The sequence below is a fragment of the Streptomyces sp. NPDC037273 genome (assembly GCF_055603625.1).
Window position 1 is genome coordinate 226,659 of the sequence record NZ_JBVJVO010000001.1, and the last position, 43,740, is coordinate 270,398.

Genomic DNA, 43,740 nt, shown 5'->3' on the forward strand with positions numbered 1-43,740 from the left:
CCCGCCCACACCCCCACCCCGGACCCCCCCCCCACGTCCCCCCCCCCCCTCCTCCCCCCCCCCCCCCCCCCCCCCCCCCCCCCCCCCCCCCCCCCCCCCCGGCCGTTTCGGACAACCATTGACTCAGGTCAGGGCTGCCTACTAACTTCGCTATACGGATTGTTGATTCCGTGAAGCGGAAAACAGGAGGATGTGGGATGGGTCAGCAGGAGAAGGTGTCGACGAGCCTCGCGGGCGCGGTCAGCGAGGGCATCAGCGCCTCCCTCGCCGCGGTGGACGCCGAGCTGGACCGCCGCTACCCGGGAGACCCGGGCACCCGCCAGCCCGTCCACACCGTCTACGTCCCCGGCAACGTCTTCGACGCCGGAACCATCCGGTCCTGGGGCGACCAGGCCCTCGCCGCCCTCGACGAGCACGCCCCCGACGCCGACTCCTTCGCCGCCGTCCTCGGCCTCTCCGACGAGCTCGCCCACGACGTCTACGGCCGCGTGCGGGCCAAGCTGGAGCGCGAGCCCATCGAGGACCTCCGGGTCGACTTCGAGGACGGCTACGCCGGCCAGGACGAGGACCAGGACGCCGCCAAGGCCGCGCGCCTGATCTCGGAGGCGTACGCGAACGGCACCGCCGCCCCGTACATGGGCATCCGGATGAAGTGCATGGAGGCCGCCGTACGCGACCGGGGCATCCGCACCACCGACGTCTTCCTCACCGGGCTCCTGGAGAACGGCGGCCTCCCCGACGGCCTCGTCCTCACCCTCCCCAAGGTGACCTACCCCGAGCAGGTCTCCGCCTTCGTCCGCCTCCTGGAGGCCTTCGAGAAGGCCCACGGCCTCGACGAGGGCCGCCTCGGCTTCGAGATCCAGATCGAGACCAGCCAGTCCATCCTGGCCACCGACGGCACCGCAGCCGTCGCCCGCATGATCGGCGCCGCCGAGGGCCGCGCCACCGGACTGCACTACGGCACCTTCGACTACAGCGCCTGCCTCGGCGTCTCCGCCGCCTACCAGGCCAGCGACCACCCGGCCGCCGACCACGCCAAGGCGATCATGCAGGTCGCCGCCGCCGGCACCGGCGTCCGCGTCTCCGACGGCTCCACCAACGTCCTCCCGGTCGGTTCCACCGAGCACGTCCACGAGGCCTGGCGCCTGCACTACGGCCTCACCCGCCGCGCCCTGGCCCGCGCCTACTACCAGGGCTGGGACATGCATCCCGGCCACATCCCCACCCGCTACGCCGCCGTCTTCGCCTTCTACCGCGAGGGCTTCGAGGCCGCCGCCAAGCGTCTCTCCGCCTACGCCAACCACGCCGGCGGCGACGTCATGGACGAGCCCGCCACCGCCAAGGCCCTCAGCTCCTACCTGCTGCGCGGCATCGACTGCGGGGCCCTCGACACCGCCGAGGTCGACGCCCTCACCGGCATGGACCGCGCCGCCCTCGACCGCTTCGCCGCCCCGCGCCGCGGTGACCTCACCGCCTCCGCCGAGTAGGAACGAAGATCAGGTAAGGGACGCGATCCAGCCAACTGCCCCGTACTCTGTACGAGTTCACGCGCATCCGCGCACATGCTCGACAGGGGAACGGGGCAGCGGTGTCTTCGGGGGAGAACGGGCGGCTTGCCGGCCGCTACAGAATCGTGCGCCAACTCGGGCGCGGAGGCATGGGAGTCGTCTGGCGGGCCGTCGACGAGGTCCTCGGCCGCGAGGTGGCCGTCAAGGAACTCCGTACGTACACGGACGCCGCCGCACCCGAACTGGCGGACCTCCAGCTGCGGATGACCCGCGAGGCCCGCGCGGCCGCCCGGGTCCGCCACCCCGGAGTGGTCGCCGTCCACGACGTCACCGAGCACCAGGGCCGCCCGGTCATCGTCATGGAACTCGTCGACGGGCCCTCCCTCGACGACGTACTCGCCGAGCGCGGCACCCTCGACCCGGTCGAGGCCGCCCGCATCGGCGCCAGCGTCCTCGAAGCACTGGCCGCCGCCCACGACGTGGGCGTGCTCCACCGGGACGTGAAGCCCGGCAACATCCTGCTCGACCGGTCCGGCCGGATCGTCCTCACCGACTTCGGCATCGCCACCATGGAGGACCCCGGCGACGGCTCCGCCACCCACCTCACCCGCAGCGGCGAGATCGTCGGCTCCCTCGACTTCCTCGCCCCCGAACGGGCCCGCGGCCAGGACCCCGGCCCCGCCTCCGACGTCTGGGCGGTCGGCGCCACCCTCTACGCGGCCGTCGAAGGCGCCTCCCCCTTCCGCCGTACGTCGACCTGGTCGACCCTCGCGGCCATCGTCACCGAACCCCTCCCCGAACCCGCCCGCTCCGGACCCCTCGCCCCGGTCCTGCTCCGCCTCCTCGACAAGGACCCCGCCTCCCGGCCGACGGCACGCGAGGCGGCCCGGCTCCTGAGCGCGGTGGCCGGGGCGGAGGGCGCGGCAGTGCCCGCGCCCGCGCCTGTGCCCATGGCCGTGGCACCGGAGGAACCCGCCGTCGCGGCCGAGCCGGTCCCCGGTTTCGGCGATCCGTTCACGGGGCCGGTGGAGCCGTACGCGGGCCTGGGACCCGTGGCGCAGCCGTACGGGGCCGTGGCGCCCGCACCCGTGCCTCCGGCCGAGCCGGCGCCCGGGCGGGCCGCGCGGCGCGCGGGGGCGAAGTCGCGCCGGGGGAGCGTTCTGGTGGCCGCCGCGGTGGCCGCCGTGCTGCTCGCCGGTGGCGGGATCACGTACGCGCTCATGGACCACGGCAGCGGCGACCGGGCCACCGGTGACACCTCGCGGGACGGGGGCCAGGGCACGGCGGGCGGCGACCCCGGCCGGGTCCTTGACCCCGGGACGAGCAGCGCGCCGCCCTCGGGGCAGCCGAGCGGCACCGCGACGCCGACCACGGGGACGAGTCCCGGCGGACCGTCCGCGTCCGGCCCGCTGCCCGGCGGCGACGCGGCCGCCGGGGGCGGCGACGGCGCGGGCGGCTCCGACCCGGGCGCCTCCTCCGGCGGCGCGGCGGGCGGTTCCGGTACGCGTCCCCCGTCCGGCGGCAGTACGACGGCACCCGGCAAGCCCGGCGGCCCCGCCCCCACGAGCGGCACGACCACGACCGGCGGTTCCGGCGGCGGCACCACGACCTCGCCCACCACCGAGGCCCCGCCGCCCGCCGCCACGGGCTGTGTCTCCTCCGGCTCCTCCGCGAGCTGCCAGGTCGTACGGAGCGCCACGACCACCCGCTACGACGGCGGCGAGATGGGTACGGTCGGCGCCGGCCCGCACACCTTCTTCTGCCAGGTCGACCTCGACCGCACCGAGTCCTACGGCGGCCGCACCAGTCGCTGGTTCGCCCGTACCGACGACGACAGCGGCAACACGAACGTCTACCTCAGCGTCCTGCACCTCGCGGGGGGTTCGGGCGGCGGAGCGGTGGCGGGGCTGCGGATCTGCTGAGGCCCCTTGGGGCCCCGTCGGCGTCAGGCGGTCGGCGGCGGGATCTCGCCCGAGCCCCGGGCGAGGAGGGTCGTGCCGAGGACGACGCGTTCGGGCGCGTCGTCGGCGCCGTCGAGGCGGCGGAACAGGCGCTCCGCCGCGGTGCGGCCGAGGGCGGCGGCGTCCTGGGCGATGACCGTGACACCGAGCAGGTCGGCCAGTTCGATGTCGTCGAAGCCGACGAGGGCGACCGGGCCGGGGTGGCCGGCCAGGGCGCGGACCACCGTGACGGTCACCCGGTTGTTGCCGGCGAACACCGCCGTCACCGGCTCGGGCGCCGACAGCAGTTCCCGTACCGCCGCGCGCACCCGCTCGGGGCCGGTGGAACCGAGGGAGACCCACTCCTCGCGGACCGGGAGGCCCGCGTCCTCCATCGCGGCGCGGTAACCGCGCAGCCGCTCGGCCGAGGTGTGGATGCGCGGGCGGTCGCCGATGAAGCCGATGCGGCGGTGGCCGTGGGCGATGAGGTGGGCCACGCCGGCGTGCGCGCCGCCGAAGCTGTCGGAGAGGACCGCGTCGGCGTCGATGAGCCCGGCGGGGCGGTCGACGAAGACGGTGGCGACGCCCGCCCTGATCTCCGGCTCCAGGTACCGGTGGTCGTCGCCCGCGGGGATGACGATGAGCCCGTCGACCCTGCGCGCGCACAGGGCGAGGGCCAACTCCTGCTCGCGCTCCGGGTCCTCGGCGCTCGACCCGTTGATGAGGAGGGCCCCGTGCGCCCGCGCGACCTCCTCGACCGCGCGGCTGAGGGGGCCGTAGAAGGGGTCGGCGAGGTCTTCGAGGACCAGGCCGACGGTGGCGGTGCGGCCCTTGCGGAGGACGCGGGCGCTGTCGTTGCGGCGGAAGCCGAGTATCTCGATGGCCTCCCGTACCCGTCGTTCGGTGTCGGGAGTGACACCCGGCTCGCCGTTGACGACCCGGGACACCGTCTTCAGGCCGACGCCCGCGCGGGCGGCGACGTCCTTCATCGTGGGGCGAGTGCCGTAGCGGGGCTCGGGGCGGCGGGCGATCTCGGCCACGGTGCGGGGTTCCTCCGTCATGTCGGGTTCCTGGCGGGACGGCGTGAGGTCCCGGCGTACGGCGCTGCTGGTCGTCTCCGCCGAGCATAGGGCCTGGACAACGTTGTCAGGCCAGGGGAGACTGGCGGAACGACCCCGTCACCTTGCCGCCGACTGGAGAATCCGCGTCCATGCACACCGACTTCGCCCCGGGCCTCGCCGTCGCGCTCGACATCGGCGGCACCAAGATCGCCGGGGCCCTGGTCGACGGCGAAGGCCGCCTCCTGCACCGCGCCCAGCGGCCCACGCCCGCGCGTGAGGACGGCGAGACCGTGATGCGCGCGGTCGAGGCGGTGCTCGCCGACCTCGCCGCCTCCCCGCTGTGGGAGGCCGCCGGGGCCGTCGGTGTCGGGAGCGCGGGACCGGTCGACGCCGCGCGGGGGACCGTGAGCCCGGTGAACGTGCCCGGCTGGCGCGACTACCCGCTCGTCGCGCGCGTGCGCGAGGCCGCGGGCGGACGGCCCGTCACCCTCGTCGGCGACGGCGTCGCCATGACGGCGGCCGAACACTGGGTCGGAGCGGCCAGGGGTCACGACAACGCGCTGTGCCTGGTGGTCTCGACCGGCGTCGGCGGCGGCCTCGTCCTCGGCGGCCGGGTCCACCCGGGCCCCACCGGAAACGCCGGCCACATCGGCCACATCGTGGTGGACCTGGACGGCGACCCCTGCGCCTGCGGCTCGCGGGGCTGCGTCGAGCGCATCGCCAGCGGCCCCCAACTGGCCCGCCGCGCCCTGGAGAACGGCTGGCTGCCCGGGCCCGACGGCGACGCGACCGCCGCCGGGGTGGCCGCCGCGGCACGTGCCGGGGACCCGGTCGCCGTCGCCTCCTTCGAGCGCGCGGCCCAGGCGCTCGCGGCGGGCATCGCGGCCACCGCCGCCCTCGTCGAGATCGACATCGCGGTCGTCGGCGGCGGGGTCGCGGGCGCGGGCGAGGTCCTCTTCGCCCCGCTCCGGCGCAGTCTCCGCTCGTACGCCACCCTCTCCTTCGTCCGCGACCTCACCGTCGTCCCGGCCCTCACCGGCACCGACGCGGGCCTCCTCGGCGCGGCGGCCGCCGCCACGCGCCCGCGTGGCGGGGCGCCGTGGGCGGCTGCCTCCTGAACGAGTCCTCCCGGCCCCGGCAGGCCCGGCGTCACCACCTCCTGGCTCGGACATGTGTTCGTGGTTTCCGTGGCAGGGTGTTGAGGGCAAGCCACAGTGGGCTACCGATGAGGGGGAATCGTGATCGTCTGGATCAACGGGACGTTCGGCGCGGGGAAGACCAGCACCGCGCGCGAGCTGGTCGATCTGATCCCGCACAGCCGTGTCTTCGACCCCGAGCTCGTCGGCGGGGCGATGAGCTCGCTCCTGCCGGCCAAACGGCTCGCCGAGGTCGAGGACTTCCAGGACCTGCCGATCTGGCGGCGCCTCGTGGTCGACACCGCCGCGGCCCTGCTCGCCGAGGTCGGCGGCGTCCTGATCGTCCCCATGACCCTGCTCAGGCAGGAGTACCGGGACGAGATCTTCGGTGCGCTCGCCGCCCGCCGCATCGAGGTCCGGCACGTTCTGCTCGCTCCGGAGGAAACGATCCTGCGTCAGCGGATCGACGGCCGGACCGAACACGAGGACCCCGAGGCCGACGCCCGCGTACGCGCGTGGTGCCACGCGCACCTCCCGTCGTACCGCACCGCCCTCGACTGGCTCGCCGCCGACGCGTTCACCGTCGACACCTCGGCGCTCACCGCGGCCGAGGCCGCCCGGACCGTCGCCGACGCGGTCCTGGCCGGCCGGGCCGCCCCCTGCGGGATCGTCCAGACCCCGGAGCCGACCGGCGAGACCCTCGCGGCCGGCGTCCTGCTCTTCGACGAACAGGACCGGTTCCTCCTCGTCGACCCCACCTACAAGCCGGGCTGGGAGTTCCCCGGCGGCGTCGTCGAACCCGGCGAACCGCCCGCCCGCGCCGGGATGCGCGAGGTCGCCGAGGAGATCGGCCTCGAACTCGACGCCGTACCCCGCCTCCTGCTCGTCGACTGGGAACGCCCCAAGCCCCCCGGCTACGGCGGCCTCCGCCTCCTCTTCGACGGCGGCACCCTCCGCGGCGACGACACCGCACGCCTCCGCCTCCCAGGCGCCGAACTCCGCGACTGGCGCTTCGTCACCGAGGAGGAGGCCGCCGACCTCCTGCCCCCCGTCCGCTACCACCGCCTCCGCTGGGCCCTCCGCGCCCGCGAACGCGGCACCGTCCTCAACCTGGAGGCCGGGGTCCCGGTGGGCTGACCGTGCCGCGCCCGCCGGCGCGCCCTACGGGCGGCTCTCCCCGCCGCCCGTAGCGCCCCCGACGTTGGCGATCATCCGGCGCAGCACCTTGAGAGCGGCGACGTACTCGTCGTCCTCGATGCCCGCGTGGACCTCCGCGCGCAGGGAGGTGACCAGCTCACGGATGCGGACGCGCGAGGCTTCACCCGCGTCGGTGAGGATCAGGCGCTGCCCGGCGTCGAGGGCGAGCCAGCCCCGGTACAGGAGCTGGTCCACCACCCGGCCGATCTCGTGCGGGCCGTCCGCGAGCGGCGTGAGCTGGTCGACGACCTCCTTGCGGGACGGCGCCGAGGCGCCGCCGTGCACCCGGTTGAGCACCCAGTACTGGGGCTGGGTGACGTCGATGGCGGCCATGGCGTCCCGCAGCCGCCGGGTCACGGTGGCGTGGACGAGGCCGGCCCAGTAGCCCACCGGCTGGGTCGCGAGCTCGTCGTCGCCGGCGGCCGGATCGGCCGGGGCCTGGTCGGTGGGCGTGCCGACCGGCCCGTCCACGGGGGCCGCCTGCTCGACCGCGGCGGACAGCAGGTCCGCCGTGTCCGCGATCACGGGCGCGCCGTGGCCGCAACACAGCACCGAGGGACGGAGCTTCGCCAGCGCCCGCAGGGAGTCCAGCGCGAGCGCGCGGTCGACGTGGAAGACGCCGAAGGTCACGCCCCGCACCGACGCCACCGTGTCGCCGGTGAACAGCACGCCGTGGCGCGGCAGGTGGACGGCGATCGAGCCGGGCGTGTGGCCCGGCGTGTGCACGACCACCGCGCCGTCGCCGAAGCCGAGCTCGTCGCCGTCCTCGACCTCCCGGTCGACCCGGGTCGGCGGGGCCTCCGGCACGGTCAGACCGTGCTCGAACAGCGGCACCTCCCAGTCCACCAGGTCCGGGTCGGGGACCGGCGCCTCGCCCCGCACGACCGGCGCGTCGAGGCGGTGCGCGACGATCTCGGCGCCGTACAGGTCCGCGAGCTCCTGGGCCGCACCCACGTGGTCCCGGTGGCAGTGCGTCAGCACGATGCGGCGCAGCCGTTCCGGGACGAGACCGGCCGCCCGTATCGCCTCCGCGATCGCGGGCGCCGAGCCGGTCCAGCCGGCGTCGATCAGGGTCAGCTCCTCCTCGTCCTGCCAGAGGTAGGCCTGGCCGATGGAGAAGTCGAGGAGGTGCAGACGCGGGGAGATCCGGGCGAGTTCGATGGGTGCCATACGGCGAACCTACGCATCCACGCAGGTCCGCCGCATGGTTCTACGCTCTCGGCGAGCTTCGCCGAGCGCTGAACCCGACGGGGTGTCAGGCCCGCTTCGAGCGGGCGTAGTTGACCAGGAAGTGCGCCTCGGCCACCGAGAGGCGCTCCAGCTCCTCCGGCGACACGGACTCGTTGGGCGCGTGGATCTGCGCCTCCGGCTCGCTCAGACCGATCAGCAGGATCTCCGACTCCGGGTACAGCGAGGCCAGCGTGTTGCACAGCGGGATCGAGCCGCCCATGCCCGCCGTCTGCATCTCCTGACCCGGGTACGCGACCCGCATCGCCTCGGCCATCGACGCGTACGCCGGGCTCGACGTGTCCGCCTGGAACGCCTGGCCCTGGCCGACCTGCTCGAACGACACCCGCGCGTTCCACGGGGTGTGCTTCTCGAGGTGCGCGTACAGCAGCTTCGTCGCCTCGACCGAGTCCTGGCCCGGCGGCACCCGCAGGCTCAGCTGCGCGCGGGCCGACTTCGGGATCGACGGGGTCGCCCCGGCCACCGGGTGGCAGTCGATGCCGACCACGGTGACGGCCGGACGCGCCCAGATGCGGTCGGCGATCGTGCCGGCGCCCGGCAGGTCCACGCCCGAGAGGACCTTGGCGTCCTGCCGGAAGTCCTCCTCCGGGTACTGCAGGCCCTCCCACACCTGGTCGCCCACCAGACCGTCGACGACGGTCGAACCGTCCTCGGCCCGCAGCGAGTCCAGGACGCGGATCATCGCGGCCAGCGCGTCCGGGGCGGCACCGCCGAACTGACCGGAGTGCAGGTTGCCCTCAAGGGTGTCGATCTGCACCCGGATCATCGTCATGCCGCGCAGGGTCGCCGTCACCGTCGGCAGGCCCACCCGGAAGTTGCCCGCGTCGCCGATCACGATGGCGTCCGCCGCGAGCACCTCGGGGTGCTGCTCCGCGTACCGCTCGAGACCGCCGGTGCCCTGCTCCTCCGAACCCTCGACGATCACCTTGACCGTCACCGGGACGCCGCCGTTCGCCTTCAGGGCGCGCAGCGCGAGCAGGTGCAGGATGAAGCCGCCCTTGCAGTCGGCGGCGCCGCGCCCGTACCAGCGGCCGTCGCGCTCGGTCAGCTCGAACGGCGGGCTCAGCCAGGCGGACTCGTCCAGCTTCGGCTGTACGTCGTAGTGGGCGTAGAGCAGCACGGTCGGCGCGCCGGCCGGGCCGGGCAGGATGCCGTACACGGACTGCGACCCGTCCGGGGTGTCGAGCAGCGCGACGTCCTGGAAGTCCTCCGCGCGCAGGGCGTCCGCGACCCAGTTCGCCGCCCCCTCGCACTCGCTGCGCGGAGCCACCGCCTCGTCCGCCACGGACTCGAAGGCGACCAGCTCGGCCAGCTCGGCCTTGGCCGTGGGCATCAGGGACCGCACGGTCTCGGCGATCGGATTCGAGGACATGGGCACGCTCCTGGTGGGTGCGACGTTACGACGTTGAGGACGGTGTTCGACGTAGGTCGTGGTACGCCGAACGCACCGTCGATCCTACGGCTCTGTGGCCCGGCTACCGCGCCGTAGGATGCGTCAGGCAGACCACCGGTCGGATCAGGAGCAGAAACACATCGTGAGCAGCGAGCACGGAGAGAACGCCGGTCCGAAGCACCCCGAGCCCGTGGACGCGGCTCCCGAGGGCACGGATGACAGCGCGTCGGACGACACAGCGCCGGCGCCGGCGGACGGGACCCCGGACGGCACGCTGGACGCCCCGGCCGACGGGACGCGGGGCGCCACGGTGGACGAGACCCCCGAGGAGACGGCCGACGAGACCCCCGACGAGACCCCCGACGATGCGGCCGACGTCTGGGACGTGGTCGTCGTCGGCGCGGGCCCGGCCGGCGCGTCCGCGGCGTACGCGGCGGCGGTCGCGGGGCGCCGGGTGCTGCTCCTGGAGAAGTCCGAGCTGCCCCGCTACAAGACCTGCGGCGGCGGCATCATCGGCCCTTCGCGCGACTCGCTCCCGCCGGGCTTCGAACTGCCGCTCCAGGACCGGGTGCACGCCGTCACCTTCTCCCTTGACGGCCGCTTCGCCCGCACGCGCCGCTCGCGCCGGATGCTCTTCGGGCTCATCAACCGTCCCGAGTTCGACGCGCAGCTCGTCGAGCACGCCCAGAAGGCCGGCGCCGAACTGCGGACCGGCGCCACGGTCGTCCGGGTCGAGCAGCACGGGGCCTCCGTGCCGGACCGGCGGACCGTCGCCGTCGTGCTCGGCGGCGGCGAGACCGTCCTGGCGCGCGCCGTCGTCGGCGCCGACGGCAGCGCGAGCCGGATAGGCGCTCATGTCGGTGTGCGGCTGGGCCAGGTCGACCTCGGCCTGGAGGCGGAGATCCCGGTGCCGCCCTCCGTGGCCGAGGACTGGAAGGGCCGCGTCCTGATCGACTGGGGCCCGATGCCCGGCAGTTACGGCTGGGTCTTCCCCAAGGGCGACACGCTGACCGTCGGTGTCATCTCGGCACGCGGCGAGGGCGCCGCCACCAAGCGGTACATGGAGGACTTCGTCGCCCGGCTCGGCCTCTCCGGCTTCGAGCCCACCATCTCCTCCGGCCATCTGACCCGCTGCCGCACCGACGACTCGCCGCTCTCCCGCGGCCGCGTCCTGGTCTGCGGCGACGCCGCCGGACTCCTGGAGCCCTGGACCCGTGAGGGCATCTCGTACGCGCTCCGCTCGGGCCGCCTCGCGGGCGAGTGGGCGGTACGGGTCGCCGAGGCGAACGACGCGGTCGACGCCCGGCGTCAGGCCCTGAACTACGCCTTCGCCATCAAGGCCGGGCTCGGCGTCGAGATGGCGGTCGGCCGCCGGATGCTCGCCGTCTTCGAGCGGCGCCCGGGGCTGCTCCACGCGGCGATCACGGGCCTGCGCCCGGCCTGGAACGCCTTCGCCGACATCACCCGCGGCTCCGCCACCCTCGGCGGCATGGTCCGCTCGAACGGCCTGGCCCGGCGCGCGCTCGAGATGCTCGACCGGCGGATGGACACCTCGTCCGGTGTCGGCCCGGCGGGCCGTGGCGTCTCGCAGCGGGAGCGGACGGCGTCCGGCTCCGAGGACGAGGGAGCTCCCGCGGAGCTCTGACGCTCTGAGGTTCTGATCCGAGGGACGGGCTCCGCCGTCCCGGTCCGTTCACGCGGCCGGGGTGACGGGGCCCGTCGTCGTGATGCGGAAGACGGGGTGCTTGGGCGCGGCGGCGCGCAGTTCCTCGGCGGAGGAGTCGGGGCCGACGCCGCCGAAGAAGACGCCGACCTCGGCCTTCCAGCGCTTGAGGTAGGCGCGGAGCAGCGCGGGCTTGTCGTCGTCGGCCACCTCGACGGCGGTGAACTCCTGCACGTGCTTGCCGAGGTGCAGCTGCCCGCCGCCCGCGGCCCGCATGTTGTGGGTCCACTGGACGTGGCCGCGCGGGGCGACCAGGTAGCGCTCGCCGTCCACCGTCAGGAGGTTGACGGGGGTGCGGCGCCATTCGCCGCTCTTGCGGCCCCGGACGGCGAGGACGCGCGAGCCCCAGACGCTGATGCCCCGGCGGGTCATCCAGGCGACCGCGCGGTTGAGGACGTTGACGGTGAACCAGCCGGGCTTCATCACGTGCGTGGCGGGGGCGGGGGTGGAGGGGGTGGCCGGGTCGGTGGGCTGAGCGGACATGAGGTCCTCCTCGGGAGTCAAAGTGTGAGCACTGCTCTCGCTTGAGATCAGTGTGCACGGATCGGTGCTCTCAAGCAAGAGCAGTGCTCTCATTTCGTTGCGATGCTCTGAAAGTGGCACACTGCTCTCCATGACGACCGTTCGAGGAGCCCGAGCCCGCGCCCGTATCGAGATCACCGCCGCGATCAAGGACGAAGCCCGCACCCAGCTCGCCGCCGAAGGCGCCGCCAAGCTGTCCCTGCGGGCCGTCGCCCGCGAGCTCGGCATGGTCTCCTCCGCGCTGTACAGGTACTTCCCCAGCCGCGACGACCTGTTGACCGCCCTCATCGTCGACGCCTACGACGCCGTCGGCGAGGCCGCCGAGAAGGCGGCCGCCGACTCCGCCGGGCAGCGCCCGCTCGCCCGCTGGACCGACGTCTGCCGCGCCATCCGCGCCTGGGCCGTCGCCCACCCGCACGAGTACGCCCTGATCTACGGCTCCCCGGTCCCCGGCTACACCGCCCCCCAGGACACCGTCGCCCCCGCCGCCCGCGCCGGCCTCGTCCTCATCGACATCACCCGCCGGGCCCACGAGAGCGAGGGCATCGCCCTCCCGCCGCTCCCCGACGAGCTGCGCCCCGAGGCCGAGCGCCTCGCCGCCGACATCGCCCCCGACCTCCCGCCCGCGCTCGCCATCGCCCTGGTCGCCGCCTGGGCGCAGCTCTTCGGCCTGATCTCCTTCGAGGTCTTCGGCCAGTTCAACCGGGTCGTCGAGGACCGCGACACCTTCTTCGCCGCCGCCGCCCGCCGCCTCGGCCAGGACGTCGGCCTCCTGCCGCGCGGCTGACCCGCCCGGCGGCCGACCGGGCAGGGCCGGGGAGGTGTGCTCCGGGCCCACGTGCTTGGCGGCGGACGAAGGGCGGGGGTGTACGCCAGGCTCTCTTGTCTGGTGGCGGACCCGGGCCAGGGGTGTACGCCGGGCCCACGTGCCCGGCGGCGGACCAGGGCCGGGGGCGTAACCCTCGGCCCCGTCTACTCCGGCGGGAGTACGTGTGACCACCCCGCTCGGCTGACGTCCCCGCGCGCGGCACGCGGTTAGCGTGGCCGGTATGGACGAGGCGTGGGCGCGCGGGCGCGGCGGCGGAGGACCCTTCGGGCGGTGGGGCCGGGCGGGCGGCGGGCCTGGTGCGCCCGGGGCGGAGCCCGGCCGTGGTCTGCCTTGGCGTTCGACGCTGCTGATCGCCGTCCTGGTCATGGTGGGGAGTGGGCTCGCCGCGCGGAACCAGCCGGACCGCGAGGCGCTCGACGCGTTCGGGCGGGCGCTCCTGGTGCTCGGCGCGGCGCCGCTGCTGTTGCGTCACCGGTACCCGGTGCCCGTGGTCTTCGGCGTCGCGGCCGTCACCCTCGGCTACCTCGCGGCCGGTTACCCGTACGGCCCGGTCTTCGCCCTGGTGGCCATCGCTTGTTTCGCCGCCGTCGTGCACGGCGACCGCGTCGCGGCCTGGTGGGCGCTCGGCCTGCTGTGGGCGGGCCATCTGGTGCTCTCCCACTGGCTGTACGGGCGTCTCCCGCCGGCCGGTGACGGCCCCGCCTCCTGGGGCCAGGATCTCTCGGGGGCCGCCTTCGCCGTCGCCGTACTCGCCGCGTCCGAGCTGGTGCGCGTCCGGCGCGAGCAGTGGGCGCAGCATCGGGCCGAGCGGGCGGCGGCCGAGCGGCGGCGGGCGGACGAGGAGCGGCTCAGGATCGCCCGGGAGCTCCACGACGTGCTCGCGCACTCGATCTCCGTGATCAACGTGCAGGCGGGCGTCGGCCTCGCCCTCCTCGACTCCGACCCCGAGCAGGCGCGCACGGCCCTCACCACCATCAAGGCGGCCAGCAAGGAGGCGCTCGGCGAGGTACGGCAGGTCCTCGACACCCTCCGTACCCCCGGCGACGCACCCCGCGCGCCCGCCCCGGGCCTCGGCCGGCTCCCCGAACTCGTCGAACAGGCCGGCGCCGCGGGCCTGGCCGTCACCGTGACGACCAGCGGGCCGCGTACGGCGCTGCCGCCCGGCGCCGACCTCGCGGCCTTCCGCATCGTCCAGGAGGCGCTCACCAACGTGGTCCGCCACTCCGGCTCCCGTACCGCCCGGGTCGAGATCGCCCGGGGTCCGCGCCGCCTCGATCTGCGCGTCGACGACGATGGCCCCGCCACCGGCACCGAGGCCGGCGGCAGCGGCAACGGGCTCGCCGGCATGCGGGAGCGGGCCGCCGCCCTCGGTGGCACCATCGAGGCGGGCGCCCGCCCGGACGGCGGCTTCCGCGTCCACGCCGTACTCCCACTCCCCGCGGAGGAGACGCCGTGACCGATGGAGATCCCGAGCCCGAGGGGCGGCCCGTGAGCGATCCCGTGCCCGAGGGGCGGCCCGTGAGCGACCCCGTGACGGAGGAGCCTCCCGTGACCGGCACCGGCACCGGCACCGGCATCCGCGTCCTGCTCGCCGACGACCAGGCGCTGGTCAGGGCGGGGTTCCGGGCCCTGCTCGACGCGCAGCGGGACATCGCCGTGGCGGGGGAGGCCGCGGACGGGGAGGAGGCGGTGGAGCGGGTGCGCGCGCTGCGGCCGGACGTCGTCCTGATGGACATCAGGATGCCGCGGCTCGACGGCCTGGAGGCCACTCGGCGCATCACGGAGGACCCCGGCCTCGACGGGGTGCGGGTGGTGATGCTGACGACCTTCGAGCTCGACGAGTACGTCTTCGAGGCGATCAGGGCCGGCGCCTCCGGCTTCCTCGTGAAGGACACCGAGCCCGAGGAGCTGCTGAGGGCGGTGCGTGCCGTGGTCCACGGGGACGCGCTGCTCTCCCCGGGCGTGACGCGCCGCCTGATCGAGGAGTTCGCCGCCCGCTCCAAGGCCCCGGCCGCGACCGGGGCGCTCGGCGCGCTGACCGAGCGTGAGCGGGAGGTCATGGCCCTGGTGGGGATCGGCCTCTCGAACGAGGAGATCGCCCGCAGGCTGGTCGTCAGCCCGCTCACCGCGAAGACCCACGTCAGCCGGGCGATGGTGAAGCTCGGCGCCCGGGACCGGGCCCAACTCGTCGTCCTGGCGTACGAGTCGGGCCTGGTGCGGCCCGGCTGGCTGGGCTGACGGGCCGAGCCCGGCGGCGGACCAGGCGGTACGGGCCGGCCGGGCGCTCACGGCGTTCAGATGACCGCCGAGTTCTCCCGCCACAGCCGGGCGAGTTCGGCGTCGCCGGTCACGGTCACGGCGCCGGCGGGGAGCCGGTTCCAGAGGGTGAGGTACAACAGGTCGGCGGGGCCGCTGAGTTCGGTGTCGGCCGGGGTCGCGGGTTCGGCCCGGCGGGTGCCCCGCTCGGTGCGGGGCGGTGCCGTCGCGGAGAGGTGGACGGTCCAGAGGTCGCCGGTGTCCGTGGTGCGGACGCGCAGGGTGCGGGGTTCGGGGGTGTGCACGCGGCTGCGGTCGCGGGCGTGGAAGCCGCGCAGGAGCTCGTCGATGCCGTCGGCGGCGAGGGCGGCTTCCACCGGGCGGGGGCCGGTGGCGAGCGCGGACTCGGCGTCCGCGCGGTGGACGATCGTCTCGTGGGCCTGGCGGCGGGCCCAGAACGCCAGGGGTGAGGGGGCGGGCAGGAAGGCCCAGCACTCCAGTGTCTCGGGGGCGGCCCGGAGGGCGGCGACGAGCGTGGCGTGTCCGTCGCGGTAGTGGGCGATCAACTCCGCGCCGTCCAGGTCGGGTTCGGCGCCCTCGGGGTGGTACCCGGTGTGGCCCTCCGTGATGAAGGCGGTGGCCCAGCGGTGAACGGTCGTCGTGTGGCGGAGGAGGTCCCTGATCCGCCAGCCGGGACAGGTCGGGACCTCGGCGTCCGTTCCGGCCTCGGCCGCCGCGTCCGCGAGGGCCCGGCCGGCCGTCTCCAGGGCGTCGATGTGCTCGGTGATCTTCAAGGTGTGCTCGGTGCTCGCGTCCATGGGGTGGATTCTGGCAGGTCCATGCCCCTCGGCGGGCGGATCAACTGGCCTGGGCCGCTCCCGCGTTGCGGGCCCAGTAGCCCATGGCCGCGGCTCCGGCAGCGAGTACGGCGACCGTGGTGAGGGCCACCGGCAGGGAGAACCAGTCGGCGAGGAAGCCGATGGAGGGCGGGCCGAGGAGCATGCCGCCGTAGCCGAGGGTGGAGGCCGTCGCCACGCCGCCGGGGCCGGCGAGGGCGCCCGCGCGGGCCACGGCGACGGGGAAGATGTTGGCGAGGCCCAGGCCGGTGATCGCGAAGCCGAGGAGGGTGGCCCAGACGGTCGGCGCGAGGGCGCCGAGGAGCATCCCGGCGGCGGCGGTCACGCCACCGGTGACCAGGGTGCGGGTCTGGCCGAGCCGTTCGAGCAGCGCGGTGCCGGAGAGCCGGCCCGCGGTCATGGTCAGCGCGAAGACGGAGTATCCGGCCGCCGCGACCCCGGGGTGCGCGTGGAGGTCCTGTTCGAGGTGGAGGGCGCCCCAGTCGGCGAGCGCCCCTTCGCCGTACGCCGTGCAGAGCGCGATCACCCCGAAGACGACGACCGTGCGGCGGGACGCACGCGCGCGGGTGCCGCCGCCCGATCGCCGACCGGTGGGAGCCGCGAGGGATTCGGGCGGTGCGGGCGAGGGGTGGCGCAGGAGTACGGGCCCGGCGGCGGCCGTCAGGGCCAGGCCGACGACCGTGAGGCCGAGGAGATGCGTGGTGGGGGAGAGGCTGCCGGCGAGCAGCCCGCCGATGCCGGCGCCGAGCATGCCGCCGAGGCTGAACGCGGCGTGGAAGCTCGGCATCACCGGGCGGCGCAGCGCGGTCACCAGGTCCACGGCCGCGCTGTTCATGGCGACGTTGATCCCGCCGTACGCGGCGCCGAAGACCAGCAGGACGAGGCCGAGCGCGAGCGGCGAGCGGGTGAGCGCGGGCAGCGCGACCGAGAGCGAGAGCAGGACGGCGGTGGCGACGGTCACCGGGTGGGAGCCGTAGCGGCGGCAGAGCCTGCCGGTCAGCGTCATGGTGATCACGGCGCCCGCGGACACCCCGAGCAGGGCGAGGCCGAGATCGCCGGCCGATGCGCCGGTCTGCTGCTTCACGGCGGGGATGCGGACCACCCAGCCGGCGAACAGGAAGCCGTCGAGCGCGAAGAAGAGGGTCAGGGCGGAGCGGAGGCGGGACAGGGAGTCGGTGGCGGTGTCTCCGCCAGGGCCCCCCGATACGGCCGTCCGTACTTTGTTTAGTAGCGGCACAAACTCAGGATAGGGGGCACCGCACCGTGGAATCAACCGCGCCGGACCGCGTACGGCCCGCCTCCCTCGGGGTCCGGGGCCGATCGGCGCTCCGATCATGGGAGACTCGCCCCCATGAACGGCAAGGCGACGACGACGCGGACACGGCTGGACAGGGGGCGCAACGCGCTCGGCCCCGCGCTGGAGCTGGTGCATACCGGCAGGGCTCCGACGCGGGCCGTCCTCACCGCCGAACTCGGCGTCACCCGGGCCACCGCGGGCGCCGTCGCCGCGGAGCTTGAGGCCCTCGGCCTCATCCGCGTCGACTCCAACCCCGGGGCCGCGGCGGGCTCCCAGGGCCGTCCTTCGCACCGGCTCGCCGTCGACGAGAAGGGGCCCGTCGCCCTCGCCGCCCAGGTCCACGCGGACGGCTTCCGGGCCGCGCTCGTCGGCCTCGGCGGCACGATCGTCGCGACCGCGCCCGGCTGCGTCACGGTCTCCGCCGACCCCGCGCAGGTCCTCGGCGCGGTGGTCGACGCGGGGGCCGCCCTGCTCCGGGAGAGCGGCCGCCGCTGCGTCGGCGCCGGCCTCGCCGCCCCCTCGGCGGTGGCCGAGCCCGAGGGCACCGCGCTGAACCCGCTCCACCTCGCCTGGCCCGCCGGGGCGCCCGTGCGGGAGATCTTCGCCGAGCGGGTGCGCGCCGCCGGCATCGAAGGCCCCGCCTTCACCGGCAACGACGTGAACCTCGCCGCCCTCGCCGAGCACCGCCACGGCGCCGGGCGCGGCGCGCGTGACCTGCTGTGCGTGGCCACCGGGCACCGGGGCGTCGGTGGCGCGCTCGTCCTGGACGGCCGTCTGCACACGGGCAGCTCGGGCCTGGCCCTTGAGGTCGGCCATGTGACGGTCAACCCGGAGGGGCGGCCCTGCCACTGCGGCAGCCGGGGCTGCCTGGACGTCGAGACCGACCCGCTCGCCTTCCTCACCGTCGCCGGACGGGCCCCCGGCCCCGAGGTCTCGCTGCTCCAGCAGGCCCGTGACCTGCTGCGGACGAGCCGGGACGACCCGGGGGTCCGGGTCGCCGTGGGCGAGCTGATCGACCGCCTGGGGCTCGGTCTCGCCGGTCTCGTGAACATCCTGAACCCGGACCGGATCATCCTCGGCGGCCTCCACCGCGAGCTGCTCGACGCCGACCCGGAGCGCCTGCGCGCGGTCGTCGCCGACCGCAGCCTCTGGGGCCGCAGCGGCGGTGTGCCGATCCTGCCCTGCACCCTCGACCACAACAGCCTGGTCGGGGCCGCGGAGCTGGCCTGGCAGCCGGTCCTGGACGACCCGCTGGCCGCCCTGGGGCGCGAGCCGGCCTGACCGCGCCCGGCCGGGCGGCGGCACCACCGCACCGGCCGGCGCTCCCCGCACCGCTTGCGGTTCGCACCACGAACTAATAATGTTCGTGGTGCGAACTTCGCATGCTGTTCCGCGACTTCGGCGGACTCCGGCTGCCTCACGGGGAAGGGCGAGACAATGACCGGACGACAGGTGCTCTTCGGCTTCGGCGCGCACAGCGGGATCGACGACGGTCCCGAGCTGGTGCGCAGGGTCCGGCAGGCGGACGAGGACGGGCTCGACCTCTTCTCGCTGTCGGACCATCCCTACCTGGGCGGACGCCTGGACGCGTACGCCACCCTCGGCTTCCTCCTCGGCGGTACGCGGCGGATCTCGGGCTTCGCCAACGTCACCAACCTCCCCACCCGCCCCGCCCCGATGCTGGCGCGCACGGTGACCACGCTCTCCGCGCTCACCGGCGGTCGCGTCGTCCTCGGCATGGGCGCCGGCGGCCTCTGGGACCGGATCGCCGACATGGGCGTGCCGAAGCTGTCCCCCGGCGAGGCCGTGGAGGCCTTCGAGGAGGCCATCGTTCTGATCAAGAAACTCTCCGGCGGCGGCGAACCCGTCACCCACCGGGGCCGCCACTACCAGGTCGACCGCATCGAGCCCGCGCCCGTCGCCGCGCCCCCGGTCTGGACCGGCTCCAACGGCCGCAAGTCCCTGGCCGCCACCGGCCGCGTGGCCGACGGCTGGCTGCCCGGCCACGCCGCCGACTGGCTGAGCGAGCGGTACCGGACCTCGCGGCCGGTCATCGACGAGGCGGCCGCCGCCGTCGGCCGCGACCCGCGGGAGATCCGTACGGTCTACAACTTCCCCGGGCGCATCACCGAACGCCCCCTGGCCGCCACCCGCGGCGAGGGCGGGCGCTGGATCGGCGGCTCGGTGGACCAGTGGGTCGAGGAGCTCACCGGCGCGGTCCTGGAGCACGACGCCTCGGGCTTCGTCCTCTTCGCCGAGGGCCACGGCGCCCAGGACATCGACGCGCTCGCCGTCTGGGGCCGGGAGATCGTCCCCGCGGTGCGCGAGGCGATCGCCAAGGAAGGCCGCTGAGGCACGGCCGTACGGTTCCGGGGCCGCGCCTGTCACGCTCCCGGATCGGGGCGGTCCTCGGCCAGCGCGGCCAGTCGGTCCAGGGCCATCCGCGTGCCGGTCTCGTTGTCGGCCTCCGGAACGGCGTCGGGGACGCCCTCGTGGACGAGCCGGACCTCGGTGCCGCCGCCGTCCGGGATCAGCGTCGTCGTGAGCGTCATCGCACCGTGCAGCCGGGGGTCGGGCGACTCGAACTCGATGATCTCGACGACCCGTTCGTCCGGCACCAGCTCCACGAAGCGGCCGTGGTACGTGTCCGTGCGCGCCCCCGACTTCCCTGCGCCGTCCTCCGAGTCGTAGTGCAGCGAGACCCGGAAGGTGCCCCCCTCGCGGACCTCGAAGGAGTGCACCTCGCAGGTCATCCCGTACGGCACCCGCCAGCGCGCGACCGCGTCGGGGTCGAGCAGCGCACGGTAGACGGCCGACGGCGGGGCGGCGATGTGGCGGGACACACGTGAGGTGTACACCTCTCCAGGCTAGGCGGGGAACCCCGGGCGGGCAGCGGGGCGCGGCCACCGCCGCCATGCGGAGAGACGGAAAAGGGGTGGGCGGGGACGGAGGGACCGCGTACCGTTCGACTTCATGATCACCAAGGATTCCGACCTCCCTCCGCGCCTCGGCAGCCTCACCTTCCACGGGCCGCTCTCCGAGGCCCGCGCCACCCGCATGATCGAGCGGCTCGCCGCCGCCGGACCCGCCGACGTGCTCGACATCGGCTGCGGCTGGGGCGAGTTGCTGCTGCGCGTCCTCGAAGCCGCTCCGGGCTCCAAGGGCGTCGGCCTCGACATCAACGCCGAGGACCTCGCCCGCGGGCGTGCCCTGGCCGAGGAGCGCGGAATCGCCGAACGGGTGGCCTTCGTCGAGGAGTCGGCGCTCGGCACCGACCGCGGCCCGGTCGACGCGGTCCTCTGCCTCGGGTCGAGCCAGGCGCTCGTCGACCCCGAGCAGCCGTACGACCCCGCCGTCGTGCTGCGCGAACTGCGCCGGCTCGTGCGGCCGGGCGGTCGCGTCGTCCTCGGCGAGGGCTTCTGGGAGCGCACCCCCACCGAGGCCGAGCTCGCGGCCATGTGGCCCGGCGCCGCGGCCGACGACCACTTCTCCCTCGGCGCGCTCGTCGACCTTGCGATCGAGGCGGGCTTCCGTCCCGCCTGGATCGAGACGGCGAGCGCGGAGGAGTGGGAGGAGTTCGAGTCCGGCTACCGCTACGACACCGAGGTCTGGCTGGCCGCCCACCCCGACCACCCGCTCGCCGCCGAGACCCGCGAGCGCGTCGACCGGCAGCGTTCGACCTGGGTGAACGGCTACCGGGGCCTCCTCGGCATCACCTACCTGACGCTCGTCGCCGTCGCCTGACCCGCCCGCGAGGACAACGCCTCACCAGTGCCGCCCGGTTCCCAGTCCCGTGCGGCCCGGAGCGGAGAGACGCAGGACCCGGAAGCGCTCGCCCTCGTCGGCGGGCGCTTCCGCGTCCGCCCACAGGGTGAAGGACAGCAGCTCCCAGTGGCGCGGATCGATCGCGAGCGCCGAGGCCACCACCCCGTCCCGCCGGGCCTCCCGCGCGTGCCGGGCGACCGCGTCGGCCACCGCCTCGCCGGGTGGTGCCGCCTCCCCGAGCGGCACGCGGTGCCGCGTCGCGGCACCGGGCGCCGCCGTGGACGCGGGCCCCTCCTCGTACGACAGGCCGGTCCAGTGCTGGACGACGGGCCGGCCGAAGTCGTTCACGATGCCCTGGAAGCCGGGGCCCCAGAGGAAGGAGTTCATGCCCTCGGGGGTCGACCACAGGTAGAAGGGCGCGTACTGGTTCACGGGTGACCCGGCCTCGCGCTCCCGGACCAGGTACGCCTTGAGCCCGAGGCCGGGGAAGGCGTCGAGGAGGTGACCCCGGGTCGCCACCCGCTCGTGGATGACCTTCATGTCGTAGTCGGCGGGCAGGGTGATCTCGTACTGCATCGCGTGCACGGCACGGACTCCGCATCTCTCGGCGTACGGGGTTCGGGTTCTCTGGGGGTGGAGGGCGAGGGTCAGGACGAGGCCGCGCGCGGGGCGAGGAGCGCGAGGAGGCCGCGGATCGCGCTGTCGAAGGGCGCCCGGGAGCCCGTGGCGCGGGCCAGGACGTAACCGCCCTGGAGGGTGGCCGCGACGGTCGCCGCGATCTCGTCCGGATGCAGGGACGTACTGAACTCACCGCCGTCCAGGCCTTCCTGGACCACCTCGGCGAGCCTGTCACGGAGCCGGCCGAGGACCGCGTCGACAGGGGCGCGCAGCTCCGGGTCGGCGATCACCTCCGGGTCCATCGTCAGGCGCCCCATCGGGCAGCCGCGCAGAACGTCCCGCTCGTGGAGCAGATAGGCCTCGATCCGGTCGTACGCCGAGCCCTCGCCGCCGAGGAGCGCCTCGGCCGTCGCGCCCATCTCCTCGGCGGTGCGCCGGATCGCCGCGAGGGCCAGATCGGGCTTGCCCGCGAAGTGGTGGTACATGCTTCCCTGGCCCGCGCCCGCCGCCTGCTGGACGGCCTTGGGGCTGGTGCCCACGTAGCCGCGCTCCCACAGCAGCTCGCGGGTCGCCTCGATCAGCCGCTCGGGGGTGCTCATGATCATGCCCGCACTGTACATACCAGTAGGTACAGAGGGAAGGAGGTGGCCGCGCCCGGTGCTGGCCACCCCGCGCGCACGCGCCGCGCCGGCCGTACTCCCGTCGTCGTACGCGCGAAGCCGCTGCCCGTACGACGACCCGCACCCCGGTACGGAGGGAGGCTCGAATCACGGACAACACCGCAGCACACCGAGGAGCTGAACCGTCATGAACACGCTCGCCTACGCGGGGCCCGGCCCGTGGGTCCTCTTCGTCCCCCTCGTCTGGGCCGCCGTCGTCATCGGCCTCGTCACCGTCGCCCGCCGCGCGGGCCTGGGCCCGTGGCGTCGCCTCCGGCACGGACACGACGGCGGGCCCGACGAGCGATCGCCGATCGCCCTGCTCGGCCACCGGTTCGCCGCCGGAGAGATCGACGAGGACGAGTACTGGCGCCGACTGACCGTCCTGGAGGAGCAGTTCGGCCGCGCGGTGGACCACGAGAGGCGCCGGAAGTGACCCGCGGGGGACGCCGGACATGACCGGGATTCCCGGGCGTCCTCGACGGCCCCGGAACTCCGGTGCGCCCGTGCCACACTGGCCCGCGGGTCTCGGCGAACAGGGGGATGATCCGGTTGGGGCTTGAGATCGAGAGCCGGCCGTCGGAGCTGCCGTACATCGAGCGGGTCTGGCGCAGCCGCAGCGACGACGTGGGGCGGATGACGTCCGTCGCGACCTCGCACGCGGAGCTGGTCTTCTGGCAGCACGAGGGGCGGACGCAGGCGGCGGTCCTCGGCCCGGAGCCCCGGGCGAGCCAGGCGCCCGTCCCGGAGGACGCCACGTTCTTCGGCATCACCTTCGCCCTGGGCACCTCCATGCCGCACGTGCCGGTCGACCGGCTCGTGGGCGGCAGCGCGGAGATCCCGGACGTGACCCGGCGGTCCTTCTGGCTCAAGGGCTCCGCCTGGCACGTGCCCGACTACGACAACGCCGAGGCGTTCGTACGGCGCATGGTGCGCGAGGGCATCGTCGAGCGCGACCCGATCGTGCCCGCCGTGCTCGGCGGCGCCGCCCCCGAGGTCTCCGCACGCACCCTCCAGCGGCGCTTCGTCGCGGCGACGGGCCTCACCCAGGGCGCCGTCCGGCAGATCCGCCGGGCCCGCGAGGCGGCGGTCCTCATCCGGGAGGGCGTACCGGCCCAGGACGTGGTGCACCGGCTCGGCTACTTCGACCAGCCGCACCTGGCGCGGTCCCTGACCCGCTACATCGGCCGGACCGCCACCCAGCTCGGCGATCCGGCACGGACGGGCGCGCTGTCGCTTCTGTACAAGCCCTCGCCCCCGACGCCCGCATAGTGTTCCTGACGTAGCGACAAGCCCCGCACCCGCCACGGAGGAATCATGCGCAAGGTCGTATCCGGTCTGTTCGTCTCGCTCGACGGCGTCGCCCAGTCGCCGAACGAGTGGCAGTTCGACTTCGACGAGGAGATGGGCGCCGCGCTGGAGAAGACGCTGGAGACGGCCGACACGATCCTGCTGGGCCGGGTGACGTTCACCGAGTGGGCAGGCTACTGGCCGACGGTCACCAGCGGGGAGGACGCCGGCTTCGCCCGGTGGATCAACGAGTCGCCGAAGTACGTCTTCTCCTCCACCCTGGACAGCGTGGACGACTGGGCCAACAGCACCCTGGTCGACGGTGACCTGACGGCCGCCGTCGAGAAGCTCAAGGCGGGCGAGGGCAAGGACATCACCGTCGCGGGCAGCCCGACCCTGGTGCGCTCGCTCCTGGAGCGGGACCTGCTCGACGAACTGGTCCTGCTGATCCACCCGGTGGTGGCCGGCGAGGGCCGCAAGAAGCTGTTCGCCGACGACTCCGCCCTCAAGAAGCTGGAGCTCGTCAGCGCCCGGCCGACCAGCAGCGGAGTGATCATCGCGACCTACCGCCCGGTGCGCTGACCTGCCCGCCCCGCCCGCTCAGCCCACCAGGACCGAGCGGGCGGTGAGCGGCGTCAGGGCCGGGTCGATCGGTGTGCTGAGCGGCGCCCCGACCGGGAAGCGGCCGTAGGAGGCGAGGGGGCCGTCGGTCGTCGCGCCGTACACGGCGCGGGCGCACTCCTCGGCCGGGACCGGGGACGGCGGCGCCGTGAGGGTGAACCACACGACCTTCCCCTCGGCCCCGCAGGGGCGGACACCCCAACTCTCGCTGACGGCACCGACGATGGCGAGGCCACGGCCGGAGGTCGCGAGCCGCTCGTACGCGTCGAGGTCATCGGGGCCGTCGAACCCGTCGAGCGGGTCCGGGCCGGCGGCCTCCGGTATGCGGGGGTCGTGATCCCGTACGGAGACGGTGAGGCGGTCGAGCAGCAGCTCGACCTCGACGGTGCACCGCTTGTCCGGCTGCGCGTGCCGGTGGACATTGCTCAGGAGCTCGGTCACCCCGAGCACGGCATGGTCCACCAAGGCGTCGAGATGCCAGTGGCGCAGATGGGCGGAGACGATCCTGCGGACCTGACCGATCCGCGACGGCAGGGCCTGAAGCTCCACCGCGTAATACCTGCTCGGCTCGCTGATCACGGCTGCGACTCCCCGAAGTAGTCCGGAAGAAGACGAAGATCCCGATTTCTCATGCGGTACAGCAGGGCGGTGACCGGAACACAACGTCACCGCCGATGACTCATGGTGAGATGGTTCCAGCGTGAACCAGCGGTGAGCACCCCGCAACTCGCGGCGACCCGTGCCAGGTCAGGACACCGGTCGGGCTGGTGATCCGGCCCGTCAGCGCCGTCCGGCCGCCCGCTTCAGCGCCGCGAGGAAACGCCCCGACTCGGCCGAGTCCCCGCCGGAGTCACCCCCGCCGTCCCCGTGCAGGGTCAGCCGGTACCGGTTGCCGTTCACCGTCGCCACGGCCTCGTCGGACTTCGCGAACCAGGGCCGTCCCGCCCGGACCGCGCTCACCGGGGCGCTGTCGATCTCGCTGCCGTAACTCGTGAGCAGGGCGAGCCGCCCGTCCTCGATGCGCACCTCGCCCGCGCGGGTCAGCGAGCGGGGCCAGCGCGCGATCCGTACCCCCCGCGCCGTGAACTCCGGTTCCGACATGTCGATCCGCCCCTTTCACCCGGTTGCCGCTACCAGTGTGCCGGGCCTCCCGCGACCGCACCAGTGCCCCTCCCGCAAGACATCCCTATGGATCCCCAAAGTGAACGTTTGCCCAGGTGGGAGCGGTATCGTCGGCAGCGGGGACACCCCCTGGACGTGACCGAGGAGAGACACGGATGAGCACCATGGAGAACAGCGCGGGCAGCACCGTCACCGCCGCGGCGGCGACCCTCGACGTCGACCGTACGGACCCGGCGTACCGGAGCTGGCTCAAGGAGGCCGTGCGCAAGGTGCAGGCCGACGCCAACCGTTCCGCCGACACCCATCTGCTGCGCTTCCCGCTCCCCGAGAAGTGGGGCATTGACCTCTACCTCAAGGACGAGTCCACCCACCCCACCGGCAGCCTCAAGCACCGGCTCGCCCGCTCCCTCTTCCTCTACGGCCTGTGCAACGGCTGGATCCGGCCCGGCGCCCCCGTCATCGAGGCGTCCAGCGGCTCGACCGCCGTCTCCGAGGCGTACTTCGCGAAGCTCGTCGGCGTCCCCTTCATCGCCGTCATGCCCCGCACCACCAGCCCCGAGAAGTGCCGGCTCATCGAGTTCCACGGCGGCCAGTGCCACTTCGTCGACGACTCGCGGACCATGTACGAGGAGGCCGCCGCCCTCGCCGAGCGCACCGGCGGCCACTACATGGACCAGTTCACCTACGCGGAGCGGGCCACCGACTGGCGCGGCAACAACAACATCGCCGAGTCGATGTACCAGCAGCTGCGCCTGGAGCGCTACCCGGAGCCGGCCTGGATCGTGGCCACCGCCGGTACCGGCGGCACCTCGGCGACCATCGCCCGCTACGTCCACTACATGCAGCACGACACCCGGATCTGCGTCGCCGACCCCGAGAACTCCTGTTTCTTCGACGGCTGGACGCACGACGACCCGGACGCCACCGCCGACTGCGGCTCCCGCATCGAGGGCATCGGCCGCCCCCGCATGGAGCCGAGCTTCGTGCCCGGCGCCATCGACCGCATGATGAAGGTGCCCGACGCGGCCAGCGTCGCCGCCGTCCGCGCCCTGGAGGCCGCCATCGGCCGCAAGGCGGGCGGCTCCACCGGCACCGGCCTGTGGAGCGCCCTCAAGATCGTGGCCGAGATGGTGGCGCGGGAACGTACCGGCAGCGTCGTCACGCTGATCTGCGACGGCGGCGAGCGCTACCTCGACAAGTACTACTCCGACGACTGGCTGGCCGCCCAGGGCCTCGACATCACCCCGTACAGCGCCGCTATCGAGAGCTTCCTGGCGACGGGAGTCTGGCCGGAGTGAGCCGCCGGTCGAGCCGGCGGGCCGCGTCCCGGAAGGACAGGCCCACCCCGGGTCCGGCGACCCGCAGCGCCAGGCGCAGCGGGGCCGGGCCGTCGGCGGCCATGATCCAGCGCAGCCGGGTGCCCTTCCCGGCGGGGGAGATGGTCCACTCCTCCGCCATGGCCGTCACGCCGGGGGCGTTCGTCTCGTCGACCCGGTAGGCGTAGCGGACGTCGGGCTCGGAGGCCAGGATCGTCTCCTCGAAGGCGATCCCGCCCCGCAGCCGCACGGACCGCCGCGCGCCGTCGGCCGTCGGCACGGCGGAGGTCACGGCGGTGAACCAGGACGGCAGGCTCCCGACCTCCAGGGCCACCGACCGGTAGACGGCCGGGGGAGGTGCGGCGAGCGTCGCCGTGAACACGAGGCGGACGGGCGCGGACGCGGTGAAGTCGAGCTCCACCGGGCTCAGTCGGCGTGCCATGGACCCTCCGGAGGGTGTGAGCGGAAAGAGCACCCTAGCTGACACGCCGTCAACGGCCCAGGGGCCGCCCCTGTGCGCCGTGTCTCACCTCCCAGGCCCGAGACCCGCTGGGCGGCGCGCGCCGCACGCCCGGCCTCACGCCCCACTGGGCGGCCCGAGCCACACGCCCGGCCTCACGCCCCGCTGGGTCGCGCGTGCCTCATGCCCCGCCTTACGCCCCCCGCCTCACGCCCCGCGCAGCAGTCCGTCGAGCGCGCGCCCGAACAGGAACCGCCCCGCCAGACGGAGTACCGGATCGAAGACCCGCGGCACACCGCGCAGCGCCAGCTCCTCGGTCCACACCACATCGCAGCCGTCACCGGGCGCCGCCGCCACCTCGATCAGCGCCCAACCGAGCACGAACCGGCCGGACTTCGCCAGGCGGCACGTGCCGGTCCCGCCCGGCCCCGGCGGCTCCCACACCACGACCTCCATCGGGTCGTCGAAGGAGAACCGGCCGACGCCCGTCCGGGCGGTGAACCGGGTCCCCCGCCCGTTCGGCCCCGGCGTCAGCACCCTCGTCCGGGTCAGCGGCACCTGGCGCCCGTGCGCCGGCCAGTCCGTGAGACGCCGCCACACCTCCTCCGGTGCGAGGCCCACGGTCCGCTCGATCCGGAACAGGCTCATGGCCGCCCACCGACCCCACGCGACCGGTACGGGCTCACTCCTGCTCCTCGCCCGCCACGACAACCCCCGGCAGGTGCTCCGCCACCTCGGCGCGCACCCCCTCGGAGAGCCCGCGGTCCGTCACCCAGGTGTCGACCTCGCTCAGATCGCCGAACGAACTCAGGCCGACCGTCCCCCACTTGGTGTGGTCGGCGACCAGCACCACCTGGCGCGCCGAACGCATCAGACAGCGGTTCGTCTCCGCCTCGGCGAGGTTCGGCGTCGACAGACCGGCCTCCACCGACACCCCGTGCACCCCGAGGAACAGCAGGTCGAAGTGGAGCGAGCGGATCGCCCGGTCCGCCACCGGCCCCACCAGCGCGTCCGAAGGCGTACGCACACCGCCGGTGAGGACCACCGTCGCCGCCCCGCGCCGCGACTCGCCCCCGGCGCCCGCCGCCTGCGCCTCGTGGAACACGTCCGCGACTCGCACCGAGTTCGTCACGACGGTCAGGTCCGGGACGTCGAGGAGGTGCCGGGCCAGGGCGAAGGTCGTCGTGCCGCCGGACAGTGCGATCGCCGTGCCGGGCGCCACCAGGGCCGCCGCCGCGCGCGCGATCTCGTCCTTGGCGCTCGGTTCGAGCACCGACTTGGCGGCGAAGCCCGGCTCGTGGGTGCTGGCCTCGACCACCGGGACGGCACCGCCGTGCACCTTCGCCACCATGCCCTGCCGGGCCAGCGCGTCCAGGTCGCGACGGATCGTCATGTCCGAGACGTTCAGCCGCCGGGTCAGTTCGTTGACCCGGACACCGCCGCGCCGCCGGACCTCGTCGAGGATCAGGGCGCGCCGCTGCTCCGCGAGGAGGTTCTGGTTGTCAGTCACCGCCGGGGCCGGTCCTTCCGCAGAAGACTAAGGGGATGGGTGTCGGATTCGGTGAGGAACGGTGCGCGGTAGCACGGCCGTCCGCGATCCTGTAGCCGACGTCGCATCTTCCCACTCCGAGAGGAAGTCGCTTCAGTGTCCCCTGCCACACCCGCCCCGGAGCGCGGGGGCGCGGCGCTCGAACTCCTCGTCCACGGAGTCGGCGGAGCCACCCCCGAGTCCATGCTCGACGACCCCAGGACCGTCCGCATCACCGGCGACCGGACCGCCGCCATGTACCGGCGCGGCGAGGACCTCGACGCCGAGGACCATCCCGAGCGGTACGCGGCCCGCCCGGTCCCCGAGGCGTACTGCTGGTCCAATCTGACCTCCGGCGACGGCGCCCGCGCCCTGTGGCTGCTGCTCCTGCCCTTCATGGTCGCCAACCTGGCCCACTGGATGCGCCCGCCCGCCCGGAACCGGCCGGCGCTCGTCCGGCTGTACGGCGTCCTCGTCCGGCTCGTCGCCCTCACCCTCACCGTGCTCCTCACCGCCGCCGCCTGCGAGGTCGCGCTCGACCTGACGGCCTGGCAGTGCGCCGGGACCGCCGCCTGCGCGGACGCGTACTCCTGGCTCGGCTTCCTGTCCGCGGGGCGCGGCGGCTGGTGGTCCCAGCCGGGCCGCCGCCTCGTGGTCGCGGCCCTCGTGCCGGTCGTCCTGGTCGGCCTGCTCTGGTACCTCTCCAACCGGACCTGGAGCGCCTACGAGGCCCAGCGCCCGCCCACCGGCTACGACGCCCCGGTACCGGAGCCCCGGGCGGACACCGAGACCGCCGACAGCGGAGAGGGCACGGACTCCGGCGACGCACCGCAGGACCCGGTGCCGGCCGAGCTGCGGCCCGCCCTCGGCCGCCCCGGCTTCTGGTACGGCCGAAGACTCGTCGCCCGCCTCAGGGCCGCGCACACCGCCGCCGGCTTCCTCACCGTCGCCGCCGCCCTCGCCCGGGCCACCGCCCGCCACGACGCCGGCACGGGTGCGCGGGCGGTCCTCGGCTGGGCCCTCCAGGCCGCGGTCGCGGCCCTCGCCGTCCTCGTCGTCTGGGTCGTCTGCCGCCGGGGCCGCAGCGAGAGCCGCCTCGACCTGCGCGTCGAGCGCGCCCTCGTCTCCTGGCTGCCCGGCGTCTCGCTCGCCCTGCTCGCGCTCACCGCCCTGCACGCCGCCTGGTCCCGGCCCGGCTGGACCTCCGCCGGCACCCTGCCCGGCGACGCCGCCTTCGGCGCGCTCACCCTCGCCCAGGGCGGCCTCGTCGTCGCCCTCGGCGCCGTCGCGCTCCTCCTCCAGCGGCCCCGCCGCGACCCCCGTACCGCCCTGCGCGGGCTCGGCGGCCCCGCCGTCGCCATGCTCGCCTGCGCCCTCGCCGGAGTGATGTCCGGGGGAGTGGCCCAGCGGGTCGCCGACTGGCTCGACGGGCCCGCTACACCCGGCATGGGCTCCGGGCCGCGCATCGGTCCTCCCGTGCTCCTCAGCTGGCAGGCGTCCGTCATCCCCGTCCTGCTCCTGCTGCTGCTCGTGCCCGCCGCGCTGCTCGCCGTGCGGACCGCGCTCACCGCCCGACGGCTCAGGCAGGCGGTCGAGGAGGACTACGAGGCCGCCGGGGAACGCGACCCGGTCCGTACCGGACAGATCGCGTCCGGGCGGGCCAGGGCCGGGCTCACCGACTCCGCGCCCGTGCTCGTCGGGGTCGTCTCGGGCGCCACGCTGCTCCTCGGCGCCGCCTCCGTCGCCGGGGCCTGGGCCAGCGGGAACGTACCCGGCAGGGCCTTCGACGGGGCCCACCCCGCGATCGCCTCGCTGGCCTCCGCGACCCAGGCGCTCGGCTCGTGGATGATCGGCTTCGGATTCCTGCTCTTCGTCACCTGGGGCCGGCGCGCCTACCGGGACGCCTCCGCCCGCCGCACGATCGGCATCCTCTGGGACGTCGGCACCTTCTGGCCCCGCGCGGCCCACCCGTTCGCACCGCCCTGCTACGCCGAACGGGCCGTGCCCGACCTCACCTGGCGGATGAGCTCCTGGACCAGGAGCACCGGCGGCCGACTTGTGATCTCCGGCCACTCGCAGGGCAGCGTCCTCGCCGCTGCCGCCGTCTGGCAGCTGCCGCCCGCCACCCGCGGCCGGGTCGCCCTGCTCACCTACGGGTCCCCCCTGGAGCGGCTCTACGGACGGTGGTTCCCCGCCTACTTCGGGCCCGAGGCACTCCGCGGCCTGCACCGGACCGTCCACTGCTGGAGCAACCTCCACCGCGCCACCGACCCCATCGGCGGACCCGTCCGGGTGCCCGCCGAGGACGGCCGCCCCGCCGTCGACGCGCCGGTCCTCCTCGACCCCGTCGTCTACGGCCGCACCCGCAGGCACCCGCTGCCCGAACCGATCCTGGGCCACTCCGACTACCAGGCCGACCCGGCGTTCGCCGAACGCCGCTCGGCCCTCCTCGACCGCCTTCCACCCGCCCTGCCCCACCAGCGCGAGCCGAACGAGCCCTCGGATCAGGGGAGTTCGGGAAGGTCGTCCGGGTAGAGCAGCGTCAGGTCGTCCGTGCTCGCCTCGGCGAGCGCGGCGACCCGGCCGGCGTGCCGCTCCACCATCGACTCGAACGTCTGCCGCGCCGTGCGCCCGTTGCCGAACGCCGGACCCTTGGGCAGCTTCGTGAAGTACGCGACCAGCGCCTCGTCCGTACCCTCCGCCAGCCGGTACTCGTGCTCGTCCGCCTGCTGGCCCACGATCCTGAGCAGCTCGTCCGCGTCGTAGTCGCCGAAGGTGATGGTCCGTGAGAAACGCGACGCCACACCGGGGTTGACCGTCAGGAAGCGCTCCATCTCCGCCGTGTACCCGGCGACGATGACCACCACGGCGTCCCGGTGGTCCTCCATCAGCTTCACCAGCGTGTCGATCGCCTCCCGGCCGAAGTCCCGCCCCGAGTCCTCCGGCGACAGCGCGTACGCCTCGTCCACGAACAGCACCCCGCCGCGCGCCCGGTCGAAGGCCTCCTGGGTACGGATCGCGGTCGAGCCGATGTGCTCGCCGACCAGGTCCACCCGGGAGACCTCCACCAGGTGCCCGCGCTCGAGGACCCCGAGCGAGGCCAGGATCTCGCCGTAGAGCCGGGCCACCGTCGTCTTTCCCGTGCCCGGGTTGCCCGTGAAGACCAGATGGCGTCGGACCGAGGCCGCCTTGAGCCCCGCCTCCTGACGCCTGCGCCCCACCTCGATCATGTTGGTGAGGGTCCGCACCTCCAGCTTCACGCTCTCCAGCCCCACCAGCGCGTCCAGCTCCCCGAGCACGTCCTGCGAGGAACGGGCGCCGGGCGCCGGCTCCACGGGCGCCGCCGCGACCGGCGGCCGCTCCCGCGGCACCGGCACCGTCCCGAGCAGCCCCGCCGACTGCGTGGCCGTCAGGACCGCCCCGCCGTCCGGTACGGAGGACCGCACCGCGCTCTCGTCGCTGGTGCACTCCTCGGCGCTCGCGCCCTCCTCCGGGAACTCGTAACCACCGCGCGCGCACCGCTCCGTACGGCACTTGCGCAGCAGCGTCCGGCAGCCGTCCGTGACATGGAAGCCGTACCCGCCACTGCCCGTCACCCGGCAGCCGTGGAAGGAGCCGCGCCCCTCGGCCGACACGTAGAAACCGGCCTCGGCGGGCGAGGTGACCGTGCAGCGGTCGATGGTCGGGTCGGCGCCCTTGGTGACGATGACGCCCGTCTGCACCGAGTCGATCGTGCAGCCGGCCAGGGTGCCGCCGCTGCCGTGGTCACGGAACCAGGCGCCCGTCGAGGCCTCGCGGATGCGGCAGTCGTCGAGCTGCGCCGTCGCCCCGTCGCTGACCGACACCGCCGTGTTGCGCACCTGCGTCAGATCACTGTCGACGACGTCCACCCGCGAACCCCGGTCGAGGACGAACAGCGCGTCCGGGACGTCGTGCACCCGGCAGGCCTCCAGGACCGCGGTCGCCCCGTCGCTCACCCACACCGCCGGGTAGTCGCCCGTACTGTCGTGGATCTCGCACCGGTTGGCGTCCACCCGGGTCCCCGGGTCCCACACCGAGAGGCCGTTGCGGCCGAAGCGGCGGACGGTCGACCGGGTCAGCGTGAGGACCGAACGGGACCGCAGGTCCACCGCGTTCTCCGGGACGTCGTGGATGTCGCAGTCCGACAGCGTGAGCACCGCGTCCGTGTCCAGTGTGATGCCGTCCCCCGACGTGCGGTGCACCGAGGAGTCGGTCAGGTGCGCGGCGGCGCGGGCCGCGATCTGCACGCCCGCGCCCTTGATCTCGTACACCTCGCAGCCGACGCCCTCCAGGCCGCTGCCCTCGCCGGTGACGGCGATCCCGGCGCCCGAGGCGTGGTGGATCCGGCAGCGCTCAAGGCGCGGATGGGCCCCGCCGCGCACCGAGACGCCCGCCTGCCCGGCCGAGACCACCTCGCACTCCTCGAACACCCCGCCCGCGCCGTCGAGTACGGCGATGCCGACCCCGGCCGGATTGTCGATCGTGCAGCGGCGGGCCGTCGGCCGGGCGGCGCCCCGCACCTCGATGCCGGACGCCGAGCGGGTCATGATCCGCAGGTCGAGCAGTTCGGGCGTGCCGTCCTCGATCAGCAGCGCGGGCGCGGCCACGTCCTGCCCCTCGATGTGCAGGTCCTGCACCGTGACGGAGGCCCGCAGCGTCAGCGGCACCCCGTCCGGCGGCGCGATCCGCACCGAACCGAGCCCGCCCTCGGGGCCGCGCAGCGTGACGGCCCGCCGCACCACGAGGTTCTCCCGGTACGTGCCGGGCGCGACCGTGAGGACGTCGCCGTCGCCCGCGGCCTCCAGAGCGGCGGCGAGGGAGGGGTACTCACCCGTGCGGCGCCGCCACCGCGATGTGCCGGTGTGCGTCACCTGGACCGTGCCCTGTGCCATGGGTGTGTCCTGCCCCCGCCTCATGCCTCGCCGCTGATCCGATGCCCCACCGTAGCGCGCGCGGCGGCGCGGGGCTGACGGGTCGTGGGGCCGGTCCGAGGTGGTCGGTCACGGTCGGCCGCGGTCCGGGACGATCGCGCTCGGTCGGCCTGTTCGGTCGCCCTGTTCGGTCCGGGCCCGCCGGCCCCGGCCGTTCAGCTGCCGGTGCCCGTACGTCCCCAGTCGGGGCCCGCGGAGGCCCAGGCGCGGTCGAGGCGGGCGTACCGGTGGTGCGTCAGCCGGCGCATCGCGAGGCGGCGCACGGTCTCCACCAGGAGGCCGGCGAGGAGCGCGGCCATCAGTCCGGCGATCACCGCGTGGGCCCTCGCGGTGCCCGCGGGCATGGGCGGCGACACCTGGCGCCCGCTCGGGTCGGTCCAGAGCGTGAAGGTGTCGCCGGGCGCAGAGTTCCGCCGGGCCGTCGTCACCGTGCCCGTGTGGGCGGAGCCGTCCCGGGCGGTCCAGTCGGCCACCACCGAGCGGCGCAGCCGGTCCTCGCCGGCCGCGTCGGCCGTCCGCGGACCGGTGGCCGGTCCGTCGGCGGGCCGGACGACCCGGGCGGTGGTCGCCACCCGCTGTTCCTGCTGCGCACGGACCGCGCGCTGGAGCGAGACGTTCGCCGACGAGCCCGCGGCCCAGCCGGTCAGCGGCACCACGACACAGAGCAGCGCGAGCGCGGCGCAGGCCAGCCACGCTTCGACGAGATCCGTGGTCCGGCGCAGGGGGTTGTGCCGCCAGCGCCAGAGTCCGGTGGCTGCGCGCACGTCGGAACCCCCTCGTTGTTCACCGCTACTCCAACGAGTGTGACCCGGGGGAGGGTTCCCCGCCTGTCGAGAGCGCGGACCGGTCCCGGCCCCTCCGCCGGGACCCGTCCCGGCCTCGACCCGGCCGCGACCGGTCCCGTCGCGTCAGTCGAGGATCTTCACCTCGTCGCCGACGCGGACGGTGCCGGTGTGCTCGGGAACGAGGTTCTGGCCGAAGATGACGCGGCCGTCGAGCTTGCGGTGCCGGGCGAGGGTGTGCAGCGGCTCCTTGCCGCGCTCGGCGGTGAGCTGGTTCGTCGTGGTGACGACGCAGCGGCCGCACGGCCTGGCGACCCGGAAGGTGACCTCGCCGACGGCGAGCCGCGTCCAGCCGTCCTCGGCCCAGGGTTCGGTGCCCTCGACCACCAGGTTGGGCCGGAAGCGGTTCATCGGCAGCGGCCCCTCGTGGGCGTGGTCCCCCTGCGCGATCAGGGAGTTCAGCGCGTCGAGCGAGGACATGGCGGCGACGAGCAGGGGGTACCCGTCGGCGAAGCTCACCGTCTCGCCGGGCAGCGCGTAGTCGGGGTCGACCGGGCGCCTGTGCTCGGGGGCGTCCATGTGCACGAGCGTGGCCTCGCACTCGAGGTACGCCGACAGCCAGGCGGCGGCCGCGGCGCCGGCCGGCACGGCCTCCACGTACTTGTCGAAGATCTCCACCGTGACCAGGGACGAGGGGTGCGGTACCTCGACCGTCAGCGGAGAGTGGCCGGGCGCGGAGAGGAGCACCGCGCCGCCCGGCAGCAGCTCGGCGGTGGCCAGCGCTATCCGGGGATGACGGCGCTGGGTGATGATCTTGCCCCCGGCGTCGACCACGACCCAGCGGCGGTCACCGGCGAGCCCCCAGGGCTGCACCTCGGCCGCCGCGGTCGTGAGCGCGCGCATGGCCTTCACCGGGTGGACGTGGACGGAGCGGAGAACAGGAGTAGACATACCGCCATCCTGCCAGCCGCTCCGGCCTCGACGTCGACCGGTTCAGGCGGCCGGTCAGTAACCCCCGCCCTGGTAGGGACGGTTGTACGGGTCGTCGTAGGGCGCGGGGGACGGGACCGGCATGGGCCGGGGAGCCGCCGGACGCATCGCCTCGTAACCGGCGGGCGCCGGCCGGGCCTGCTGGGGGTACGAGCCGCCCGCGTAGCCGCGCGGGGTGACGGGCTGCTGCGGGATGTACGGGGTCGGCGCGTGCTGCAGCGGCACGGGGGCCATCTGCTGCGCGGGCTGCGGGTAGCCGTAACCGCCGCCGTACGAGGGGGCGGGGTGCGGGCTGGGTGCCGCCGGGAGGGCGGGAAGTGCCGAGGGGAGCGCCGGCAGGTACGAACCGCTTCCGGAGAAGCTGCTGCCGGACTCGTAGGCGGCGGGCACTCGGATCGGGGCGATCTGAGGAGTGCCCCGCTCCGCGACCAGGGAGTCGTAGATGGGGGTGTCCGGGAAGGACGGCGCGGTGTAGTAACCGCCTCCATAGGTGGAGCGGGGGGAGGTCATGGCACATAAGTTAAGCCCACGATGTGCCGGTTGGGGAGCCCCCTTCTTGCGGTCATCCGATTTACGTTGGTTTTGTCCTCCTGACCTGCCAAAACCCCGTTAAAGAACGTGTTAACACCGGGGTTTCGGCGGGGTCACCCGGTCAACGAGAAGTGACGGGCGGGCTACAAAGGGCGACACCCGGCCCGGCATTCGCCCCACCGACTTTCTTCCGGAGGTAACGGAAAACCTCCTTTAGAACCGGGTGAATGCGCGCCCGGAAAAGTGGCAATCCGCTTTGCGCGCCCCGCCGTACACCCGCGGGCGGCGGTCACTCCCCGCGCCGCGACACGTAGTTCACGGTGTACGTACGGCCCTTCCAGGCCGCACCCCGGCCCTGGTAGTGCCGCACCGCGGAGTCCACCGTCATCAGCAGATAGAGGAGAGCGGTGAAGGGGAGGAGCGGGGCCGCCCAGGCCGGCTGCCGGTAGTAGCGGAGCATCGGCAGGTACGTCCCCGCCATGACCGCCCAGGCCGCACCCCCCATCCACGCCGCCGCCGCGTCACCGGCCGCGACCCCCGCCACGAGGGCCACCGGCGGCACCAGATAGACCACGACCAGGCCCGCCACCGTCCCCGCGAGGAGCAGCGGGTTGTTCCGCAGCTGCGCGTACGCGCTCCGCGACACCATCCGCCACAGCTCGCCGAGCCCCGGGTAGGGGCGGACGCTGTCCACGTGGTCCGCCAGGCCCAGCCAGATCCGGCCGCCCGAGCGCCGCACCGCGCGGGCCAGCGACACGTCGTCGATCACCGCCTGGCGGATCGAGTCCGGCACGGCCGCCGCCACCGCCGTCTCCGTCCGGAGCAGGACGCAGCCGCCCGCGGCCGCCGTCGCGAGGGGCCGGGCGCGGTTGATCCAGCGGAAGGGATACAACTGGGCGAAGAAGTAGACGAAGGCGGGCACGACCAGCCGCTCCCAGACGCTCACCACCTGGAGCCGGGCCATCTGCGACACCAGGTCCAGATCGTGCCCCACCGCCGCCGCCACGAGCAGCCGCAGGCTGTCCGGCTCGTGGGAGATGTCCGCGTCCGTCAGGAGCAGGAACTCCGGCGCCGGCTCGGCCGCCCGCGCCAGCGCCATCCCGTGCCGTAGCGCCCACAGCTTCCCCGTCCAGCCCGGCTCCGGCTCACCCGGCGACACCACCGTCAGCGGGAGCCCGCCGTGCCGCTCGGCCAGCTCGCCCGCGAGACCCCCCGTGCCGTCCGTGCTCCCGTCGTCGACGAGCACCACCTCCGCCGGGCCCGGATAGTCCTGCGCGAGCAACGACGGCAGGCTCAGCGGCAGCACCGCCGCCTCGTCCCGCGCCGGAACCACGATCGTCACCCGCGGCCAGTACTCCGGGGGCCGCCGGTCCGACGGCGACGGTGACCGCTCGCCCGGCGAGGCGAACCGCCGGTCCCCCGACGGAAGCCGCTGATCCGTCCGCCAGAAGAAGCCCTGGCCGAGCAGGAGCCAGAGCCAGACGGCGAGGGAGACGGTCGCGAACCAGGCGAGCATGGTCATTCGGGGCAGTCTGCCCCAGATCGAGGGGTCTGCGAGGCTCATCGGCTAGGGTGACCGGGTGAAGATCGCGCTCATGGACTCCGGAATCGGCCTCCTCCCGGCGGCGGCCGCGGTACGCAGGCTCCGGCCCGACGCGGATCTGCTCCTCTCCAACGACCCCGACGGCATGCCGTGGGGCCCGCGCACCCCCGAGGACCTCACGGAGCGCGCGCTGGCCGTCGCCCTCGCCGCCGCGGAGCACCGGCCGCAGGCCCTGATCGTGGCCTGCAACACCGCCACCGTCCACGCCCTGCCCGCGCTCCGCGCCGCCCTCGAACCGGACATCCCGGTCATCGGAACCGTCCCGGCGATCAAGCCCGCGGCGGCCGGCGGCGGCAAGGTCGCCATCTGGGCCACCCCGGCCACCACCGGCAGCGCCTACCAGCGCGGGCTCATCCGTGACTTCGCCGACGGCGCGGACGTCACCGAGGTCCCCTGCCCCGGTCTCGCCGACGCCGTGGAGCACGCCGACCAGGACGCCGTCGACCGGGCGGTCGCCGCCGCGGCCGCGCTCACCCCGGCCGACGTCCGCGCCGTCGTCCTCGGCTGCACCCACTACGAACTCGTCGAGGAGCGCGTCCTCGCGGCCCTGGAGGCCCGGGGCCGGGACGGACTGCCGCCGATCGTGTTCCACGGCTCCGCCGACGCCGTCGCCGCGCAGGCGCTGCGCCGCATCGGCGCCGAGCCCGCGCCCGACGCGGACCCCACCGGCACGCTCTCCGTGCTGCTCAGCGGACGCCCCGGGCAGCTCCCCGCCACCGCCCTCGGCTACGCCGAAGGCCGCCGCCTCGCGGAGATCGCCGCCGCTCACTGAGTGTGCCCGGACGGCTTCGCTCCGGCGCGCTGGACCGAGGGATGCTGGGTACCCTCCAGGTATGAGGGAGCACCACCGGTACCGGAAGGACGACGAGCGGACGCCCGCCGTCTGGACGGGCCGCGCCACCAACCGCCTCCAGTGGATCGCGGCCGCGGCCGGCGCCGCCTGCATGGCCCTCGGCATCACCCTCGCCGTCGAGTCGGCCTGGACCTCGGGCATCCTCGCCCTCCTCATGGCGGTCATCGGCTGTGTCGCGGCCGGTCTCCTCGTGCTCTTCGGCACCCTCGCCTTCGTCCATGTGGCCGTGAAGGTCGACGACCGGGCCATGGAGGTCCGCTGCGGCCACATCGGCGTGCCGCGCCGGCGCATCCCCCTCTCGCACATCGTCGGCGCCGACTTCGCCCCGAGCGTCACCCCGCGCCAGTGGGGCGGCTGGGGCTACCGCTGGCGGCCCGAGAAGGGCACGGCGGTCGTCGTCCGCCGCGGTGAGGGCCTGGTCCTGCGCCTCGGCGACGGACGCACCTTCACCGTCACCGTCGACGACGCCGAATCCGCGGTCCGGGTCATCCGCGACCACCTCCGCCACCCGGCCCCGCCGAACCCGCCCGCGCCCACTGGCGCCTGAACGGCGCAAGCCGGGCCCCGGGGCTCCGCCGCAGGTCGCACCAGCTGCCCGGTCGACAGGCACGACCCGTACACTCCGCAAGGTGAGCACCACCATCACCCCCGTCGACGCGTCCGGAGCGGACACCGCACCCACGCCGGGTTCCCGGCTGCTGCGGTTCGCGCGGCCCGGGGCGGCTCTGCTGTCCGGGCTGCTGCTGTACCTGAGCTTCCCGCCGCGCCCCCTGTGGTGGCTGGCGCTGCCCGCGTTCGCCCTGCTCGGCTGGGCGCTGCGGGGCCGGCGCCTGCGCGCCGGCTTCGGCCTCGGCTACCTCGCGGGTCTTGGCTTCCTGCTGCCGCTCCTCGTCTGGACCGGCGAGGAGGTCGGCCCGGGGCCGTGGCTGGCGCTCGCCGCCGTCGAGGCGCTGTTCGTGGCCGCCGCCGGACTCGGCATCGCGGCCGTCTCACGGCTTCCCTGGTGGCCGTTCTTCGCCGCCGGGGTGTGGATCCTCGCGGAGGGGGCACGCGCGCGCGTGCCGTTCGGCGGCTTCCCCTGGGGCAAGATCGCCTTCGGTCAGGCCGACGGCGTCTTCCTGCCGCTCGCCGCCGTCGGCGGCACACCGGTGCTCGGCTTCGCCGTCGCCCTCTGCGGCTTCGGCCTGTACGAGGCGTACCGGCAGGTCCGTGCCTACCGGGCCACCGGCGCGGTCCCGCGCGGCCCGCTGGCCGCCGCCGCGCTCTCCGTGCTCCTGCCGGTCACCGGCGCCCTCGCCGCGCTGCCGCTCGTGGACGACTCCGCCGAGGACGGCACCGCCACGGTCGCCGCGGTCCAGGGGAACGTGCCCCGGCTCGGCCTCGACTTCAACGCGCAGCGCCGCGCCGTCCTCGACAACCACGTGGCCCGCACCCGGGAACTCGCCGAGGCCGTGAAGGAGGGCCGCGAGCCCCAGCCCGACTTCGTGCTGTGGCCGGAGAACTCCTCCGACATCGACCCGTACGCGAACGCCGACGCGGCCGACGTCATCGACGGCGCGGTACGGGCGATCGGCGTGCCCACCGTGATCGGCGCCGTCGTCACCCCCGAGACCGGCAAGCTCCGCAACACCCTCATCGAGTGGGACCCGAAGCGCGGCCCCGTCGCCACCTACGACAAGCGGCACGTGCAGCCCTTCGGCGAGTACATCCCGATGCGCTCGTTCGTCCGGATCTTCAACAGCAACGTCGACCGGGTGAGCCGCGACTTCGGCGCCGGCACCAAGGTCGGCGTCTTCGACCTCGCCGGCACCAAGGTCGGCCTCGCCACCTGCTACGAGGCGGCCTTCGACTGGGCGGTCCGCGACACCGTCACCCACGGCGCGCAGCTCATCACCGTGCCCAGCAACAACGCCACCTTCGGGCGCAGCGAGATGACCTACCAGCAGCTCGCGATGTCCCGGGTGCGGGCGGTCGAGCACAGCCGGTCGGTGGTCGTGCCGGTCACCAGCGGCGTCAGCGCGGTCATCCGCCCCGACGGCGAGATCGTCGCGCAGACGAAGATGTTCACCCCGGACGTCCTGGTCGAGAAGGTGCCGCTGCGCTCCTCGCTCACCCCCGCGACCCGCATGGGCACCCTGCCCGAGGCGCTGCTCGCCGCCCTGGCCGCCGCCGGTCTCGGCTGGTCGGCGATCCGCGCGGTACGGGCCCGGCGTACCCGATAGCGGCGACGGGCAGGAAACGAAGATGATCTAGGGTCGGTCCATGGCTACCCCTGACTTCATCCGTGCCCTGCGCGAGACCGCCGGCCACCAGCTCCTCTTCCTGCCCGGGGTGAGCGCCGTCGTCTTCGACGACCGGGGCCGGGTGCTGCTCGGCCGGCGGTCCGACAACGGTGTCTGGGCGGTGATCGGGGGCATCGTCGACCCGGGGGAGCAGCCCGCGGACTGCGCGGTGCGCGAGGTGTACGAGGAGACGGCCGTGCGCTGCGAGGTGGAGCGGGTCCTGCTCGTGGAGACGCTCCGCAAGCCGGTCGTCTACCCGAACGGCGACGTCTGCCAGTTCATGGACGTGTCCTTCCGCTGCCGGGCCGTGGGCGGCGAGGCGCGGGTGAACGACGACGAGTCCACCGAAGTGGGCTGGTTCGCGGTGGACGAGCTGCCGGAGATGAAGCGCTTCTCGTACCTGCGGATCGAGAAGGCACTGGCCGATGAACCCACATGGTTCCGCACTACAGCCACCGGCTGAACTATGGGCTCGACGCACATCGGTGGGGGAGGGGCCCCTTCATAGGGTGCGGAGCATGAGCGCCCCCACCACCGCCCTCGGTTCCGACCCCGCCGAGCCCCTGCCCCGCGTGGCCGGACTCGCCCTCGACCTCACCGGCCGCACCGCGCTCGTCACCGGCGCGGCAAGCGGCATCGGGCGCGCCTGCGCCCTGAGGCTCGCCGCCGCCGGCGCCCGGGTGAGAGCGCTCGACCGGGCCGCCGAAGGCCTGGAGACACTGGCCGAAGAGGCCGCCGCGCTCCCGGGCGAGCTCGAACCCCGGCTGCTCGACCTCACCGACCTGGACGCCGCCGAGGCCTCCGCCGCCGGCACCGACATCCTCGTCAACAACGCGGGACTGCAGCTCGTCCGGCCCATCGAGGAGTTCCCGCCGGACGTCTTCCACACCGTGCTCACCGTGATGCTCGAAGCGCCGTTCCGGCTCATCAGGGGCGCCCTGCCCCACATGTACGGCCAGGGCTGGGGCCGGGTCGTCAACATCTCGTCCGTCCACGGGCTGCGCGCCTCCGCCTTCAAGTCCGCCTATGTGGCCGCCAAACACGGCCTGGAGGGTCTCTCCAAGACCGCCGCTCTCGAAGGCGCCCCGCACGGCGTCACCTCCAACTGCGTGAACCCCGGCTACGTCCGCACCCCGCTCGTCGAACGGCAGATCGCCGACCAGGCCGCCGCCCACGGCATCCCGCCGGAACGGGTCCTCTCCGAGGTCCTGCTCAGGGACTCCGCGCTCAAGCGGCTCGTCGAACCCGACGAGGTCGCCGAGGCCGTCCTCTACCTGTGCACCCCGCAGGCCTCCTTCATCACCGGCGGCTCCCTCACCCTCGACGGCGGCTGGACCGCCCACTGAACGTGGCACGTCAAGGTCGTCCACAGGGCTGGTGCGACCACAGGTACGGCAGGTATCCCTGTGTCCATGTCCCATGAACACGTCTCCTACCTGGAACTCCTCGCCCGGGGAGCCGCGACGGAGGCCTACGACCGGCCGGTGCTGCTCGCCCGCGCGAGCGGCGCCGGCCCCGAGGCGCTGGCCGAACTCGAAGAGGCCAAACAGCTCGCCCTGCGCGTCCGGGCCGAGCTGGAGGGCCGGCGGCGCCGCGAGGCGGAACTGTCCGCCCTCTTCGCCACCGCCCACGACCTCGCGGGACTCCGCGACCTCGACGCCGTGCTGCGCGCGATCGTGCAGCGCGCCCGCTCGCTCCTCGGCACCGAGGTCGCCTACCTCAGCCTCAACGACCCGGCCGCAGGCGACACCTACATGCGCGTCACGGAAGGCTCCGTCTCCGCCCGCTTCCAGCAGGTCAGGCTCGGCATGGGCGAGGGCCTCGGCGGCCTCGTCGCCCAGACGGCCCGCCCGTACGTCACCGACGACTACTTCCAGGACCCGCGCTTCCAGCACACCCGCACCATCGACGCGGCCGTACGCGACGAGGGCCTCGTCGCCATCCTCGGCGTCCCGCTCAGCCTCGGCAGCCAGGTCATCGGCGTCCTGTTCGCCGCCGACCGCAGGGCCAGGGTCTTCGAGCGCGAACAGGTCGCGCTGCTCGGCTCGCTCGCCGCGCACGCCGCCGTCGCCATCGACACGGCCAACCTCCTCTCCGAGACCCGCACCGCCCTCGCCGAGCTTGAGCGGGCCAACGGCATCATCCGCGAGCACAGCGCCGTCATCGAACGGGCCTCCGAGGTCCACGACCGCCTCTCCGAACTGGTGCTGCACGGCGGCGGCGTCCACGACGTGGCCGACGCCCTCTCCGAGGTCCTCGGCGGCACCGTGGAGTTCACCGAGACCCACGCGGGACCCGGCCGCGGCGCCGACGGCCACGCCGTCCGCGACGGCGACGACTGGATCGCCGCCGTCTCCGCCGGAGGCGAGACCCTGGGCGCCCTCGTCCTCCACGGGCAGCCCGCACTCGACCCGGTCGACCAGCGGACCCTGGAGCGCGCCGCCCTCGTGACCTCCCTGCTGCTGCTCGCCCGCCGCTCGGCCGGCGAGGCCGAACAGCGGGTGCGCGGCGAACTCCTCGACGACCTCCTCGACGCCCCCGACCGGGACCGCCGCCTCCTGCGCGAACGCGCCGCCCGGCTCCGTACCGACGGCGAGGCCCCGCACGTCGTGCTCGCCGCGCGCATCGACCGGGCCGACGGAGAGGCCGACCCGGACGGCGGGCGGCGCGAGAGCGCGGACCGCCAGCGCCTGTGGTCGGCCGCCTCCCACCTGGCCGCCACCCGCCACGGGCTCGCCTCGGCCCGCGACGGCGGTACGGTCCTGCTGCTGCCGCTCGGCCCCGGCGAGAGCGCCGCCGACCTCGCCCGGCAGACCGCGAGGAACCTCGGCGGCACCCTGCGCGAGCCCGTCACGGTCGGCGCCTCCGCCCCCGTCCACACCCTCTTCGAGCGGCCGGACCAGGTGTCCGCCGCCTACGAGGAGGCCCGCCGCTGCCTGGACGCGCTCCTCCTGCTGCACCGCTCGGGCCAGGGCGCGGCCGCCGAGGACCTCGGTTTCCTGGGGCTCCTGCTCGCCGACAGCCGGGACATCGACGGCTTCGTCGACCGGACCGTCGGCCAGGTCGTCGCCTACGACCTGCGCCGCGGCACCGACCTGGTGCGCACCCTGGAGGCGTACTTCGCGAGCGGCATGAGCCCCGCCCGCACCAAGGACGAACTCCACGTGCACGTCAACACGGTGGCCCAGCGCCTGGAGCGGGTCGGCCGGCTCCTCGGCCCCGACTGGCAGTCGCCCTCCCGGGCCCTGGAGATCCAGCTGGCCCTGCGCCTGCACGCGATGTCCGCCGCGGTCACCGGGAACTGACGCGGACGGCCCCGGGGGGGGGGGCGGTGGGGGGGGGGGGGGGGGGGGGGGGGGGGGGGGGAGGAGGGGGGGGGGAGGGGGGGGGGGGGGGAGGGT

Annotated in this window: 41 protein-coding genes and 1 pseudogene; 22 read left to right on the top strand and 20 right to left on the bottom strand. The window is 74.5% G+C overall.

The window, feature by feature from the left end:
* Nucleotides 1-197: 197 nt before the first annotated feature.
* Both ACZ7G1_RS01025 and ACZ7G1_RS01030 read left to right on the top strand, forming a co-directional pair.
* Entirely contained in the window at nt 198-1,487 is a 1,290-nt protein-coding gene (locus tag ACZ7G1_RS01025; protein ID WP_470881963.1) for a DUF6986 family protein, read from the top strand.
* A 101-nt stretch (nt 1,488-1,588) separates the two neighbouring features.
* Complete coding sequence (locus tag ACZ7G1_RS01030; RefSeq protein ID WP_470881965.1) at nt 1,589-3,430, top strand: serine/threonine-protein kinase; 1,842 nt, start codon at nt 1,589-1,591, stop codon at nt 3,428-3,430.
* A 23-nt stretch (nt 3,431-3,453) separates the two neighbouring features.
* Here ACZ7G1_RS01030 and ACZ7G1_RS01035 read toward each other — a convergent pair whose 3' ends face one another.
* Nucleotides 3,454-4,488 (bottom strand): LacI family DNA-binding transcriptional regulator, encoded by a 1,035-nt coding sequence (locus ACZ7G1_RS01035; RefSeq protein WP_470882011.1) that lies wholly within the window; start codon nt 4,486-4,488, stop codon nt 3,454-3,456.
* 170 nt (nt 4,489-4,658) lie between these two features.
* On the opposite strand from ACZ7G1_RS01035, the gene ACZ7G1_RS01040 reads away from it, so the two are divergent.
* Both ACZ7G1_RS01040 and ACZ7G1_RS01045 read left to right on the top strand, forming a co-directional pair.
* Complete coding sequence (locus ACZ7G1_RS01040; RefSeq protein ID WP_470881967.1) at nt 4,659-5,627, top strand: ROK family protein; 969 nt, start codon at nt 4,659-4,661, stop codon at nt 5,625-5,627.
* A gap of 120 nt (nt 5,628-5,747) precedes the next feature.
* Complete coding sequence (locus ACZ7G1_RS01045) at nt 5,748-6,782, top strand: NUDIX hydrolase (protein ID WP_470881969.1); 1,035 nt, start codon at nt 5,748-5,750, stop codon at nt 6,780-6,782.
* 24 nt (nt 6,783-6,806) lie between these two features.
* Here ACZ7G1_RS01045 and ACZ7G1_RS01050 read toward each other — a convergent pair whose 3' ends face one another.
* The 3 genes and pseudogenes from ACZ7G1_RS01050 to ACZ7G1_RS01060 all read right to left on the bottom strand — a co-directional run bounded on the left by ACZ7G1_RS01050 (nt 6,807) and on the right by ACZ7G1_RS01060 (nt 9,462).
* Nucleotides 6,807-7,313: a MarR family winged helix-turn-helix transcriptional regulator gene (locus tag ACZ7G1_RS01050; protein WP_470882012.1), complete on the bottom strand. Its 507-nt coding sequence runs from the start codon at nt 7,311-7,313 to the stop codon at nt 6,807-6,809.
* A 3-nt stretch (nt 7,314-7,316) separates the two neighbouring features.
* A pseudogene (locus ACZ7G1_RS01055) lies at nt 7,317-8,012 on the bottom strand (MBL fold metallo-hydrolase); the annotation flags it as partial.
* A gap of 85 nt (nt 8,013-8,097) precedes the next feature.
* Nucleotides 8,098-9,462 (bottom strand): M20/M25/M40 family metallo-hydrolase, encoded by a 1,365-nt coding sequence (locus tag ACZ7G1_RS01060; RefSeq protein ID WP_470881970.1) that lies wholly within the window; start codon nt 9,460-9,462, stop codon nt 8,098-8,100.
* Between the two features lie 331 nt (nt 9,463-9,793).
* Here ACZ7G1_RS01060 and ACZ7G1_RS01065 point away from each other — a divergent pair, with 331 nt between their 5' ends.
* Nucleotides 9,794-11,128 (top strand): geranylgeranyl reductase family protein, encoded by a 1,335-nt coding sequence (locus ACZ7G1_RS01065; protein ID WP_470882013.1) that lies wholly within the window; start codon nt 9,794-9,796, stop codon nt 11,126-11,128.
* Between the two features lie 48 nt (nt 11,129-11,176).
* Here ACZ7G1_RS01065 and ACZ7G1_RS01070 read toward each other — a convergent pair whose 3' ends face one another.
* Entirely contained in the window at nt 11,177-11,689 is a 513-nt protein-coding gene (locus ACZ7G1_RS01070; RefSeq protein ID WP_470881972.1) for a nitroreductase family deazaflavin-dependent oxidoreductase, read from the bottom strand.
* A gap of 130 nt (nt 11,690-11,819) precedes the next feature.
* Between ACZ7G1_RS01070 and ACZ7G1_RS01075 the strand changes: the two genes are divergently transcribed.
* The 3 genes from ACZ7G1_RS01075 (at nt 11,820) to ACZ7G1_RS01085 (ending at nt 14,795) form a co-directional block, all read left to right on the top strand.
* Nucleotides 11,820-12,515, top strand: a complete 696-nt coding sequence (locus tag ACZ7G1_RS01075) for a TetR/AcrR family transcriptional regulator (protein ID WP_470881974.1) — start codon at nt 11,820-11,822, stop codon at nt 12,513-12,515.
* A 262-nt stretch (nt 12,516-12,777) separates the two neighbouring features.
* A complete protein-coding gene (locus tag ACZ7G1_RS01080; RefSeq protein ID WP_470881976.1) occupies nt 12,778-14,013 on the top strand; it encodes a sensor histidine kinase in 1,236 nt (411 codons plus the stop codon).
* A gap of 119 nt (nt 14,014-14,132) precedes the next feature.
* Nucleotides 14,133-14,795, top strand: a complete 663-nt coding sequence (locus ACZ7G1_RS01085; RefSeq protein ID WP_470882014.1) for a response regulator transcription factor — start codon at nt 14,133-14,135, stop codon at nt 14,793-14,795.
* A gap of 56 nt (nt 14,796-14,851) precedes the next feature.
* On the opposite strand, the gene ACZ7G1_RS01090 is transcribed toward ACZ7G1_RS01085, so the two are convergent.
* Nucleotides 14,852-15,607 (bottom strand): maleylpyruvate isomerase family mycothiol-dependent enzyme, encoded by a 756-nt coding sequence (locus ACZ7G1_RS01090; protein WP_470882015.1) that lies wholly within the window; start codon nt 15,605-15,607, stop codon nt 14,852-14,854.
* A 64-nt stretch (nt 15,608-15,671) separates the two neighbouring features.
* Nucleotides 15,672-16,907, bottom strand: coding sequence for an MFS transporter (locus ACZ7G1_RS01095; RefSeq protein WP_470881978.1), 1,236 nt, complete (start codon nt 16,905-16,907; stop codon nt 15,672-15,674).
* Nucleotides 16,908-17,021: 114 nt separating this feature from the next.
* Here ACZ7G1_RS01095 and ACZ7G1_RS01100 point away from each other — a divergent pair, with 114 nt between their 5' ends.
* Together ACZ7G1_RS01100 and ACZ7G1_RS01105 are read left to right on the top strand one after the other, a co-directional pair.
* Complete coding sequence (locus tag ACZ7G1_RS01100; RefSeq protein WP_470881980.1) at nt 17,022-18,248, top strand: ROK family protein; 1,227 nt, start codon at nt 17,022-17,024, stop codon at nt 18,246-18,248.
* A gap of 156 nt (nt 18,249-18,404) precedes the next feature.
* Nucleotides 18,405-19,319 carry an LLM class flavin-dependent oxidoreductase gene (locus ACZ7G1_RS01105; RefSeq protein WP_470881982.1) on the top strand — a complete coding sequence of 305 codons (915 nt, stop codon included), beginning with the start codon at nt 18,405-18,407 and terminating at the stop codon, nt 19,317-19,319.
* Between the two features lie 32 nt (nt 19,320-19,351).
* On the opposite strand, the gene ACZ7G1_RS01110 is transcribed toward ACZ7G1_RS01105, so the two are convergent.
* Nucleotides 19,352-19,825: an SRPBCC family protein gene (locus tag ACZ7G1_RS01110; protein ID WP_470881984.1), complete on the bottom strand. Its 474-nt coding sequence runs from the start codon at nt 19,823-19,825 to the stop codon at nt 19,352-19,354.
* Nucleotides 19,826-19,940: 115 nt separating this feature from the next.
* Between ACZ7G1_RS01110 and ACZ7G1_RS01115 the strand changes: the two genes are divergently transcribed.
* Nucleotides 19,941-20,711: a class I SAM-dependent methyltransferase gene (locus ACZ7G1_RS01115; RefSeq protein ID WP_470881986.1), complete on the top strand. Its 771-nt coding sequence runs from the start codon at nt 19,941-19,943 to the stop codon at nt 20,709-20,711.
* Nucleotides 20,712-20,732: 21 nt separating this feature from the next.
* Here ACZ7G1_RS01115 and ACZ7G1_RS01120 read toward each other — a convergent pair whose 3' ends face one another.
* Both ACZ7G1_RS01120 and ACZ7G1_RS01125 read right to left on the bottom strand, forming a co-directional pair.
* Nucleotides 20,733-21,317 (bottom strand): DUF4865 family protein, encoded by a 585-nt coding sequence (locus tag ACZ7G1_RS01120; RefSeq protein WP_470881987.1) that lies wholly within the window; start codon nt 21,315-21,317, stop codon nt 20,733-20,735.
* 62 nt (nt 21,318-21,379) lie between these two features.
* The gene (locus tag ACZ7G1_RS01125) at nt 21,380-21,949 is read right to left on the bottom strand and encodes a TetR/AcrR family transcriptional regulator (RefSeq protein ID WP_470882016.1); all 570 of its coding nucleotides are present in this window, start codon (nt 21,947-21,949) and stop codon (nt 21,380-21,382) included.
* Between the two features lie 208 nt (nt 21,950-22,157).
* On the opposite strand from ACZ7G1_RS01125, the gene ACZ7G1_RS01130 reads away from it, so the two are divergent.
* From ACZ7G1_RS01130 to ACZ7G1_RS01140, 3 genes are all read left to right on the top strand, one after another.
* Nucleotides 22,158-22,445, top strand: a complete 288-nt coding sequence (locus ACZ7G1_RS01130) for an SHOCT domain-containing protein (protein ID WP_470881989.1) — start codon at nt 22,158-22,160, stop codon at nt 22,443-22,445.
* A gap of 107 nt (nt 22,446-22,552) precedes the next feature.
* Nucleotides 22,553-23,281, top strand: coding sequence for a helix-turn-helix domain-containing protein (locus ACZ7G1_RS01135; protein ID WP_470881990.1), 729 nt, complete (start codon nt 22,553-22,555; stop codon nt 23,279-23,281).
* Nucleotides 23,282-23,326: 45 nt separating this feature from the next.
* Nucleotides 23,327-23,881: a dihydrofolate reductase family protein gene (locus ACZ7G1_RS01140; protein ID WP_470881991.1), complete on the top strand. Its 555-nt coding sequence runs from the start codon at nt 23,327-23,329 to the stop codon at nt 23,879-23,881.
* Nucleotides 23,882-23,899: 18 nt separating this feature from the next.
* Here ACZ7G1_RS01140 and ACZ7G1_RS01145 read toward each other — a convergent pair whose 3' ends face one another.
* Nucleotides 23,900-24,499, bottom strand: coding sequence for an ATP-binding protein (locus tag ACZ7G1_RS01145; protein WP_470881992.1), 600 nt, complete (start codon nt 24,497-24,499; stop codon nt 23,900-23,902).
* A gap of 201 nt (nt 24,500-24,700) precedes the next feature.
* Nucleotides 24,701-25,021, bottom strand: coding sequence for a hypothetical protein (locus tag ACZ7G1_RS01150; protein WP_470881993.1), 321 nt, complete (start codon nt 25,019-25,021; stop codon nt 24,701-24,703).
* 176 nt (nt 25,022-25,197) lie between these two features.
* Between ACZ7G1_RS01150 and cds1 the strand changes: the two genes are divergently transcribed.
* A complete protein-coding gene (gene cds1 / locus ACZ7G1_RS01155; RefSeq protein WP_470881995.1) occupies nt 25,198-26,340 on the top strand; it encodes an L-cysteine desulfhydrase Cds1 in 1,143 nt (380 codons plus the stop codon).
* On the opposite strand, the gene ACZ7G1_RS01160 is transcribed toward cds1, so the two are convergent.
* The 3 genes from ACZ7G1_RS01160 to ACZ7G1_RS01170 all read right to left on the bottom strand — a co-directional run bounded on the left by ACZ7G1_RS01160 (nt 26,300) and on the right by ACZ7G1_RS01170 (nt 28,328).
* A complete protein-coding gene (locus ACZ7G1_RS01160; RefSeq protein WP_470881996.1) occupies nt 26,300-26,800 on the bottom strand; it encodes an SRPBCC family protein in 501 nt (166 codons plus the stop codon). The two genes, cds1 and ACZ7G1_RS01160, sit on opposite strands and share 41 nt — an antisense overlap.
* A gap of 225 nt (nt 26,801-27,025) precedes the next feature.
* On the bottom strand, nt 27,026-27,466 hold the full coding sequence (locus ACZ7G1_RS01165; RefSeq protein WP_470881997.1) for an SRPBCC family protein: 441 nt from the start codon (nt 27,464-27,466) through the stop codon (nt 27,026-27,028).
* Between the two features lie 34 nt (nt 27,467-27,500).
* Entirely contained in the window at nt 27,501-28,328 is an 828-nt protein-coding gene (locus ACZ7G1_RS01170; RefSeq protein ID WP_470881998.1) for a DeoR/GlpR family DNA-binding transcription regulator, read from the bottom strand.
* Between the two features lie 135 nt (nt 28,329-28,463).
* Between ACZ7G1_RS01170 and ACZ7G1_RS01175 the strand changes: the two genes are divergently transcribed.
* Nucleotides 28,464-30,881 (top strand): hypothetical protein, encoded by a 2,418-nt coding sequence (locus ACZ7G1_RS01175; RefSeq protein WP_470881999.1) that lies wholly within the window; start codon nt 28,464-28,466, stop codon nt 30,879-30,881.
* On the opposite strand, the gene ACZ7G1_RS01180 is transcribed toward ACZ7G1_RS01175, so the two are convergent.
* The 5 genes from ACZ7G1_RS01180 to ACZ7G1_RS01200 all read right to left on the bottom strand — a co-directional run bounded on the left by ACZ7G1_RS01180 (nt 30,851) and on the right by ACZ7G1_RS01200 (nt 37,123).
* On the bottom strand, nt 30,851-33,259 hold the full coding sequence (locus ACZ7G1_RS01180; RefSeq protein WP_470882000.1) for a right-handed parallel beta-helix repeat-containing protein: 2,409 nt from the start codon (nt 33,257-33,259) through the stop codon (nt 30,851-30,853). The genes ACZ7G1_RS01175 and ACZ7G1_RS01180 overlap by 31 nt on opposite strands.
* Before the next feature lie 194 nt (nt 33,260-33,453).
* Nucleotides 33,454-34,062, bottom strand: a complete 609-nt coding sequence (locus tag ACZ7G1_RS01185) for an Rv1733c family protein (RefSeq protein ID WP_470882001.1) — start codon at nt 34,060-34,062, stop codon at nt 33,454-33,456.
* Between the two features lie 144 nt (nt 34,063-34,206).
* On the bottom strand, nt 34,207-35,031 hold the full coding sequence (locus ACZ7G1_RS01190; protein WP_470882002.1) for an MOSC domain-containing protein: 825 nt from the start codon (nt 35,029-35,031) through the stop codon (nt 34,207-34,209).
* Between the two features lie 54 nt (nt 35,032-35,085).
* Nucleotides 35,086-35,580 carry a DUF6643 family protein gene (locus ACZ7G1_RS01195; RefSeq protein WP_470882003.1) on the bottom strand — a complete coding sequence of 165 codons (495 nt, stop codon included), beginning with the start codon at nt 35,578-35,580 and terminating at the stop codon, nt 35,086-35,088.
* 310 nt (nt 35,581-35,890) lie between these two features.
* The gene (locus tag ACZ7G1_RS01200; protein ID WP_470882004.1) at nt 35,891-37,123 is read right to left on the bottom strand and encodes a glycosyltransferase; all 1,233 of its coding nucleotides are present in this window, start codon (nt 37,121-37,123) and stop codon (nt 35,891-35,893) included.
* Nucleotides 37,124-37,181: 58 nt separating this feature from the next.
* On the opposite strand from ACZ7G1_RS01200, the gene ACZ7G1_RS01205 reads away from it, so the two are divergent.
* The 6 genes from ACZ7G1_RS01205 (at nt 37,182) to ACZ7G1_RS01230 (ending at nt 43,644) form a co-directional block, all read left to right on the top strand.
* Nucleotides 37,182-37,976, top strand: coding sequence for a glutamate racemase (locus ACZ7G1_RS01205; protein ID WP_470882005.1), 795 nt, complete (start codon nt 37,182-37,184; stop codon nt 37,974-37,976).
* 61 nt (nt 37,977-38,037) lie between these two features.
* Nucleotides 38,038-38,604, top strand: coding sequence for a hypothetical protein (locus ACZ7G1_RS01210; protein ID WP_470882006.1), 567 nt, complete (start codon nt 38,038-38,040; stop codon nt 38,602-38,604).
* A gap of 82 nt (nt 38,605-38,686) precedes the next feature.
* Nucleotides 38,687-40,279 (top strand): apolipoprotein N-acyltransferase, encoded by a 1,593-nt coding sequence (gene lnt, locus ACZ7G1_RS01215; protein ID WP_470882007.1) that lies wholly within the window; start codon nt 38,687-38,689, stop codon nt 40,277-40,279.
* A 40-nt stretch (nt 40,280-40,319) separates the two neighbouring features.
* The gene (locus ACZ7G1_RS01220; protein ID WP_470882008.1) at nt 40,320-40,802 is read left to right on the top strand and encodes an NUDIX hydrolase; all 483 of its coding nucleotides are present in this window, start codon (nt 40,320-40,322) and stop codon (nt 40,800-40,802) included.
* Nucleotides 40,803-40,857: 55 nt separating this feature from the next.
* Complete coding sequence (locus ACZ7G1_RS01225; RefSeq protein WP_470882009.1) at nt 40,858-41,685, top strand: 3-hydroxybutyrate dehydrogenase; 828 nt, start codon at nt 40,858-40,860, stop codon at nt 41,683-41,685.
* 66 nt (nt 41,686-41,751) lie between these two features.
* Nucleotides 41,752-43,644: a helix-turn-helix domain-containing protein gene (locus tag ACZ7G1_RS01230; protein ID WP_470882010.1), complete on the top strand. Its 1,893-nt coding sequence runs from the start codon at nt 41,752-41,754 to the stop codon at nt 43,642-43,644.
* Nucleotides 43,645-43,740: the final 96 nt, after the last annotated feature.

Bases quoted from the DNA above. Each gene is read 5' to 3' on its own strand.
- ACZ7G1_RS01200 (WP_470882004.1), bottom strand. From the start codon at position 37,123: ATGACCATGCTCGCCTGGTTCGCGACCGTCTCCCTCGCCGTCTGGCTC.
- ACZ7G1_RS01135 (WP_470881990.1), top strand. From the start codon at position 22,553: ATGATCCGGTTGGGGCTTGAGATCGAGAGCCGGCCGTCGGAGCTGCCG.
- ACZ7G1_RS01150 (WP_470881993.1), bottom strand. From the start codon at position 25,021: ATGTCGGAACCGGAGTTCACGGCGCGGGGGGTACGGATCGCGCGCTGG.
- ACZ7G1_RS01195 (WP_470882003.1), bottom strand. From the start codon at position 35,580: ATGACCTCCCCCCGCTCCACCTATGGAGGCGGTTACTACACCGCGCCG.
- ACZ7G1_RS01080 (WP_470881976.1), top strand. From the start codon at position 12,778: ATGGACGAGGCGTGGGCGCGCGGGCGCGGCGGCGGAGGACCCTTCGGG.
- ACZ7G1_RS01070 (WP_470881972.1), bottom strand. From the start codon at position 11,689: ATGTCCGCTCAGCCCACCGACCCGGCCACCCCCTCCACCCCCGCCCCC.
- ACZ7G1_RS01165 (WP_470881997.1), bottom strand. From the start codon at position 27,466: ATGAGCCTGTTCCGGATCGAGCGGACCGTGGGCCTCGCACCGGAGGAG.
- ACZ7G1_RS01220 (WP_470882008.1), top strand. From the start codon at position 40,320: ATGGCTACCCCTGACTTCATCCGTGCCCTGCGCGAGACCGCCGGCCAC.
- cds1 (WP_470881995.1), top strand. From the start codon at position 25,198: ATGAGCACCATGGAGAACAGCGCGGGCAGCACCGTCACCGCCGCGGCG.
- ACZ7G1_RS01060 (WP_470881970.1), bottom strand. From the start codon at position 9,462: ATGTCCTCGAATCCGATCGCCGAGACCGTGCGGTCCCTGATGCCCACG.
- ACZ7G1_RS01210 (WP_470882006.1), top strand. From the start codon at position 38,038: ATGAGGGAGCACCACCGGTACCGGAAGGACGACGAGCGGACGCCCGCC.
- ACZ7G1_RS01105 (WP_470881982.1), top strand. From the start codon at position 18,405: ATGACCGGACGACAGGTGCTCTTCGGCTTCGGCGCGCACAGCGGGATC.
- ACZ7G1_RS01160 (WP_470881996.1), bottom strand. From the start codon at position 26,800: ATGGCACGCCGACTGAGCCCGGTGGAGCTCGACTTCACCGCGTCCGCG.
- ACZ7G1_RS01225 (WP_470882009.1), top strand. From the start codon at position 40,858: ATGAGCGCCCCCACCACCGCCCTCGGTTCCGACCCCGCCGAGCCCCTG.
- ACZ7G1_RS01025 (WP_470881963.1), top strand. From the start codon at position 198: ATGGGTCAGCAGGAGAAGGTGTCGACGAGCCTCGCGGGCGCGGTCAGC.
- ACZ7G1_RS01190 (WP_470882002.1), bottom strand. From the start codon at position 35,031: ATGTCTACTCCTGTTCTCCGCTCCGTCCACGTCCACCCGGTGAAGGCC.
- ACZ7G1_RS01125 (WP_470882016.1), bottom strand. From the start codon at position 21,949: ATGAGCACCCCCGAGCGGCTGATCGAGGCGACCCGCGAGCTGCTGTGG.
- ACZ7G1_RS01040 (WP_470881967.1), top strand. From the start codon at position 4,659: ATGCACACCGACTTCGCCCCGGGCCTCGCCGTCGCGCTCGACATCGGC.
- ACZ7G1_RS01140 (WP_470881991.1), top strand. From the start codon at position 23,327: ATGCGCAAGGTCGTATCCGGTCTGTTCGTCTCGCTCGACGGCGTCGCC.
- ACZ7G1_RS01075 (WP_470881974.1), top strand. From the start codon at position 11,820: ATGACGACCGTTCGAGGAGCCCGAGCCCGCGCCCGTATCGAGATCACC.
- ACZ7G1_RS01180 (WP_470882000.1), bottom strand. From the start codon at position 33,259: ATGGCACAGGGCACGGTCCAGGTGACGCACACCGGCACATCGCGGTGG.
- ACZ7G1_RS01100 (WP_470881980.1), top strand. From the start codon at position 17,022: ATGAACGGCAAGGCGACGACGACGCGGACACGGCTGGACAGGGGGCGC.
- ACZ7G1_RS01130 (WP_470881989.1), top strand. From the start codon at position 22,158: ATGAACACGCTCGCCTACGCGGGGCCCGGCCCGTGGGTCCTCTTCGTC.
- ACZ7G1_RS01115 (WP_470881986.1), top strand. From the start codon at position 19,941: ATGATCACCAAGGATTCCGACCTCCCTCCGCGCCTCGGCAGCCTCACC.
- ACZ7G1_RS01230 (WP_470882010.1), top strand. From the start codon at position 41,752: ATGTCCCATGAACACGTCTCCTACCTGGAACTCCTCGCCCGGGGAGCC.